Source organism: Pseudomonas sp. UBA5666, from assembly GCF_002420785.1.
Taxonomy (GTDB): Bacteria; Pseudomonadota; Gammaproteobacteria; order Pseudomonadales; family Pseudomonadaceae; genus Aquipseudomonas; species Aquipseudomonas fulva.
The window spans coordinates 115,344-168,301 of record NZ_DIIQ01000037.1 but is presented as its reverse complement, the minus strand read 5'-3'; the positions used below and the strand labels follow the sequence as shown (position 1 = coordinate 168,301).

Here is a 52,958-nt window from a genome sequence, read left to right as displayed (position 1 = left end):
ATCAAGATCAAGATCAACAGCGTCTGTGGTGGGGATGATAATGTCTAAACTTGCCGCGATATATATCCCGTGTAGGAGCGACTTTGTGCCGCGATGGCCGCGAAGCGGCCCTAGTGTTTGAATCACAGCAAATAAACTGGGGCCGCTGCACGGCCATCGTGGCACATGGTCGCTCCTACAAGAAGTGGTGGCTCGCAAAGGTGTTCGAATGCAGCCACACCCTGATTAAAGAGACTGATCTATGGGGTGTAGAGTAATACCCATTGTCCACTCTCGCCAACACGTGACCCATCCAAGGGCACACCCCCCATCAATCCGCTAGCAACCCGCTCTGCCACAGGACGGCTGCTCCCCCGTGTCGATACTGACCACCACCGACATACCCGGCCGCAGCCGCGCAGCCTCTGGCTGGCCGGCATCCACTGTGATACGCACCGGAATGCGCTGGGCGATTTTGACGAAGTTGCCGGTCGCATTGTCCGCCTGAAGTAACGCGAACTCCGAGCCAGTGGCAGGGGAAATCTGTTCGATGTGCCCGTACAGTTTGAGATGGTTCAAGGCATCCACCGTGAAACTGGCCGGCTGGCCGATGCGCACGTCGGCCATCTGCGTTTCCTTCATATTGGCGATGATCCACAAGGTATCGGGTACCAGCGCCATCAGCTGGGCACCGGAGTTGACATAGGCGCCCAGGCGCGTCCCGATCTGCCCCAACTGCCCGTCCCTTGGCGCGGTCACGCGGGTGTTGTCCAGGTCGATGCGGGCCAGGGCCACGGCGGCCTTGGCATTCTCGACCGCAGCCAGCAGCGCCGCGCGGTTGACGATCACCGACTCGCGATCCTGCCGGGCAATCTCCAGCGCAGCCTTTGCCTGCGCAAGGCTCGCCGCCGCCGCCGCCTCGCTGGCGCGGGTGACATCCAGTTCACGTCGTGACACCGATCCATCGGTGACCAGCGCCTGGTTGCGCGACAGATCGGCCTTCGCCTTGGTCAACTGCGCGGCAGCGTCATTGATGGCAGCCTGGCGCTGGGCGATGGTCGCCTCAGCGCTCTTGCGCTGCTGCGCATTGTTGGCCAGCGCCGCCTCTTGTTGCTGCTGCTGAGCGATGGCCTGAGCAAGGCGCTGGGTGTAGATCCGGTCATCGAGCTTGACCAGCAACTGGCCCGCCTTGACGTACTGGAAGTCCTGCACTGGCACCTCGACGATATAGCCGCTCAACTGCGGTCCGATGATCGTGACCTGCCCGCGCACCATGGCGTTTTCGGTACTTTCGATGGCGCTGCTGAAAGGGGGCAGGCGCCACGCATAAAGCACCACCAGTACGCCGACCAGGGCGACACAGCCGAAGGTGATGGCTGACAGTATGCGCACCTTGCGAGTGCGTCCGGGTGAAGTTGGCTCACTTGGTGGCGTAGTGCCCTCCGGCGCTTCGGCGATGGCAGTCGTGGTGGTGGTGCGGGATTGTTCGGTCATCGTGTCGGTGCGCCAAGGGATGAGTCGGTCAGGCGAGCCTGACGTTTGCTGTACCAGAGCCAGGTGCCGCGTATGCAGATCCAGATCATGGTGAGAATAGCGATAGCGCCAATGAGCATGAACACATCGTTGTAGGCCAGCACATTGGCTTCTCGGGTGGCCGCGCTAGCCAGTTGGCGCATGCCCACTTCAGTACGCAGGGCAGGGTCGGCGATCAGGCGCCCGACGCTTGCACCCCCACTTTGAACCCGGGCGGTGACCAGCGGTTCCACGCTGCTCAGGTGGTCCATCAGGTGACTTGAGTGAAATTTTTCCCGCCAGATCTGGAACGTGCCCAGCAGCGCTGCACCGATCAGACCACCGAGGTTGTTGCAGATGCCGAACAGCACCGAGAAGCTCACCAGGTTCTGCGGGTTGGCCCGCACATGGCCAATGCCCAGGGCCATGGAGGGGCCCAGGAAGAACGTACTGCCGAAGGCCAACAAAAACTGGCTCAGGTACATTTGCGCAGGCCGGGTCAGGTTGCTCGACGTGCTGTCCATGAAGGCGCCTACTGCCATGGCCAGCAGGGAGATCAGCAGCGGTAGGATCAAGTGGTTAGGGTTGATGGTCAAGGCGCTGGTCGCCAACCCGGCGACCGCACCGAGCAGCATGATCCAGTACAGCGAACGCATCTGTTCACTGGACATGTTGAGCATCTGCAGAAAGCCGACTGCGCCGGTGGATTGCTCGGAGGTGACCATACGGATGAGGATCACGCACAGCCCCAGGCGGATGATGGCGCCGCTGCCCAGCCACCGCGTCATCAGCAGGGGGTTCTCCCGGTTGTGCTCGATCGCCAGCCCGCTCAGGATCAGGACGATCGAGCCTGCCAGCGCCATGCCGATCCACGGCGCATCCAGCCACCAGTCGATGCGCCCAAGCGACAAGGCCGCGCAGAGCAGCGCCGTGCCGCTGGCCATCAGGGCGAAGGTGAGAAAATCCAGAGGCTCGAAGGTCTTGAAGCGGTCACCGGGCGGTAGTTTGAGCAGAAGTACGCAGCCCAGGGCTGTCAGCGCCAGCCCCAGTTCGAACAAGTAAAGCCCCCGCCACTCGGCGATCAACAGCAGGTCTTCAGAAAATATCCGTGCCAGCGGCAAGGCCAGCTGGGAAGCGCCAAGGCCCAGAACCATTGCCTTGAGCCGCCACTGTGCCGGGAAGGCCTGGATCATGTAGTACAGGCCAAGCGAGGTCAACGCGGCGCCCACCATGCCGTGGGCGGCCCGCACGGCAATGGCCGAATTCAGGTCGTTGACCAGCAGGTGGGCGAAGGTCACCAGGGCATAGAGCACCAGAAACACTTCGGTAAAGGCACGCAGTCCGAATTGCTGGCGAAACTTGACCAGCAACAGGTTCATGGACACGTTGGTCATCACGTAGGCAGCCGGCAACCAGGCCATTTCCGCAGTGGTCGCGCCCAGTGCACCTTGCAGGAACACAAGGTTTGCGGTCACCAGCGCGTTGCCCAGCCCGCCGGTGATGGCGACCAGCAAACCAACCAGACCATAGGCCAGGCGCTTGGCTGGGCTGTGCAGGGGCGTGGACGGCGAACCTGGCAGGGTCGGTTTCTCGTGAGGTAACCACTGGCGGGGTGCGTACTTGTCCATGAAACAGCCTGTCTAAGGTGTTGGATGCAGCCGTTGTGTGGCCGCTTGCGCCTGCGTCGATGTTATCCAGCGCTGCTACAAGGCCCGTGCCAGGAAGGCGGCTGTGCGGCTGTGCTTGGCCTTGGCCACCTGACCGGGGTTGCCGCTGGCGACCACCTTGCCGCCGGCATCGCCAGCCCCAGGGCCGATGTCGATCACCCAATCGCACTGGGCGACTACGCGCATGTCATGTTCGACCACCACCACGCTGTGGCCGTTATCCACCAGGCGGTTGAGCTGCACCAGCAACCGGTCGACATCTTGTGGGTGCAGGCCGTTGGTGGGCTCATCGAGCACATACAAGGTGGCGCCGCGGGCCTGGCGTTGCAGTTCGGTGGCCAACTTGATCCGTTGTGCTTCGCCCCCTGACAGCTCCGTTGCCGGCTGGCCCAGCCGCAGATAGCCCAAGCCTATGTCTTGCAGCACCTGAAGCGAACGCCGCGCCGAGGGCTGATCCTCAAACACCCTCAGCGCTTGCTCCACGGTCAGTTGCAGCACCTGGGCGATATTCATGCCTTGCCAGCTCACCGAAAGGGTCTCTGGATTGTAGCGGGCCCCGTGACAGGTCGGGCAAGGAGCGAACACGCTTGGCATGAACAGCAACTCGACACTGACGAATCCTTCGCCTTCGCACGTAGGGCATCGACCTTTCGCGACGTTGAATGAGAAACGCCCGGCATCGAAGCCCTGGGCCTTGGCCTGTTCGGTACTGGCGAATAATTTGCGCACATGATCGAACAAGCCGGTGTAGGTGGCCAGGTTGGACCGAGGCGTTCGGCCGATCGGTTTCTGGTCTACCTGCACCAGCCGCTTGATGTGCTCAAGGCCTGCGCTGACGCGGCCCGTGCTCACCTGCTCTGGCTCGTCTTCCAGGTCAGGCACCTGGGCATCCTGTGAAGCCTCGGCGTGACCCAGGTGTGTGCCTACCAAGTCCAGCAGGGCCTGGCTGACCAGGCTCGACTTGCCGGAGCCCGAAATGCCGGTCACCGCCGTGAAGCAGCCCAGCGGGAACGCTGCACTGAGGTTGTCGAGGTTGTTGCGGGTTATGCCCTCCAGGCGTAGCCAGGCCTGGGGCTCGCGATGTTGGCGGTGTGTCTTGTCCTGTGCCTGGAATAGATAGCGGGCCGTACACGATTGCTCGACCTGGGCCAGGCCGGCCGGAGGGCCACTGTAGAGAACCTTGCCCCCGTGCTCTCCGGCGGCCGGCCCCACGTCCACCAGCCAGTCCGCACGGCGCATGGTGTCCAGGTCGTGTTCGACCACGTACACCGAATTGCCCGCCTGCTTGAGGCGCTGCAGGGCATCGAACAAGGCTTCGCTGTCGGCCGGGTGCAGGCCGGCGGAGGGTTCGTCCAGCACATAGACCACGCCAAACAGCTGCGAATTGAGCTGCGTAGCCAGGCGCAGGCGCTGCAGCTCGCCCGAAGACAGGGTAGGGGTGCTGCGTTCGAGTGCCAGGTAACCCAGGCCGAGCTCAAGCAGCGTGTCGATGCGCACCAGCAGCTCACTGGCAATGCGTTGCGCGGCCAGGCGTTTTTCAACTGTCAGGTCATCGTCCTGAATCAGGTACTCGGCTGCCGCCACCTTGCGCAATACCTCAGCCAAGGCCTGCAGGGGCAGTTGCGAAAGCGCTGCGATATCCAGGCCTGCGAAGGTGACACTCAATGCCTCGCGCTTGAGACGTTTGCCTTGGCACGTGGGGCAGGGGCTCGGGCGCATGTAACGGGAAACGCGCTTGCGCATCTGTGCACTTTGCGAGTGCATGAACGTATGCAGCACATAGCGCCGAGCGCCGGTGAACGTGCCTTGGTAGCTAGGTTCTGCCTTGCGTTTGAGGGCGGCACGTGCCTGGGCCGGCGTAAGGCCCGCGTAGACTGGCACGGTGGGTGTTTCTTCGGTGTAGAGAATCCAGTCACGCTGCTTCTGGGGCAGATCGCGCCAAGGCACATCCACGTCGTAGCCCAGGGTGACCAGAATGTCCCGCAGGTTTTGCCCTTGCCACGCCATGGGCCAGGCAGCCACTGCGCGCTCCCGGATGCTCAACGAGGGGTCGGGGACCATGGTCGCCTCGGTGACCTCGTAGACCCGGCCGAGCCCATGGCACGCGGGGCAGGCGCCTTGCGGCGTGTTGGCCGAGAAATCCTCGGCATACAGCATTGGCTGGTCCGCGGGGTAATGGCCTGCACGCGAGTACAGCATGCGGATGGAGCTCGATAGCGTGGTGACGCTGCCTACCGAAGACCGCGCACTGGGGCTGCCACGCTGCTGCTGCAGCGCCACCGCGGGAGGCAAGCCTTCGATGGCGTCCACGTCCGGTACACCCACTTGGTCGATCAGCCGCCGAGCGTAGGGCGCAACCGATTCGAAGTAGCGGCGCTGGGCCTCGGCGTACAGTGTCGAAAAAGCCAAGGAAGACTTGCCGGAACCCGACACTCCGGTAAACACCACCAATGCGTCGCGCGGTACCTCTACATTGACATTCTTGAGGTTGTGCTCGCGCGCACCCCGTACACGAATGAAACCGCTGAAGGCGGGTTTGTCGCTTGGCATGTTGCTGTCCTTGCTTGGCAGTCGGGTCGAGGAGACATAGCAGGCCAGCGATCACGTATGGCCTGCGGTAGAATAGGAATAGCTGTAGGACGCTCCAAGCGGCCAGGAGGTTCTACCGGGCAGCCTGCGAGCCGAGTGGAGCGTGGCCATCCACCTGGACGCACACCGTCCGGTCACCCACCGTTTTGCAGGGCCAATGATCATTGATGTAAGCATCCGGGGTAAAACACACCCGGTCATCATTGACCCAGAACATGTGCCCGCGCGATCCGGAAATGCGCAGTTTGGTGCAGGGCCGATAGTCCTTGATCAGGAGCGTGGCCGTGCTCACTGCAATCATCACGGGGGCCACGATGCATATCGCCACGAGTGTGACCTGGAAAGAGCGAAGCTGGAATCGAGCAAGCCAGGATGCCCGCGGCGGGTCGAACTTGCGGCCGGTAAAAAGGCCGATCATGGCGGCGGCGACCACAATGGGCGTCAAAGGAATCACCCCTATCACGAAAAAGGCTCCGAACGAAGTCTCGACCACCGGAGCACCGCGGTACAGGCGCCCGAAGACTGGTAGCACATCCACCCAGATGGCATACAACGCCAGGCTGCACACGGCGACCATGCCCAGCCCAATACCCAACGCTACGAAGCGAAACAGCAAGGGGCTGCGCAGGTGAAGCTCAGCGTGCTGTGTCATCGCTTCCCGCCGGTGCCCTGTCCGCGCCCAATAACGCCCACAGGCGCGCATCTTCGAAGTTGTCGATGACCAGGCGCGCACCTGCCTCGATCAAACGTTGTGGCGTCTGGGTAGTGCCAAGGCCGACCGTGAAGATCCCGGCAGCGCTGGCTGCCCGAACGCCCGGTAGCGAGTCTTCGAAAGCCAACGCCTGGTCAGCATGGGCATCCAGTCGCTGCAGGCCGGTCAGGTAGGGAAGCGGGTCGGGCTTGGGCTTGGCCAGTTCATCGGCAATCACCACGTGGTCGAACCTGTCGCTCAGCTTTAGGCCTGCGAGCATGTGTTCGGCATTGAGCCGCGGGGCGTTGGTCACTACGCACATGCCAAAGCCGTGGGTGCTGGCGTGATCGAGCAAACGGATCAGCCCAGGCAGGGGCTCGAGCTTTGGTGACATTTCACGAAAAAGCGCTTCCTTGCGTTCGGCAAGTGCCTGGCACTGCAAGGCAGTGGCACCCTCGAACAACTCGGCGAACAGTTCGCCATTGGCCCGGCCGCTGATCTGAGCATCGAACTGGTCCTGGCTCAATGCTCGGCCGTCGTATTCACGCAAGAGCTGGCGAAACGCCTGTAAATGGAGGGTATCGGTGTCGGTGAGGGTGCCATCTAGGTCGAACAGCAATGCATTGAGCATGGGGATTTCCAAAGCAGGTACAGGGTGGCCATAGGATCATAACCAATGACGACGACGAAGGGGGCTGGTCAGCGTGCTCCGGAAAGAGTACAAATGTGCTCCATGGATAATCTAACCCCCAAGCGCCGCGCCATTTTCGATTTCATTCGCGAGCGCATCACCGAACAAGGCCAGCCTCCCAGCCTGGCCGATATCGCCACGCGCTTTGGCTTTGCCTCACGCAGCGTGGCCCGCAAGCACATCACCGCGCTGTGCCAGGCAGGCTACATCGACGTCACCCCCAATCAGGCCCGCAGTATTCGCCTGGCAAGGCCGCTACGCCGGCCTGAAATGCTCGAACTGCCGGTGCTCGGACAGGTGGCCGCGGGTGCGCCGATCGGGCCGGACCTCGACATCCACGAGCAATTGATGCTCGACCCCAGCCTGTTTCGTCGTACCCCCGATTACCTGCTCAAGGTGCGCGGGGACTCGATGATAGGTGACGGCATCCTCGACGGTGACCTGGTCGGCATCCGCCAGCAGGGCGATGTACGGGAAGGGCAGATCGTGGTCGCTCGGCTGGACGGCGAGGTGACCATCAAGCGCCTCCAGCGCCACGGCGAGGGCTATCGGCTGGTGCCGCGCAATCCGGCGTACGCACCAATTGACGTAGGGCCGGATCAGGAGCTGTTCATCGAAGGCATCTTCTGTGGCCTGGTGCGGCGCGACTGATGGGCGCGGTCATCGATCTGGACAGGCTGCTCGACCAGCGTCGGGTATGGCGTGGCCGTCAAGCCCAGGCCCGGCCACAGGGTCTGCAACCGACCGGGCATGCCAGCCTGGACGAACGCCTGCCCGAAGGCGGCTGGCCGGCGGCGGCGCTCAGCGAATTGTTGCTCGTGCGCCCTGGTAGCGGCGAACTGCAATTGCTTTGGCCCACGCTGGCGCGCCTGAGCGGCGAGGGCGGACGCGTGGTGTTGGTATCACCTCCCTTCATTCCTTTTGCGCCAGCCTGGCAGGCGGCGGGTATCGACCTGCGCTGGCTGTTCCAGGTCGACGCGGGCACTACCGACACCCTGTGGGCCGCCGAACAGTGCCTGCGTTCGGGCAGTTGTGCCGCGGTGGTGTGTTGGCCAGAACGCGCCGACGACCGCGCCTTGCGCCGCTTGCAGGTCGCGGCGGAAACCGGGCAGGCCCTGGCGTTCGCCTGCCGTGGGCAAGCGGCCATGCATAACCCGTCGCCTGCGGCATTGCGCATCGCCATCGACGCACGCCCACCCCAGTGGCGGGTACTCAAATGCCGTGGCGGCATGCCGCCGGCCTTACCGATCGCGTGTTCAAGGCAGGGATGATGGAACATGTTGTGGGCCTGCATTCTATTTCCCCAGTTGGCGCTGGACAGCCTGCTGCGCGAGCGCGACGACCGTGACGCACCGCTGGTGCTGCTGGGTGGTCCCAGCCAGCGCCGGGTCCTGCAATCGGTCAACCCTGCGGCAGCCGCTCTGGGGCTTAGCGCCGGCCAAACCCTGACGGCCGCCCGTGCGCTGGCCGATGGCTTCTCCTGCCTCGAAGTCGATCCCAAGCGCATCGATGCCTTGCAGCAGTTGCTGGCCGCCTGGGCATATCGCTTCAGTGCCCAGGTCAGCTTGCACTACCCGCGAACCTTGTTGCTGGAAGTAGGGTCGAGCCTGCAGCTGTTCGGGCCATGGCCGGTACTGGAGGCGCGCTTGCGCCAGGAACTGTCTGCGCTGGGCTTGCGTCAACGCATCGTCCTGGCCAGCAATCCGGTGGCTGCGCGCATGCTGGCCAATACTCACGACGGGTTGGCGTTGGAGGATGCCGCTTCGACCCGTGCGGCACTGGCCGAAATGCCCATCGATCGGATCGGCCTGCGCCCGGAAGATGCCCAGGCCTTCGGCCGCATGGGGTTGCGCCAGCTGAAACAGGTACTGGCGCTACCGCGCGACGCATTGGCAAGGCGCTTTGCTGCCCAGGTGCAGTTGCACCTGGACCAGTTACTGGGCATGCGCAACCTGGGCCTTGCATTCTTCGAACCGCCGGACCGTTTCGAGGCGCGGTTGGAGCTGAACTTCGATGTGGAGTCGCACCAGGCGCTATTGTTCCCATTACGTCGCATGCTGACAGACCTGGCCGCTTTCCTGGCTGGGCGCGACTGTGGCGTCCAGCGATTCAAGGTGTACATGGAGCACGCGCAGGGCCATGACACCCAGCTTGACGTTGGATTGCTGGCCGCAGAACGCGACCCGGCCATGTTGCTTGAACTGGCCCGTGGCAGGCTGGAATTGGTGCGTCTGAAGGCGCCGGTGCGCAACCTGCGCCTGGTGGCCGAGGACTTGCCGCCATTCGTGCCTCAGCACAAGGCGTTGTTCGATCCACGCGCCCAGCAGGCCCAACCGTGGGAACAACTGCGCGAACGCTTGCGTGCACGTCTGGGTGACCAGGCCGTGACGGGGCTCAGCGCCGTGGCCGATCACCGTCCTGAACAGGCATGGCAGGCCAATGAAGTCGGCCAGTGGTCCAGCCTGTGCGTCACACCGGGCAGCCGTCCTGGCTGGCTGCTGGCCACCCCCACGGTGCTCGACGAACAGGCCTATCAGGTTCACGGGCAGGCCGAGCGCATCGAGTCCGGTTGGTGGGACGGCGCGGACGTACGCCGTGATTACTACCGCATCGAAACCCGTGAGGGCCTGCGTGGGTGGGCCTACCGTGACCTCGGCCAAGGCGGGCCGCTATGGTTGCAGGGCTGGTTTTCATGAGCGGCTTTGGCTACGCGGAGTTGCATTGCCTGAGCAATTTCAGCTTCCAGCGCGGAGCGTCAAGCGCGGATGAGTTGTTCCGCCGGGCTCGCGAGCAAGGCTACCAAGCCCTGGCCATTACCGACGAATGCACCTTGGCTGGCATTGTGCGCGCCTGGCAAGCGGCGAAAGAGCAGGGTGTACGGCTGATCGTCGGCAGCGAAGTGCAACTGCAGGATGGGCCCAAGCTGGTGCTGCTGGTGCAAGACCTGCAGGGCTACCAGAACCTTTGCGCCCTGATCACCCGTGCGCGGCGTCGGGCGCCCAAAGGGGACTACCAGCTGTTGCGCGAGGACCTGCCTGCGCACAGCAAGGGCCTGTTGGCATTATGGGTGCCTGATGATGTTGCCGATCAAGCTGTGGGCGACTGGTTGAGGGAGGTCTTCGCGGCCCGCCTCTGGCTGGCCGTGCATTTGCACCGCGGTGTCGATGACGACCAGCGTCTGGCGCGTCTGCGCGCATTGGCGGCAACCTTGGGTGTGAATGCGGTGGCGTGCGGGGATGTTCACATGCACGTGCGCGGTCGGCGTGCCCTGCAAGACTGCATGACGGCAATTGGCCGGCGCTGCCAAGTGGCTGAGGCAGGGCGCTTTCTGTACGCCAACGGCGAGCGTCATTTGCGTACCCCTGCCCAATTGGCCGAGTTGTATCCCGCCGACCTGCTGGCCCAGACCTTGGTGATTGCCGAGCATTGCCGTTTCGACCTTGGTGAGCTGCGCTATCGCTACCCCGAAGAACTGGTACCCGCTGGGCATACCGCTGCCAGTTGGTTGCGTGAGCTGTGCGAACAAGGGTTGCCGCTGCGCTGGCCCCAAGGCCCGAGCGATCAAGTTCGCCAAGCCCTTGATCGGGAGCTGGCGCTGATCAGCGAGCTGAGCTACGAGAGTTACTTCCTCACCGTTCACGACATCGTGGCCTTTGCCCGCGAGCAGCACATCCTGTGCCAGGGGCGCGGCTCTGCCGCCAACTCGGTGGTGTGCTTCGTGCTGGGGATCACCGAGCTGGACCCCATGAAACATCGGTTGCTGTTCGAGCGCTTTCTGTCACGCGAGCGCAACGAGCCGCCGGATATCGATGTGGACTTCGAGCACGACCGGCGCGAGGAAGTCATCCAGTACGTGTTCAGGCGCTATGGTCGACACCGCGCGGCGTTGACGGCGGTCGTCAACACCTATCACGCCAGCGGGGCGGTACGCGATGTCGCTCGCGCATTGGGCCTGCCGGCCGACCAGGTGGACGCCCTGGCCAAATGCTGCGGCCGTTGGAGCGACCGCATCCCCGATGCACAGCGTTTGGCCGAGGCGGGGTTTGATGCAGGCAACCTGATGTTGCGGCGTATCCTGGTGCTGGCCGGTGAGCTGATCGGTTTTCCCCGGCACCTGTCACAACACCCAGGTGGCTTCGTCATCTCGCAACAACCCCTCGACCAGCTGGTGCCCGTGGAAAACGCGGCCATGGCCGAACGCACCGTGATCCAATGGGACAAGGATGACCTGGACATGGTCGGCCTGCTCAAGGTCGATGTGCTGGCGCTGGGCATGCTTAGTGCACTGCGTCGCTGCTTCGCGCTGGTGCAGCAGCACCGTGGGCGACATTTGACGCTGGCCACCGTCCCTGCCGAAGACCCGGCCACCTATGCCATGATCAGCCGCGCCGAGACCATGGGCGTATTCCAGATCGAGTCCAGGGCGCAAATGGCCATGTTGCCGCGCCTGCAGCCCAGAACCTTCTACGACCTGGTCATCGAGGTCGCCATCGTGCGCCCTGGCCCCATCCAGGGCGACATGGTCCATCCCTATTTGCGCAGGCGGCTCAAGCAGGAACCGGTGACCTACCCATCGCCCAAGCTGAAAGCGGTGTTCGAGCGTACCCTTGGCGTTCCGCTGTTCCAGGAGCAGGTGATGGAGTTGGCCATGGTAGCGGCTGACTACAGCCCCGGTGAGGCCGACCAACTGCGTCGCAGCATGGCCGCCTGGAAACGCCACGGCGGGCTGGAGCCGCACCGCAAGCGCTTGCTCGAAGGGATGCAGCGCAATGGCTACGAACTGGCGTTCGCCGAACGCATCTTCGAACAGATCAAGGGCTTTGGCAGCTACGGATTCCCCGAGTCCCACGCCGCCAGTTTCGCACTGCTGTGTTATGCCAGCAGTTGGTTGAAATGCCACGAGCCGGCCATCTTCACCTGCGCGCTGGTCAATAGCTGGCCGATGGGGTTCTACAGCCCCGACCAACTGCTCCAGGAGGCCCGCCGCCAGGGTATCGAGGTAAGGCCGGTGGACGTGTGTCACAGCCAGTGGGACTGCACGCTCGAGCCTGGGCCCGGGGGAGAACTGGCCATTCGCATGGGCTTGCGCTTGGTCCGCGGCCTGGCCGAAGCCGATGTGCGCCGGCTCGAACAGGCAAGGGCGGTGCAGCCGTGGCGGGACGTCGAGGACCTGTGCCTGCGCTCGGCCCTGGATGAGCGCGCCCGGGCTCGTCTGGCGGACGCAGGGGCCCTGGTCGCGCTGGCCAGGCACCGGCACCAGGCGCGCTGGGAGGTGGCGGCGGTGCAGGCGCAATTGCCTTTGTTCGCCGACGTGCAGGCGCCCCCGGAGGAACGCGTCGACCTGCCGGCACCCACCGTCGGCGAAGACTTGGTGGCCGACTATCATGCCATGGGCACGACCTTGGGGCCCCACCCATTGACCTTGCTCCGATCCCGTCTGCGTGCCCTGGGCTGTCGCAGTTCCGGTGAACTGCACGGCGTCGAACATGGCGACGCCATTGCCATGGCAGGGCTGGTGGTGGGCAGGCAGCGGCCACAGACCGCCAGTGGCGTGACCTTCGTAACGCTCGAGGACGAGTTCGGCATGGTCAACGTGGTCGTATGGCGGGACCTCGCCGAACGGCAGCGGCGCGCGTTGGTCGGCGCTCGGCTGATGAAGGTCAGTGGCCGCCTGGAACAGGAAAATGGCGTACGCCATTTGGTGGCCAGGCGGCTGGAGGATGTCAGCGTGCTGCTGCAGGGGCTGGACGTACGCAGCCGGGATTTCCACTGAACCCCTGCAGCACGGCTTTGCTTACACCATCGCTAGGCGCTGCTTGCGGGTGGGTACTTCGAATGCCTGGTCGATGGCGTTCAGGTCATCGGCGGTCAAGTTCAAACGCGCTGCCTCGGCATTGAGCCTGACATGCTCGGGTGTCACGGCTTTTGGAATCGCGATCATGCCATTGTGCCGCGTGACCCAAGCCAGGCAGACCTGGGCCGGGGTAGCACCATGGTCGTGGGCGATCTGCTTGAGCACTGGGTGTTGCAGCAAACGCCCTGCCTGAGCAAGGGGGCAGTAGGCCATGATGGGCAGTCCCTGCTGTATCGACCAGGGCAGCAGGTCGAATTCGATACCTCGTTGCGCAGGGTTGTAGAGCACCTGGTTGGTTGCACAATCGGGGTTGTCCAGTTCTTGAAGGTCATCCACGTCGAAGTTGGACACGCCCCAACGCTTGATCTTGCCTGCCTCGCGCAGGCGCTCGAAAGCGTCCACGGTTTCCTGCAATGGGTACTGACCGCGCCAGTGCAGCAGGTACAGATCAATGCAGTCGGTACCCAGGCGCTTGAGGCTGCGCTCGCAGGCGGCCTGCGTGCCGCGCTGGCTGGCGTTGTGCGGGTAGACCTTGCTCACCAAAAATACCTCGTCCCGACGCCCGGCGATGGCCTGGCCCACCACCTGTTCCGCACCGCCCTCGGCATACATCTCGGCGGTGTCGATCAGGCGCATGCCCAGGTCGATGCCTTGTTGCAAGGCGGCGACTTCGGCCGCCCGACGGCTCGGGTCTTCGCCCATGTACCATGTGCCCTGGCCGATGATCGGCACGTTGGCGCCTGCCAATTTCACGTCACGCATGTCACCTCCGGTGGATGGGTATTATTCAGTAGAACATCCAGCAGCGCCTGGGCTGCCGTTGACAACGTATGCTCGCGCAGGGCCATTACGCCAATGCGCCGCTCGACGGCAGGTTCGACCAGGGGGATGCAGCGGGCCCCCAGCTCCTGCATTTGCGTGATACACAGCGCCGGCACCGCGCTGACGCCCAGACCACTGGCGACCATGCGGCCTACGGTTGCAAGCTGATGGCTTTCGAAAGCCACCGCCAGCTTGCCGTGCTGCACCGCCACGTTCTGCTCGAGCAACAGGCGCACGGCAGAAGGACGCTGCAGTGCCACGAAATCCTCGGCCAGAAGCTGCGCCCAACTGATTTGCGCGAGCTGGGCCAAGGGCGAGTCAACCGGCACGACCGCAACGAACCGGTCAAGGTACAGCGGGTGAAAGTGCAAGCCCTCGACATTGTCTGGCTCAAAGCCGATGCCCAGTTCGACGCGCCTGTGCCTGACCAGTTCCTGCACCTGTTCATTGATGACGTCGTGCACGGTCACGTTGACCTTGGGGTAGCACTGGCGAAAAAGCTTGAGAGCCCCTGGCAACAGGTTGCCAGCAAAAGAGGGCATGGCCGCAATGGCCACCCGGCCCAGTTGCAGGGTGAAGCGCTGGCGCAGCATTTCTTCGGTGTCGTCCCAGTCAGCCAACAGGCGACGTGCCAAGGGCAGCAGTACCTCACCTTCGGCAGTCAGGCTGACGCTGCGCGTGGTACGGCTGAGCAGTGCGCCGCCCAAGTTCTCCTCCAGCGCCTTGATGGTCAGGCTCAGGGCGGGCTGCGAGATGTGCAGGTGCTCACCGGCCTGGGCAAAGCTCTGAAACTTGGCCACGGCGACGAAGGCGCGCAGTTGCTTCACATTCATGGGACTCGCCTATGCTTTGATTTGGAGTGCTTATCAATCGATCATAAAAACAAAATTAACAAATCAGTGAGCAAGCGAGAAGATACCCCCACACGCTCACCGACGCCCCGTCGGCTCAACAACTACAAAAGGCGAACCAGCATGGCCGGATTGGACAAACGCGTAGCTACGTACGAACAGGCCCTGGAAGGGCTGACCGACGGCATGACCGTACTGGCCGGAGGGTTCGGCCTGTGCGGCATACCTGAAAACCTGATCGCCGAGATCAAGCGTCGCGGCGTCAAGGGCCTGACCGTGGTCTCCAATAACTGCGGCGTCGATGGCTTCGGCCTTGGCGTACTGCTCGAGGACCATCAGATTCGCAAGATGGTCGCGTCCTACGTGGGGGAAAACGCTGAATTCGAACGCCAGCTGCTCAGCGGTGAGCTTGAGGTCGAACTCACGCCCCAGGGTACCCTGGCCGAAAAGATGCGCGCTGGCGGAGCGGGCATTCCCGCCTTCTTCACTGCCACCGGCTATGGCACCCCGGTGGCCGAGGGAAAGGAAGTGCGTGAATTCAAGGGTCGCAAGTACATCCTCGAAGAGGCCATTACCGGCGACTTTGCCATCGTCAAGGGCTGGAAGGCTGATCATTACGGCAATGTGATCTACCGCAACACTGCCCAGAACTTCAATCCGCTGGCCGCCACCGCCGGCAAGATCACCGTGGTCGAAGTCGAGGAAATCGTCGAACCTGGCGTGCTGCTGCCCAGCGAAATCCATACCCCTGGCATCTTCGTGGACCGCGTCATCGTCGGCACCTTCGAAAAGCGCATCGAAAAACGCACCGTCAAGGCCTGAGCGCCCCCACAGAACAACAAAGAGACTCTCACCATGGCACTGACCCGCGAACAGATGGCCCAACGCGTTGCACGTGAACTCAAGGACGGCTACTACGTCAACTTGGGTATCGGTATTCCCACCCTGGTGGCCAACTATGTGCCGGCCGACATGGACGTGATGCTCCAGTCGGAAAACGGCCTGTTGGGCATGGGGGAATTCCCCACCGAAGCGACCCTTGACGCTGACATGATCAACGCAGGCAAACAGACCGTTACCGCCCGCATCGGCGCATCGATCTTCGACTCGGCACAGTCGTTCGCCATGATCCGTGGCGGTCACGTCGACCTGACCGTGCTCGGTGCCTTCGAAGTGGACGTGCAGGGCAACATCGCCTCCTGGATGATCCCTGGCAAGCTGGTCAAGGGCATGGGGGGCGCCATGGACCTGGTGGCCGGTGCGGAAAACATCATCGTCACCATGACCCACGCCTCCAAGGACGGGGAGTCCAAGCTGCTGCCCCAGTGCAGCCTTCCTTTGACCGGCGCGGGCTGCATCCGCAAGGTACTAACCGACCTGGCTTATCTTGAGATCGAGGATGGCGCGTTCATCCTGCGCGAAACCGCCCCCGGTGTGAGCGTCGAAGAAATCATCGCCAAGACAGCCGGCAAGCTCATCGTGGCCGACGATGTGAAGGAAATGACCTTCTAACCCACATGCACTTTCGCCCTGCTGCGGCGAACCCGCCCGTTCAGGTAGCCGTTTTCACCACGGCATCTGGGCGGGCGGGTTCGTTGGCGCAGGGTTCGCGCATTTCTGCGCAGCCTTTCATCTACCTATAAAACCAATAAAAGGACGCTTCCGTGGCCGCTGAACTACAAGACAGCCGCTCTGCACGCTTTGCCCTGCGCTGCTCCAACTGGGCAGAGCGCTGGTTCCCCGATTCCTGGGTATTCGCCGCCTTGGCGGTGCTGCTGGTGTGCTTGGGCGCGTTGGCCATGGGCGCCAAGCCCCTGGACACCGCAAAGGCCTTCGGGGATGGATTCTGGAGCTTGATCCCCTTCACCATGCAGATGGCGTTCGTGGTCATCGGCGGCTATGTGGTCGCCAGTTCGCCGCCTGCCGCGCGGCTGATCGATCGCCTGGCCCGCATTCCCCGCAACGGTCGCTCGGCCGTTGCATGGGTAGCCCTGATCTCGATGCTGGCGTCATTGCTCAACTGGGGCTTGTCCCTGGTCTTTGGTGGCCTGCTGGTGCGTGCATTGGCGCGTCGTACCGACCTCAAGATGGACTACAGGGCTGCCGGTGCGGCGGCCTACCTGGGCCTGGGCGCAGTGTGGGCGCTGGGGCTGTCCTCATCGGCGGCTCAGTTGCAGGCCAATCCGGCCAGCCTTCCACCCTCGATTCTGTCGATCACTGGCGTGATTCCTTTCACCGAAACCATCTTTCTCTGGCAGTCAGGCGTGATGTTGGCAGCCTTGGTCGTGGTATCGCTGGTCATCGCCTATGCTACAGCCCCCGGCCCCAACAGTGCGCGCAGCGCTCAAGCGTGTGGCGTGGACCCAAGCTTCAGCGCTCCGCCGGCACCTGCGCGTACACGCCCGGGGGAGTGGCTCGAGCACAGCCCTGTGCTGATCCTGCTGCTCGTTGCGCTGGCCGCAGGCTGGCTGTATCAGGAGTTCGCGAGTAAACCCGCCATCACGGCCATCTCTGGCCTGAACACCTACAACCTGCTGTTCATCATGCTCGGCGCGCTGCTGCACTGGCGGCCGCGCAGCTTCCTCGACGCTGTGGCCCGGGCCGTGCCCACTACCACTGGCGTGCTGATCCAGTTCCCGTTGTACGGCTCCATCGCCGCAATCCTCACCCAGGTCAAAGGGGTCGACGAACAGACGCTTGCCCATCACATCTCGCTGTTCTTCACCCAAATTGCCACCCACGATACCTATGCCCTGTTGATGGGTGTGTATTCGGCGGTACTGGGCTTCTTCATTCCGTCAGGTGGCGGCAAGTGGATCATCGAGGCGCCCTATGTGATGCTGGTGGCCAATGACCTGCAATACCACCTCGGCTGGGCTGTGCAGATCTACAACGCAGCCGAAGCGTTGCCCAACCTGATCAACCCGTTCTACATGTTGCCGCTGCTGGGCGTGCTGGGCCTGAAGGCGCGGGACCTGATCGGGTTTTCCTTCGTGCAGTTGCTCGTGCACGTTCCTCTGGTGCTGTTCCTGTTGTGGGCCTTGGGCACCACGTTGCAATACACGCCACCGGTCATGCCGTAGCGGCTGCTCCTGGCTACAGAACTGTGCCTTGCCTTGGGGTGAGGTGCAGGTCTGTGAGTCAGTGTGCTTTCTGCGCCAATCTCAGGGTGAAGAAGGCAACTTGCTCGTGACATCCAGACTCGCCCAGCCACGTAAATTTCCCTTCCGCATAATTTATGCGACGGTATTTTGACTTATTACGGCTAAGCCCATTGAGATTTATTATGGTGTCGGTTCATTGACGTAGTGTCAGAGTGCCCATAAGCTCAAGTCAATACCGCAACACACCCCGCATCATCGCGCCACTTACTCATTGATTATCCTGGTTGAAAGGACGGCGTATGCGCTCGACTCTGATTGTGAAATCGATCTTTTTGTTGGTGCTGTTGAGCGGTGCTGCCCGTGCGGCTGACTCGTATATCAATCAGACCAGTATCATTCCCGTTGCAACCGCGGGTTGGTTCTTCGCATTTGCGGTCGTGGGTTTTGTCGCCGTGGCCAATCGCAGAAAGATTTGAAATACCGCAGTTACAGTCACTCAGGCTAGACCGCTTGAGTTGGCTTGTGAATTCGTCAACCGTTGCTATATTGCCATTACCCTCTCGAAGCCTGGTCAGCAGGGTTCGACGTGCCGCTCAGGCGGCCGGCAGAGCATGGCGCTCGCGGTGGTGACAGCGAAGTGGAGCGAGAGTTGGTGTGTTGTTCTCTTCAGTGCTCTAGTCGGGCCATTTGGCCGGAGGGACCCTCATGGTGCGTTCATTGTTCGCCGTCGTTGGCCTGGTTGCAATGTGGTCGGGTCATTGCGCTGCCGCGCCCTCGGAACCGGCCTACCGCCTCAATCCCGGCGATGTGGTGATGGTCTCGGTGTGGCAGGAAGACAGCCTCAAGCAGGAGGCCACCGTGCTCCCCGATGGCAGCATCACGTTCCCTCTGGCCGGTCGCATAGACGTGGCAGGGCTGGATGTTGCCTCGGTTGAAAAACAAGTGGCCAGCAAACTGGAAAAGTTTCTGCCTGACCCGAACGTCAGCGTGGTAGTCAAGAGTAACGCGGGCAACTTGGTGTATGTCCAAGGCAAGGTCATAAAGCCCGGCCCCGTACAAATGTCAGGCCCTACGGCGGTGCTGCAGGCGTTGAGCATGTCGGGTGGCCTGGACAAGTTTGCCGATGAAAGCGAAATAATGGTCGTGCGTGGCACCGGCACGTCCCAGAGAATCCTGCCCGTGCGATACAAGGACTTGGTGACGGGCCGCGACATGTCGACCAATATTCAACTTCAGGCCGGTGACACGCTGGTCGTTCCTTGATCATGCCTTTTAATAAGTAGACTTGATGCCTCTTCCAAGAACAACTCGCATTGCCGCGGCAATTGTGGCCTTGCCGCTTGCGCACTCAACCCAGGCCGCTACCTGGCAGTCGACGGTGGTGGTACCGACGTCGGTCGAACACGACAGCAACCCGCTGTTGCTATCGTCGGGCGAAAAAGGCGTGACACGTACCCTGATTGCACCTGACTACACCCTGATCGGCAGTTTCGGCCGAGATGAACTGCGGTTAGGTCTGGGCCTGGATATTCTGCGCTCCTCCGACACCAACGTCGTCGATGACCGCGAAGACCCAGACATCAGCCTGGGCTGGCAACGCACCACCGAACGCGGGCAGTTCGGGCTGCTGGCCCGCTACAACGAAACCTCGACGCTGTCGGGTACCGTGCTCGATACCGGCGTTGTTACTACCGATGGGACGCAGAAGCTGTACACCTTGACGGGTAACTGGCGCCAGGCGATCACCGAACGCAGCACCCTGAGCAACGAAACCACCTACAACCGCGCCCGTTACGATATCAACAGCCTGACTGGCTACGACGAGCTGGCCAATACCCTGACCTGGACCTACGCCTTGAGCGAGCGCGCCGATGCCTATACCCGTTTCGGTGCCCGGCGTTATGAACCCGAGGACGACCTGACCGCCACGGCCTCCAACAGCTACAGCCCGGCGGTGGGGATCAAGTACCAGTTCTCAGAGTCATTCAGCGCCGATGCGCACCTGGGCGTCAACAAGGTATCGGGCAGTCAGGGGGGCCGGCGCGGGGAGGGCGGCGTGGCGCTGCTGTACACCGGCGCACGCAGCGATGCCAGCCTGACGGTCGAGCGCAGTACGGTAGCCAGTGCCCAAGGCGGGTTTGCCCAGCTCGATCAGGTGCGTGGGGTCTGGAGTTATGCGCTCGACCCCTTGACCCGGGTCGGCGCCGACGCCGCCTGGCAGGACAGCAAGGGCCAGATACCCAATACCTTGCAGATCTACAGCCTCTGGGCCAGCCGCCAATTGTCCCCCTACTGGGACCTGCGCCTGGCGCTGACGTACAAGGAGCGCAAGCAGGACCTCGACGGCGATGCGACCGCCACGATCGTTGGCTTGACCCTGACATACCGCTATCCCGACATCTGAACCGCTTGCAGGTGGCCCCATGAAGTCCGATTACGAGCTCTCTCTCAGAGATTACATCGCCATTATCAAGGACCGGGCCGTGGTGTTGGGGGTCAGCGCAGCCGTTATCCTGGCTGCCACCGTCGCCGTGGCGCTGACGGTGCCACCGATCTATCAGTCCACCGGCACGATCCTGGTGGAGTCGCAGCAGATATCTCCCGAGCTGGTGTCGACCAACACCACCAGCTTTGCCGACGAGCGCATCGAGGTCATTCGCCAGCGGGTGATGACGCGCGAGAACCTGCTGCGCATCATCGACAAGTACGGACTGTTTGCCGACAAGCGCTTGAGCGAAAGCGACAAGATCGACCAAATGCGCAACGCCATCGCGGTCCAGACGCTGACCACCTTCGTGCGCGGGCGCGGCGAGGCGACGGTGGCCTTCAACGTGTCTTTCGAGCATCGTCAGGCAGAGGTGGCCAAAGAAGTCGCCGATGAACTGGTCACGCTGTTTCTCAACGAAAACCTCAAGCAGCGCACCGAACGGGCCAACGAGACCACCGAGTTTCTGACCCAGGAGGCGAACAAGCTGGGGGCAGAACTGGCCAGCCTGGAGAACCAGCTGGCCGACTTCAAGCAGGCCCACGCCAATGCGTTACCTGAGCATCAGACGCTGCGCATGAACATGCTTTCGCGGGCTGAGCTCGAGTTCCGGGAGGTCGACCGCGATTACAAGGCGGCCCAGGAGGAACTGCGCTACCTGGAGCTTGAACTGTCCGCCGCCAATGCCGGCCTAGGTACCAAAACCGGCGAGGGCGTGCGCCCAGCGGGCGCCGACCAGCCCCAGGACCTGGCGAGCCTGAAGGCCGAATATGCCCGCTTGCTGACCCGCTACAAAGAAGCGCACCCCGACGTGGCGGCGGTCAAACGCAAGATTCAAGCGCTGGAGGCCAGTGGCCAGACCGGTAGCGTGGCCTCGACGGTGAGCCTGGATGCGGCACGCGTACGGGCCAAGATGAGCGCGGCACAGGTACGCATTGCCTCGCTGGCCGAGCAGAAGCGCGAGCTGACCCGCAAGATGGAAGGTTACGAAGCCGAGATTCTCGAAGCGCCGCAGGTCGAGCGCGGCCTGGTTACGCTGATGCGCGACCATGACAACGCGCGCAAGAAGTACGAGGAAATCCGGGCCAAGGAAATGGGCGCCAAGATTACCGAGAGCCTTGAGCAGGAAAACAAGGCCGAGCGTTTCGTGCTGCTCGAACCGCCCTTGATGCCCGAGAAGCCGATCAAGCCCAACCGCAAGAAAATCGCGGCACTGGGCCTGGTGCTGGCGCCGGCAGGTGGTGGGGCGCTGGTCATGTTGCTGGAGATGCTCAACCAGCGCGTGCGTGGCGTTGGCGCCCTGGAGAACCTGCTTGGCAGGCGCGTGCTGGTGGCGCTGCCTTATATCGACACCCGCGCCGACGTGGCCAGGCGCAAGCGCTGGCGCAACGGGCTGATCCTGGCAGCGTTGTGCCTGGTGGCTATCCTGGTAGGGCTGGTACACCTCTTCTACATGCCGCTGGATGTGCTGTTGCTCAAGCTCACCTCCAGGTTTGCATAGGAAAGCAGTGATGGACAGGAATACACCGGCTCATGGCAATACCCTTCACCCGGTCACTCCAGGTACGCCCCAGGCCGTGAACCCGGCACCGGGTACCGCGCTTGCGGAGGTCCCGGGGCAGTTCGACTACGTCAATACCAAGGTGGTGGCGCTCAAGGCCGATCACCTGGAACGTCACCGCATTGTCGCCTACAACAAGAACTCCAGCATGAACGGGCCCATTGACCTGTTGCGCACCCAGGTGCTCAGGACCATGGAGGAAAACGGCTGGCGTACCCTGGCCATTACCTCCCCCACGCCCGAAGCGGGCAAGACGGTACTGGCCATCAACCTGGCCATGAGCATTGCCCACTACACCACCCGCACCGCCTTGCTGGTGGATTTCGACCTGCGCCGTCCTCGCGTCGGCAGGAGCCTGGGGCTGCCCATGGACTGCTCGCTGAACGAGTTTCTCGATGATCAGGCGCCGCTGCAGGAATGCCTGGTGAACCCCACATTGCCTCGTTTCGTCGTACTGCCGACGCGGGTGCCGGTACCCATGTCGACCGAAGTGTTGTGCTCACCCAAGGTCACTCACCTGGTCAGCGACCTGCGTAATCGCTATGCCTCGCGCATCTGCATCTTCGACCTGCCACCGCTGCTCAGCTCCGACGATGCGATCACCGTACTACCCACGTTCGACTGCGTGCTGTTGGTGGTGGCCAACGGCATGAACACCAAGAAAGAGATCGAGGACTGCCTGCACCACCTGGGCACGGCGAACCTGATTGGCACCGTCCTGAATAAGGCCGACGAAAAACCGCAGCCCTATTATTGAGCGTTTTCAAGGGGCGCCGTCGGGCAGCCCCGATGGACGCTCAACGCCATGTCATTGCCGGCCATGGGTACTGCCGCTCCCATTGCCAGGCGTGCGCCACGATCACTTCCAGGTCTGCGTGCACAGGCCGCCAGCCCAGCACCTGCATGGCCTTGCTGGCATCGGCCACCAATCGGGGCGGGTCGCCTGCGCGGCGCGGTGCGTCCAGCACGGTGATGGGTTGGCCCGTCACGGACCTGGCCGCATCGATGACCTCCTGCACCGAGAAGCCCAGGCCATTGCCCAGGTTGAACACTGCACGCTCGCCGCCGTCGAGCAGGTAGTCCACGGCCAGCGCATGGGCGCAGGCCAGATCGGTCACATGTACGTAATCGCGGATGCACGTGCCGTCGGGGGTGGGGTAGTCCCGGCCGAATACCGTCACTGCCTCGCGCCGGCCAGAGGCGGCCTGGAGAATAAGGGGGATCAGATGTGTCTCCGGCTCATGACGCTCGCCGAGCAACCCCGCCGGGTCTGCGCCTGCGGCATTGAAATAACGCAGGCATACCGACTTGAGCCCGTAAGCCCGATCGAAATCCTCAAGGATCTGTTCCACCATCCACTTGCTCAGCCCATACGGGTTGATCGGCGCCTTGGGATGGGCCTCGTCGATAGGCACGTACTGCGGATCCCCATACACAGCCGCCGTGGAGGAGAAAATCAGGCACTTGATTCCTGCGCTGACCATCGCCTGGAGCAGCGACAGGGTAGCGGCGACGTTGTTCTGGTAATACTTGCCCGGAGCGCTGACCGATTCGCCCACCTGGATGAACGAGGCAAAATGAAAGACCGCGTCGAACGTGCACATGCCGAACAGCACGTTGAGCGCGGCTTCATCGGCGATGTCCAACCTGGCCCACTGAATGCCCGGCCCTGGTGATACCAGGTCCGCTACCACCACTTCATGCCCGCCAGCCAACAGATAGCCGACCATGTGCGAGCCAATATAGCCCGAGCCCCCCACCACCAGGTACCTCATCCACACCTCCACGAAGCCGCTGTCGACAGACACCGTGAACCGTCCCTGGGACATGCAGGCGGGATGCTCGGCTAACAGGTGCCATGAGCGTAGATGGCCATCTGCCCTATTTCAAGAACAGCCAATTGGACATGTAGGTGCCATCCAGGGTGATGTGATAACGCCCATCACGGTAGCTGGCGGGCAGGGGCTTGAGCTGCGCCTGGGCATCGCGGGCGAACAGCTTCAACCCGGCAGGCGCCTTGATGCTCAGCTGGGCCTTGAGCGGTTCGACATGAAAGCGCGTGTTTTCCTCAGGCTGGGGCACCGCTCGCGTGCCCAGGGAGACCAGCAGGCTGCGCGATTGGCCCAGCACCACACCGTCGAGACTCTGCACGGCGATACTGGCGTAGGGCGTGCTCGCCTGAACCTGGACATCACCCAGGGTAATCGTACGCCCGCCCAGCCAGCCCGTTGCCGCTTGGGTGAGGGGCGTGTCGATGGTGTAGAGGCCTGACTGCCAGTTGCGCTTGAGCTCGCCGGTATCGCTCACCGACTCGGTCGCGTCTGCCGGCAGCAACGCCTGGGCAGGGTCGTGCAGCACGGTAGCTCCGTCAGCGGTGGCAGCAGGTTTGAGCCATGGCAGCTGGGGCGTGACAGGCAAGGCGATCTGCAGTTGGCCCAGGCCTACGGCCGTGCGCAGCAGCGCCGAGGTACGTGGGGTGATGTCCTGGTTGTACAGGGTTTCGGGGCTCGGCGCGAACACGTAGCGGGTACTGGCGGGTTGAACGTCCCCACGCCTGTACATCAGTGCGGCAGCCGGCATCGTGGCAAGCAATGCCGGATCATTGTAGGCATGCCAGTTGTCTGCCGTGCGCCAGCCGGGGTTGAACGCCTGTTGACTGTAGGCGTACTGCAGCATGGCGTCCCAACCTTGGTGGCTGGCGGTTCCGGCGATGTACAGCGGCAGGGAATGCCGGTCAGGCAACGGGAAAGGCTCGGCGTTCCATTCGCTGACCGTCAACGGTTTGCCCACGACCTGAGCGGCGGCCAGCCAGTCGATCAAGCCGTCGCTGGTCAACGGGTTCTTCTCCAGCTGGCCACTGGCGCCGTAGCTGTGGGCATCGATGACATCACCCACCGTGAGGGCGGGCAGGGCATTCAGGCCGTTGCCGCCCCAGGTGCTGGTGGTGGCGATCGGCACCCGTACCCCCAGGGCGCGCAGGTGCGCGATCATGTCGGCATTGAAGCGCTGCTCCAGGTCGTTGAGAAACAGCTTGGAGGGCCCAGGTTGCCAGGCCCGCCAGGTCAGGTCCGCTGGCAGGTCGTGCTGGCTGGCGAACGCCTTGGCAGCGGCCATGTAACGCTGACTGTGACGGGGGACGTCCTTGTCCGGCAGCAGGGCGTTGCCGTAGTGCTGGGTGATGTCGTTCTCGTTGGTGAGCAGGATGGTCGCGATGGCGGGGTCATCTTTGTAGGCCAGGCCTGTCAGAGGGTTTACATGGCCCAGGTACTGAGCGGCGAAGTTTTTCATCGCCTGCTGGATGCTGGCGTTGACGTAGGCGTAGCCCTTGAGGTCGACCCGCGCTTGGCCCTTGGCCAGTTCGCCAAAGTCATCGATACCGTCCTGGGCGGTCAGAGCGCGCTGCACATGCAAGTCCAGCCAGATGTAGATGCCCTCGTCCTTGAGCGCCTTGATCCAGAGGTCAAGCTTGCGCATGGACTCGGCGTCCAACTGCTGGGTGCCGCGAACCTGCGTGCCGTCACCAAACACATTGGGGCTCACCCAGGGGGAGTCGTGATGGTGCAGCCGTACAAGGTTGAAGCCCAGCGCCGACAGGCGTTTTGCCTGCTGGGCAATCTCCTCGTCAGGGCTCTTGAACAGGGCGTAAGCCGACAGGTTGGTACCCCAGAAACGCACGGGGGTATTGTCCTCGAACACCAGTTGTTCCCCGCGCGCCTGCACAAAGCCGTGCTTGCCGGCGGGCTTTTGCCGCGCATTGAGAAACGAAAGGTCAACGGGGGATGTGCGCCAGTCCAACTGGTCCTCTGGCCAGGCAGTAGGGTCCACCAGACCGAAGCGCTCGGTAGGGGTGGGCGCGAGTGCGATGTCCCCGGTTACGTTCAGCACCGCCTTGACCTGTTGCTTGCCGGCAGCGATGGCGTCCTTGTAGAAGAAGGCGCGCAGCTCCGAAGGATTGCCGCGCTCGAAGTAGACCTTGGCCAAGGGTGGGTCGAAACGCATTTCTACACGCCTGCCCTGCTCGGTACCGCCCCAGGACCACCCGCGGTTGTCGGCCAACAGTTGCGGGGCACCCATGGCCCCCGCGATCTGCGCAGGATCGAACTGGAACACCATGCCGCCGCCAATCACATCGCGCTGGCGGCTATGGGCGTCAAGGTCGAAGTCCCACGCCAGGGTTTGCGGTTGCACCTGGGTGATCGCCGCCTTCAGCTCGAAATCCAGGGCCTTGTTCAGCCCCTGCAAGGTGTAGCGCCCGGGGCCATCGACGCTCAGGGCGGTCTGGAAACCCGTCCAGCTCCAGTCCTGCGCCCAGAAGTCGAACTTGGCGCTCATCACCGGCCCGCCGCCCTGCGTCACCACCGGCAGGCCGTTTTGCTCATCGATGCTGACCTGCCACGCCTCGGACCGAACGCTCGTGGGTAAGCCCAGGGAGCAAAGGGCGGTCAGGCACAGCACGGCACGCAAGGCAGACAGGGTCATGAAAGGCTCCTGGGTTGCGCAGAGGGGATGTCGTAAGAGGGCGTAGCGAGCGAGTGCTGCCGGCGGACCATGTGGGTATAGGCCACGCCTAACCCTGCGATGGACCAGTACACCACCGGGATGAACGTGATGCTGCTGACGGTGAAGATGATCACCAGGATGCCGATCAATGTCGCCAGCAGCACCCGGCCAAGCTGACGACGTTCGTCGTCCTTGTCGTCGAAGCTGCGCATGGCCTTGTAGATGCCGCGCAGTACCATGGCGAAGAAGGCCACGAACAGCCCGAGCCCGACCAAGCCGACGTGCAGGGCCAGGTTGATGTAGGAGTTGACGATATCGATGATGCCTTCGCCCTGGATCATCGACTGCATTTCGGGCGTGTTGCGAAAATCGAACGAGCCGAACAGCGGATTGCGCTGGATGACGATCCACGCATTGTCCATGAGCCGCTCGCGGTAAGTGATGTTCTCTTTTTCAAGGTTGCCAATGAACGGCAGCAGGTCCAGCACCTTATCGCCACCCGGTATCACACCGAGCAGCGGCAGGGCGAGCACCCCCGCCGTTGCCAGCAGGGCCAGGCGCCGCACGGCCCCCCTGCCCAGCGCCACGAACACCACCACGATCACCGCAGCGCCAATCCAGGGCCCGCGTGAGAGCGGCGCGAACAGACCGGCAGCCAGCAAAAGCGCGCCCATCCAGCGATGCAACGGCCGGCGCAGATAGCCTTGCACGAACAGGAACAGGCCGATGGCGACACTCATGACATAACCCAGCACGATGGCCTGGCCCGTGGTGACACTGGCCCGCAGGGCGCCGCCCCGGCTCAGGTAGCCCGACAAGCTCCACGGCACACCCATGGCGTCGATCAGGGCGCTGTACAGCAACCAGTGGCGTACATACTCGGCGACCCCGATCAACGCCAGCAGGAAGCCGACCAGGACGAAGGCCAGCATGGCGTCCTTGAAGTCGCTGACCTGGCGCAACCCACGGCTGGCCACGTAGTAGGGCAGAAATACATCGACATACAGGTACAGGGCCTGGCGCAGGGTATCGGTGGGCGTGGTTTCGCGCAGATAGAGCACACTCATCAGCACCAGGCTTGCCGCCAGCAGGCGATCTGGCCAGGTGCGGCCAAAGCGCAGCGTGTCCGGCTGCCGACGCAAGGCCAGGGCGGCTGGTAGCAGCACGCACAGTGTCAACAGGCGGATGTGGTTGAGGTCGACCAGGTAGTTGACCACACCGAACCCCGGAACCTGCGCCGCCGCCGGTGGGATCAGAAACAACAGCAGGTAGAACAGCGCCATGGGGTTGTGTTCACGACGCCCGGCCAGGTACAGGATGAGCCCGCCTGCCGCCAGGTACAGCCAGAAACTGTGGGAGACGAATGCCAGCACCGTCAGCAGGAACCAGAGGTTGCGCCGGCGCTTGAAATCGCGCAGCGGGATCAGGTCGGTGGCAGGACGCCGAGCCAGCACGAATACCACGCTGGCCAGGAACAGGATGACGATCAACGCGCGAAAATGTTCAGGCATCAGCTATTTACACCTTCCTTTCGGTGGGCCACGGCTAGCATCATGGCTGATTGAAACTATAGTGACTTTTAGCCATCTAGTCAGAGATAGAACCCATGCCGTCGATTGAGGTGTCAGCCACCGCAAGCTTGCGCTCGCGGGCCTTGCGGGCGGGGTCATGGAACCTGGTCTCGCAAGTGGCTTCCCAACTGATGCGCCTGGGCGGCAACCTGATCATGGCGCGTATCCTGGTCCCCGAGATGTTCGGGGTCATGGTCATCGCCACCACGGTTTCGGTACTGCTTCACTTGCTCTCCGATGTTGGCTTGCGCCAGAACATCATCCAGAGCCATCGAGGTGACGACCCCGTTTTCCTCAACACGGCCTGGACTGTCCAGATCATTCGCGGCTTTATCCTGTTCGCCTTGACCTTGCTGCTTGCCCTGGGCGCATGGCTGGCGCAGGTGGCTGAGCTGTGGCCTGCGGACGCGACCTACGCGGCCCCGGTTTTGCCGGCGGTACTGGCCATCACCGGCCTGTCTGCCGTGATCTGGGGTTTTCAGTCCACCAAGATAGACGTGGCAGTGCGAACCTTCCAACAAAAGCGCGTGGTGCTGGTCGACCTGGCGTCGCAAGTCGCGGGCCTGCTGGTGATGCTCGTGGTGGGCTACCTGACCCATTCCATCTGGGCGCTGGTCAGCGCTGGCCTGGTGTCTGCCCTGGCCTGGACGGTACTGGGCCACACTGCGCTAGAGGGCCCTGGCAATCGTCTGCACTGGGACCGCGCCGCCCTGAACGAGCTGATCGTGTTCGGGCGCTGGATCCTGCTGTCTTCGATGGTCGGGGTCCTGGCCATGTATGGCGACCGCATCTGGTTCGGTGCCAGCATGACGGCGGCGCAGCTGGGCGTGTACTCCATCGCCGTGCTGATTCTGGGGGCAGTGCAGATGGCCATCATGAAGGTGGTCGGCGCCGTTGCGCTGCCGGCGTTCAGCGAAGCGGCTCGTGCTGACGATCGCGAGCGTCTGGTAGCCCTGTATCACCGTTTTCGGCTATTGGTGGACCTGCTGGTGCTGTTCATCTGCGGAGGGTTTCTGACCGCCAGCCCGCTGCTCATTGGCTGGATGTACGACGAGCGGTACCGTGAAGCAGGGCCGATGCTCGCAATTCTCTCGCTGTCATTCCTTACATTGCGCTATACATTGGCCCATCAGGTCTGGATCGCCTTGGGGCTGACCAAGTACCAGGCCATGGACAACATCATTCGCCTGGTCTCGTTGTGGGGGTTGCTGCCGGTACTGCTGTATTTCGGTGGGGTGGACTGGGCGATCTGGGGCGTTGCCCTGCACACGCTGCCCACACTGGTGTTGATCGTTTACGTGAACAGCAAATTGGGAATGTTCAGCCTCAAGCGCGAGCTTGTAGTGCTGCCGGCCCTGTTGGCCGGGGCGCTGTGCGGGGCTGGATTGACCGCTTTATTCGAGTGGATCTGAGCGCGACCTGTAGGAATTTCGTGAGGATGGCCAGGTAATCATGGGCAAGCAGAGCGTGTGTGCGTCACAGGTAGGTCGTAGGGGCTTTCTGAAGGGTTGCGCGGTGGTGGGGGCGGCAGGCGCTGTGCTGGGCCCGGTGACAGCGGTCGCCGGGCAAACGCTGCGCCGGCACACCGCCGAGGCCAATGAGGCGTTCGTGGTCATCAATGGCTGGGTATTGCCGTCCCAGTATTTCAAGAGCCCGTCGGCATGATCACCGATTTTCAGGAACACAAGACGCTGCGCGACAGTTACGACGTGTGCATCATCGGCGCCGGCCCCGCCGGCATCACGCTGGGGCTGCGCCTGGCGGCCGCAGGCTGGAGCGTGCTGCTGGCCGAGGGGGGCGGCCATGACTACGCACCTCGCTCTCAGGAGCTGTATGCCTGCACCTCCAGCGGGCTGCAGCTGTATGCCGAGCAGACCCGGCTACGTTATTTAGGCGGCACTTCAAACCATTGGGCAGGCCGGTGCCGACCCTTCAGCCCGTCCGACTTTTCCATCGCACCGCCAGGTGACCTGCCGGGCTGGCCCATTGAGTACGCCGAAATCGCGCGCTACCTGCCCGCCGCCATGGACATCGTCGACCTGCCCGCCGGTGCCGACTTTCATGCCATCAACACGGGCCTGGACGGCGACGAGTTCGAACCGGACCGCTTCCTGCTCAGCACCCCAACCCGATTTGCCCAGAAGTACGCCACCGCCTTGGAACAAACCCCAGGGCTGGACGTGTTCATCAACTGCAACTGCGTAGACCTCGAATTCGACCCCGCCTCTGGCCGGCTGGCGGCAGTGCTGTTGTCGGACTACGCTGGCAACCGCCAGCGTCAGGTCGCACGGCATTTCATCCTCGCCGCAGGCGCCATCGAGAACGCCCGGCAACTGCTCAACAGCAGCTCCCTGGCAGCGGCCGGTGTGATCAGCCAGGACGGCTTGGTGGGCCGTTGTTTCATGGAGCACCTGAACATCGACATGGGCACGTTCATCCTCAAGTCAGGGCTGGATCCCGACCCGCGCGAGTACTACACCACCGATGCCTTCATCGAGCATTTCAAGATCGGCAAGGGCAATGTGCGCGCGGCCCTGCTGGCCGACGTGCAAACCTACGGCCGTACCGCCGAGGTCAAGTACTTCCTGGAAACCCTGGCCTGTGACATGGGCGTGGCCAGCAAGGTGGCCTTCGTCGCCAGCTTCAGTTGCCCGGGCGATGGCATCATCAGCACCATGATCGAACAATTCCCAAGCCTGCACAGCCGGATCTCGTTGCTCGACGAGAAGGATGCGCTGGGCGTGGCCAAGGTCAACGTCAACTGGGTACTCGACGAGCAGGACCGGCATACGATCAAGTGCATCGGCACCGAACTTGCGACCCAGTGGGCCAAGGAGAACCTTGGGTTCGTCAAACTCAACGACTTCGTCTACGACACCTCGATACCGCTCAGGCTGTCGCCGCACGCCCACCACATGGGCACCACGCGCATGGCCGCCGACGCCCGTCATGGGGTGGTGGACCGCGACTGCAAAGTGTTCGGCACCGACAACCTGTATGCAGCCGGCAGCAGCATCTTCGCCACCGGCGGTGCCTCCAACCCGACCATGCCACTGTTGCAATTCGCCGTGCGCCTGGCTGAACACCTCGATGCCCGCATGAGCGCCCAGAGGAGCGCCGCGGCGTGATTCACCGGCTTTAGGACAAGGGGTGCGGCGGTCAGCACACACAAGAATGAGACCGGCGCCGCCCAGGGATAACTCAGGTTGCATCGATTGCGAGGCCAGGCAGCATGATGGGATGGATACGCAGAGCCGTAATGCAGTATGCCCACCGCACGGGACGGGCACGCGGTTTGTACAAGAAAATGTGCAACCCAGCGGGGCTGGAATGGGGCACCTACCTGGCCCGTTGGGGCGGTTTTCACTCGGTGGGCACCAACGTCTACATCAACCAGGGTTGCAACGTGACCGACCCATCGCTGGTGCGCATTGGCAACAGCGTGGGCCTGTCCGATTGCACCCTCATCGGCCATGACGGCGTCGTGCTGCTGATCGAGCACCGCTTCGGCAAGCACCTGGACTCGGTCGGCTTCATCGACATCAAGGACAACTGCTTCATCGGTCACGGCGCAATCGTCATGCCGCGCGTGACCATCGGGCCGGACTCCGTCGTGGCCGCCGGGGCCGTGGTGACCAAGGACGTGCCGCCCGGCACCGTCTATGGCGGTAACCCGGCGGCCTTCATCTGCACCACCGATGCGCTGATCAAACGGGTGGAAGCCCGCTGCGAAGCCTATCCCTGGATCGACATCGTCAAGCAGCGCAAGGGCGCTTTTGACCCCCAGGTGGAGCCCATGCTGATGGCCCAGCGGCGCCAGTACTTCTTCGGGGACAGCGACAATGGCTAAGCCGGTGGACGTGATGGTGGTCAATTTCAATACGGCCGGTTTGCTGCAGCCCATGTTCGATGCCTTGCGCAGCGCCGACAGCGAGCACTTGGCGCGCTACCTGGTGGTGGACAACGCTTCGGCCGACGACTCACTTGCCCGCTTGACCCAGGTCTGCCCTCAGGCGCTGGTGCTGAGCAATCGGCAGAACGTAGGGTTTGGCCGTGCCAACAATCAGTTGCTGACCCACCTGCAAGGTCAATACGCCCTGCTGCTCAACACCGACGCTTTCGTGGCCCAGGACGCGTTGCACAAGACCCTGGACTACATGCAGGCGCACCCGGAGTGTGGCGTGCTGGGTGTTCGGCTCGAAGGTCGCGATGGCAGCCTGCAACCGAGCTGCCGGTATTTTCCGACACCGCTCAACGTGTTTCTTGCCCGCACCGGCCTGGAACGCTTCGTCCCCGGCGTACAGCGCGTTGATGACATGAGCTGGGACCATGGGTCGGTGCGCGAATGCGATTGGCTGCCTGGGTGTTTCTACCTGGTGCGCCGTGAGGTCCTCGATCAGGTCGGACTGTTCGACCCCCGTTTCTTTCTGTATTACGAAGAAGTCGACCACTGCAAGCGCGTCAAGGCAGCGGGCTGGAAGGTGGTGTTCTACCCGCACACCACGGTGGTGCACATCGGCGGCGAGAGCTCCAAGTCGGTGGCCCAGCTCGAAGCCGCGAGCCGGCAGATATCCGCTTACCAGATAGAAAGCGAGCTGCTGTACTTTCGCAAGCACCACGGTCGGGCCGGCCTTGCCCTGCATATGCTGCTGGTGAGCCTGGGTGACCTGATACTGGCGCTCAAGGCCTTGATCAAGCGGCGCGGGCGGGCGGCCTTGCGGGCCTGCTGGCTACACAGCCGCACCACGTGGGCATTGCTGTTCAAAACCCGCTATGCCACCCAGCCGACAAGGTAGTGCGCACCATGTTCGAGAATATTCGTGCCGATTTGCGGGCCCATGGGGGCGATTGGGGAGCCCAGGGGTTCTGGGTGATGCTGGTCTACCGATTTGGCCGCTGGCGGTATGGCGTGAGGCCCGCGCCGCTGCGCAAGCTCTGTTCGCTGGTCTACAAGGTGTTGTTCAAGCTGGTACAGATCCTGACCGGGGTCGAACTGCCCTGCGAGGCGGTAGTGGGCCGGCATTTCGTCATCGATCATTTCGGCGGCATCATCGTCAGCGGCTATGCCCGGTTCGGTGACGACTGCCGCATTCGCAACGGTGTGGTGGTGGGGCTCAAGCAGGTCGATCGGCCTGTGGCGCCCGTGTTCGGCAACAATGTCGACATTGGCACCGGCGCCAAGATCCTGGGCGATATACGCATTGGTAACAATGTGGTGATCGGCGCCAATGCGGTCGTGCTGGTGGATGTGCCGGACAACTGCATTGCGGTCGGCGTGCCGGCCGTGATCAAGCCCAGGCACAGCCCCGCGACGCAGGTGATGCCGTGAGCACACAACTGGAGGCGGTCGGCGTCGTGGTGATCGGTCGCAACGAGGGCCAGCGCCTGGAGCGCTGCCTGCGTGCGCTGGTGGCCCGTGTCGATACGGTGGTGTACGTGGATTCCGGTTCGACCGATGGCTCGGTTCAGCTCGCGCATCAGTTGGGTGTGCACGTCCTGGCCTTGGACTTGAGCATTCCATTCACCGCCGCCCGCGCGCGCAACGAAGGTTTCGCCCGGCTGCACCAGCTGCAGCCTGGCCTGAACATGGTGCAGTTCGTTGATGGCGACTGCGAGATCGACCCCCAGTGGTTGCCCACTGCCCACGCCTTCCTGCAACGGCACGCGCAGGTGGCGGTGGTCTGTGGGCGGCGGCGCGAGCGGTTTGCCCAGCAAAGCGTGTACAACCAGTTGTGCGACCTGGAGTGGGACACCCCGGTTGGACAAGCCAAGGCCTGTGGCGGTGACGCGTTGATGCGCGCCCAGGCGTTCGCCAGCGTAGGGGGCTTCCGGACGGGGCTGATTGCCGGCGAAGAGCCGGAACTGTGCGTGCGTTTGCGAGCCGCGGGCTGGAAAGTCTGGCGCCTGGACGCCGAAATGACCCTGCACGATGCGGCCATGACGCGCTTCAGCCAATGGTGGCGACGCAGCATGCGCGCCGGCTACGCCTATGCCGAAGGCGCTTGGTTGCACGGTGCTGCACCCGAGCGGCACTGGGTGCGTGAGTCCCGCCGTGCCTGGGTCTGGGGGCTGGGGATTCCGCTGCTGACACTGTTGGCTTGTCTGATGTTCGGGGCAGGGGGGCTGGCGCTCTTGCTGCTGTACCCACTGCAAATCCTGCGGTTGGCCAGGCGTGGCGCCCTGGCGCCCCGGCAACGCAGGTTGCAGGCCTTGTTTCTGGTGCTGGGCAAGTTCCCAGAGGCAGTGGGCCAACTCAAATTCTGGCGCCAGCGGCTGTTGCCCGGCAAATCAGCGCTGATCGAGTACAAGTGAGATGACCCCATGATGCTTGTCCGCCTCGTGACCCGCGTATCGACGTTGCAACCCGGTTTCACCCCGCGCGCCGTGAAGAGCAAGTGCGCGCTGGCCCTGCTGATGATGAGCCATCGCCACGCGCTTGTGCGCTTCATGGGACGCATGACGACTGCACTGGGCCCACAATGGCGCCAGCGCATGGGCGACGACGCGCTGGGCATGGTGCAATGGCCCTACATCAGTAGTGCCTGGAGCGTGGCCCAACGGTTAGATGCCGTGGCCTCGCATTTCGAAGTGGTGACTGCACAAGCGCCGGGGCTTCTGGTCACAGGCCGCGATGAACGCCGTGTGTTGTGCGACCTGGGGGATCATTCACCCGCTTGCAGCCTGGTACTGGACCGGCCGATCTGGTTCAAACGCGAAGGCGAGTTGGTCCTGAACCTGTTTCAGGGCGACCTGCGGGTCGCGTCACTCGCCTTCACCCTGTGCAGGGACGCAAACACGTTGACGCTGTTCATTGGCGCGGTGCAAGGCATCCACAAAGGCATCGACAGCGAAACATCCCTGTCCATCTATCGCGACCTGACCAAGCATTTCGAAGGCCTGCGCCCGCGCAGCCTGGTGCTCGAAGCGCTCAAATGCCTGGCGCGCTCGCTTTCGGTCGATCGCATACTGGCCGTCAGCGACCGTTGCAGGCACCACCGTCATCCTTATTTTGGCGCCGACACCGCCCGGGAACTGGCGGCCGACTACGATGCTATCTGGCAGGAGCACGGCGGCCAACCGACGCCCTGCAACGGTTTCTTCGAGCTGCCCCTGGTGGCTGCACAGCGCGCCGATTCGGATATTCCCGCCAAGAAACGGGCCATGTACCGCCGCCGGCAGGCGTTGCTCGACGATGTTTTCACGCGCATGCACGAGGCTTTGGCAGGCGCTGCCGGGAACCATGAACTACAAGAACTACAAGGGGATGCATGCGCTGGGCATGCATCGGCAGTGGACGCTCCGCCCCTGACAGAAGGCCGTTCATAAGGCTTGTCGGGCGCGGGGGGTCATCAAGCGGGTTTGGATCTGGATTTGTATGCGTATTGCTTACTTCGTCAATCAGTACCCGAAAGTGAGTCACAGTTTCATACGGCGCGAAATCCTGGCGCTTGAACGTCTGGGCATTACGGTACAGCGCATTGCCCTGCGCGGATGGGACGCCGAGGTGCAGGATCCCGAGGACGCTTGCGAGAAAGCCAAAACGGTTTATGTGCTGCAGCAAGGGCTGTCGGGTTTGCTCAAACCCCTCTGGCACGTGCTGCGGGCACAGCCACGGCGGTTCCTGCACACCCTGAACCTGGCCTTGCGCATGGGATACAGGGCGGACCGCACCTGGCCGTATCATTTGGTGTACCTGGCCGAAGCCTGTCAGGTACTGCTCTGGCTGCAGCAAAGCGGGGCCTCCCACGTCCATGCCCACTTTGGCACCAACTCCGCTGAGGTCGTCATGCTCGTCCATGCACTGGGTGGGCCGCCTTTCAGCTTCACTGTTCACGGACCGGAGGAGTTCGACAAACCGCAGTTCCTGCACCTGGGCGAAAAGGTCGACCGAGCCGCTTTCGTGGCAGCGGTCAGTGCCTACGGACGCAGTCAGCTGTATCGCTGGGTGGCGCACGCCCACTGGCCAAAGGTCAAGGTAGTGCATTGCGGTCTGGAGCGTGCGTTTCATGAAGTGCCTAGCGTGGCGATACCCCAGGCGCCGAGACTGGTTTGCGTGGGTCGCCTGTGCGAGCAGAAAGGCCAGTTGCTGTTGCTCGAAGCTGCCTCCCGGTTGGCGGCGCGTGCCATCGCCTTCGAACTGGTGCTGGCCGGTGATGGCGAGCTGCGTGGGGAGATAGAACGGTTGATCGCCCATCATGGCTTGCAGCACCAGGTGCGCATCACTGGCTGGATTGGCAGTGCGCAAGTGCGCGAGCACATCCTGGCGGCGCGTGCCCTGGTGCTGCCCAGTTTTGCCGAAGGGCTACCCGTGGTCTTGATGGAAGCCATGGCGCTGCGCCGTCCAGTGCTGAGCACCTACGTGGCAGGTATCCCCGAGCTGGTGCGCCCCGGCGAGAACGGCTGGCTGGTGCCGGCGGGCGACGTCGAACAATTGACCGAAGCCATCGCCGAGTGCCTCCAGCAGCCCGTCGAGGCGCTGCAGCGCATGGGCGCAGCCGGCCATGCTCGGGTATTGGAACGGCATGATGTCGACACTGAGGCGGCCCGGCTGGCCGAGTATTTCAAGGCAACGGCATGATCACTGTATTGACGTTCTTGCTGGGGGCACTGGCGTTCCTGGTATCGGTTCCGGTGCTGGTACTGCTGGGGCAGGTGTTGCTGGCGTACCTGCCCGCTCGTGCACAACCTGCCGCTGCCTGGACGCGCCCGCAGGTGGCCGTGCTGGTGCCGGCCCATGACGAGGCGAGCATCATCGGCGCAACGCTCGCGAGCCTCGTGCCGCAACTGCAAGCCGGTGACCGCCTGCTGGTTGTGGCCGACAACTGCAGCGACGACACGGCGCGGCGGGCCGAGGAGGGCGGCGCCGAGGTGGTCGTGCGTCAGGATGCCTTGCGCCGGGGCAAAGGCTATGCGCTGGACTTCGGCATGCGTCACCTGGCCGCCGACCCACGCCAGGTGGTGATCATCGTCGATGCCGATTGCCGTGCAGAGAAAGGTGCGCTCGAGCAGTTGGCCCGTCGCTGCGCACAGAGCGGCCGACCCGTGCAGGCGCTGTACCTCATGAGGGCGCCGGCAGGTGCCGGTCTCAAGGTGCAGGTGGCCGAGTTCGCCTGGCGGGTCAAGAACCTGGTCCGGCCCCGTGGCTGGGCACGGGTGGGCCTGCCGTGCCAGTTGATGGGCTCGGGCATGGCGTTCCCTTGGCAGGACTTGGCCGCCGTGGACTTGGCCAACGGGCATCTGGTCGAAGATGTGAAGTTGGGCCTGGACCTCTGCCAGCGGGGCACGCCGCCATTGTTTTGCCCGCAGGCGCTGGTCACCAGTCAGTTCCCCACTAGCGAGCAGGGCCTGAACAGCCAACGCACGCGTTGGGAGCACGGGCACCTGGGGCTGATGCTGGCCGATGCGCCCCGTCGCGCCTGGGCTGCCGTGCGCCAGCGCAACCTGGCCTTGGCCGGTTTGACGCTGGACGTGCTGGTGCCTCCGCTGGCCTTGCTGGTCCTGATGCTGTTGGGGCTCAACGCCCTTACCTGGTTGGCCTACGCCGTGGCAGGCATTGCGATACCTGCCTGGATGGCGCTAAGTGCGTTGCTGTTACTGGCGCTTGCGGTGCTGCTGGCCTGGGCGCGGTTCTGCCGCGACGTGATTCCGTTCTCGGTGCTGCTTTACGCGCCGTTCTACGCCTTGCGCAAGGTCCCGGTGTACGTGGGTTTTCTGATCAAACGCCAGGTGGAGTGGGTGCGCTCCCGCCGGGAGGAGGATTGATGGCCGGTGAGCAGTGGCGAGCACGATGGCACGCGGTCATCGACCAGTTGCAGGTGATCCAGGACGACGAGGCTGCCGAGCGCCTGCTGCAAGGCTTGGCTGCCCCTGTAGCCCCGACCGTGCTGGGCTTCGTCAATGCCCATGCCATGAACCTGATCGTTAGCGATGACGCCTATGGTGAGGCGCTGCTGGGGGCCGATGTGCTGCTGCGCGATGGCTCGGGCATGGCGATGCTGTACCGGCAGCTTGGGTTGGCGCCAGGGTTGAACATGAATGGGACCGATTTCATTCCTCGGTTGGTGCACGCCTATGGTGGGCGCCGCGTGGCCTTCTGGGGCACCCGCCAGCCCTTCCTGGAGCAGGCTGTTCAGTGCTGCGTTGCCACCTATGGCGTCACGCCGGTTTCGGTGCATGACGGCTTCGCCGACGTGCCGACCTACCTGCGCCTGGCGACCAAGCACCGGCCGGATCTCATCGTGCTGGGCATGGGCATGCCCAAGCAGGAGGCGGTGGCGGCTGCGCTCAAACGCACCGGCCTGGCGTGCACGATCGTTTGCGGCGGCGCCGTGCTGGATTTCATGGGCGGCAAGGTCCATCGCGCACCGGCCTGGATCAGGCGCCTGGGTGCGGAATGGTTGTACCGCCTGTTGTGCGAGCCACGGCGGCTGTTCATGCGCTACGTGGTTGGCAATCCGCTATTTCTGTTACGCGCGCGGCGGTTCGCCCAGGCAGAGCGAGCGCCGCACCCTGGCGACTGACGACATGGCGCGGTTGCCCAAAGGCACCGCGCACCCAAGGACGGGCTGCTACAGTGATATCACGGCTACACACACCCGAGCGCGCCTGCTGCTTTACCGGCTTCGCCAACGCTGTTCTTCAGTATCAAGGGGCGATCACAGGCCCTGGCCATGCACCCATCGATGAGGTCTGAAATGGTGTTCGAACCCCGAAGCAGCCGGTCTTTGCTTCAGCGCAGAAGCAGTGTCAGCAACGCCGTGCAAGCCGGTCTGGATGGCGTAGCGGTGACCGGCATCGCCTGGTACCTGATCTACGACCAGTTCGGCTACATCACATCCGACTACGTCATCATGCTGTTGCTGCTGATCGGGGCGCTGGCGGTCATTTACGATCACTACGCCATCTATCGCACCAACGTCGGGCTGTCGATCAAGGCGTTCCGGCTGTTCAAGGCGTGGTCAGCGACGTTCTGCTTCCTGGTGGTCATGGCCTTTCTGACCAAGCAGAGCGAAACCTACTCACGGTTGCTGGTGGTGGAACTGTTCGTCATCGGCTACATCGCCCAGCTGTTCCTGCATTTTGCCGTGCGTGAACTGCAAAAACGCTTTACCGCCCACGCTCGCCTGGAGAACGCCCTGATCATCGGCGACGGGGACCTGGCCAATTTTCTCTATCAGAAAATCAGCAGCAACCCCTGGTTCGGGGAACGGGTGGTGGGCTGCGTGTTGACTGCAGAGGCCGCGCCGCATGGCGACGACGTTGAGCAAGGCAAGCAGCGCCTGCCGGTGCTCGGGCATATCGGTGATCTGGACGGCATCGTCGCCCAGCATGGCATTCGCACGGTCTACCTGGTAACGCCCCTTGGAGGCTCGCAAGTCATCAGCGACGTCTATTTCAAATTGCTCGACAAGTGCATCGCGGTCAACTGGGTGCCCGACATTTTCTCCCTGCGCCTGATCAATCACAGCGTGCGCGAAATCGCCGGCATTCCCGTTCTGACCTTGTCCGAAACCCCTTTGACTGGCATGAGCCTGTTCCTGAAGAACCTCGAGGATCGCATCCTGGCGGCACTGATTCTGCTGTGTGCATCGCCCGTGTTACTGGCCGTGGCCCTGGCAATCAAGCTCGACAGCCCAGGCCCGGTGTTCTTCCGGCAGGAACGCACGGGCTGGACCGGGGAGTCGTTTCGGATCTGGAAGTTTCGCAGCATGCATGTTCACCAGCCCGAAGCCGGGCAGATCAAGCAGGCGCAGAAGAACGACCCGCGCTTGACCCGGGTCGGCGCGTTCATCAGGCGCACCAGCCTTGATGAGCTGCCACAGTTGTTCAACGTGCTGACGGGCGAGATGTCACTGGTTGGCCCCAGGCCCCATGCGTTGCAGCATGACACGCTGTACTCCCAGGACATCGTCGACTATTTTGCGCGCCACAACATCAAGCCGGGCATGACCGGCCTTGCCCAGGTGCGAGGATTCAGGGGTGAAACCAAGGACATCGAGCAGATGATCCAGCGCGTCGATTCGGACATCGAGTACATCAACAACTGGTCCCTGTGGCTGGATTTCGTGATCCTGGTGCGCACCCTCAACGCTTTTACCGGCAAGCAGGCGTATTAGCGACCCTAACCGCTTCCAAGCATGCCCGGTGCTCTGCGCTAGAGGTCTTGCGGTGCGCCAGACAGAGGATGCAATTCACGAAATGCTTGCGCTTCTGCCACCAGCCAGTCGTGTACCGCACGCGCGCCGGGCTGGTTCAACCCGCCGGGTGGGTAGTGCACCACGTAGCGCTTGTGGTTGGGGATGGCGACCCCGAATGGCACGATCAGCGCGCCGCGCTCCAGTTCGTCGTTGAGCAGAGTACGCCGGGCAATGGCCACGCCAAGGCCCGCAATGGCCGCCTCGATGGTCAAGTGGTTGCGGTTGAAGGTGTGGCCACGCCGAACGGGTTGCGCCGACGCGCCGATGCCCTCCAGGTAGAATTCCCATTCGGCATATTCCGAGCTGCCTCGCCACGCCGTGATGTCGTGCAGCAACGGGTAATGCACCAGGTCCGCTGGCCCGTGCAGCGGGGGGCGCCCACGCAGCAGGGCCGGGGAGCAGACCGGGAAGATCTGCTCGGCCAGCAGCGGCGTCGACAGCATGCCCGGGTAGCTGCCGTCATTCAGGTCGATCGCAAGGTCGAAATCCCCAGGCGTCAGTGCCTGTGCGCTGTCCTCGGCCACCAGCCGCAGCTCGATGTCGGGATAGCGCTGCTGGAAACGTGACAGCCGCGGCGTCAGCCATTTGGCCAGAAACGATGGGATCGAGCGCACCCGTACGGTGCCGCGAATTTCACCTGCATCCAGGCGCAGCAGTTCGGCCTCGATGCTGCCATAGGCATCGGCCACCGTCTGTGCCAGGCGCTGGCCTTCGGCACTCAGTTCCACGCCACGGGCGCGGCGCAGGAACAGCCGATAACCCAGCCGTTCCTCCAGCTGGCGCATCTGCTGGCTCACGGCCCCCGGGGTGATATGCAGCTCTTCGGCGCAGCGGGTGAACGACAGGTGGCGGGCAGCACAGGCGAACACGTGCAGCCAGACGAAGGATTGCCCTGTCAGTTGACGTCTCATGGTTTAGTCCTGCTAAAGGCTGGCTTAGGAAGTTTCGTTGGTCATTTGTAGCACAGGCGCGCAGTATCTCGCGAAACGGGCCTGTGCGCCCTAGGTTTCCAAGCGTTGGGTGTTTTGGCAGCAGCAACCGCCCGTCAGGTATTAGCATGGCTATCAGTGTTTTCGACCTTTTCAAGATAGGTATCGGCCCCTCCAGTTCGCACACGGTTGGACCGATGCGCGCCGCCGCCACATTTGCCCAAGCGCTGCGCGAGCAGGGCCTGCTCCGAAGCACCCAGCGTGTCGAAGTACGCCTGTACGGCTCGCTCTCGGCCACTGGCGTGGGCCATGCGACCGACCGGGCCTGCCTTCTGGGCCTGATGGGACAGTGGCCGGACGGCATCGATCCTGCCAGCATCGACTCGCGCATCGGCCAGGTACTGCAGGAGCACTGCCTGATGGTCGACGGCAGCCATCCCGTGGCGTTCGACTACGCCCGCGACCTGCTGTTGCTCGATGAAAACCTGCCTTATCACCCCAACGCCATGCGCCTGGAGGCGTTCGACGCGCAGACCAGCCTGCTGCACCAGACCTACTATTCGGTGGGCGGCGGCTTCATTGTCGAGGAGGCCGAGCTGACCGCGCCCGTGGGGCTGGCGCCAACCGTCACGCTGCCCTACGAGTTCGACAGCGCAGCCGAGCTGCTGGCGCTGTGCGGCCAGCATGGCCTGAGCGTGGCCCAGTTGATGATGGCCAACGAATGCGCCTGGCGACCCGAAGCGCAGGTGCGGGACGGGCTGCTGCGCATCTGGGCTGCCATGCGCGAGTGCGTCGACAATGGGCTGCGCAACGAGGGCGTATTGCCAGGCGGCTTGCAGGTCAAGCGCCGGGCGGCCAAGTTGCACCGCAGCTTGCAAGAGCTGGGCAAGCCCAATGTCATCGGTTCTACCTTGAGCGCCATGGAGTGGGTCAACCTGTTCGCCCTGGCTGTCAATGAAGAGAATGCCGCCGGGGGTCGCATGGTCACCGCACCCACCAATGGCGCAGCCGGCATCATCCCGGCCGTGTTGCACTACTTCATGAAATTCAACCCCGGCGCCTGCGATGACGACGTGGTGGATTTCCTCCTGGCGGCTGCGGCGGTGGGCATCCTGTGCAAGAAGAACGCGTCGATTTCCGGCGCCGAGGTGGGCTGCCAGGGCGAGGTGGGCTCGGCGTGCTCGATGGCAGCCGCAGGCCTGGCGCAGCTGCTGGGCGCGACACCGGCGCAACTGGAAAACGCCGCTGAAATCGCCCTGGAGCACAACCTGGGCCTGACCTGTGACCCGGTCGGCGGCCTGGTACAGGTACCTTGCATCGAGCGCAATGCCATCGCCGCGGTCAAGGCGATCAATGCCGTGCAGATGGCGCTGCGCGGTAATGGAGAGCACTTCATTTCCCTGGACCGCGTCATCCGCACCATGCGCGACACCGGGGCGGACATGCACGCCAACTACAAGGAAACCTCTCGCGGCGGCTTGGCCGTTGCGTTCGTCGAGTGTTGAGCACCCTGCGCTTCAGCGCACGGCAGTCGAACCCGTGTTGCTGTGCAGGGCCTGCTTGAATAGGCCCTTGAGTTGTTCGTTGCCCGCGTCGATCAAGTGGTTGTCATCGAAATACAGCGGCCTCCCGTCCTTGGAACCCATGCACCTGCCGTCCGGACACAGGTAGGGCACCGGGTCGACGATACCTGCGTGGCAGCGTTCGGCCGCCGTCTCGATGGCTTCCAGGGCCAGGCGGTTGCGGGCCTGGTACTCGCTGACAGGCGTAACGATGTCGCTGTTCATGCCCAGTAGCCGATGCTGCAGGGTCAGGCCCTTGTACACACTGAACGGCATTTCCGGCACTGGCTTGACGATATACACCGGGCGATTGCGTGCCAGCATGCAGACCGTTTGGGTGTAGGTCTGGATGAACTGCCGTTCGAATGCCGGGCCGCTTTGGTGCTTGTCGCCGTTGAAATAGACGCTGTAGCCACTGTGCCGACGCTCGTCGGTATACAGCGCTGCCCGGCTGAACAGGAACAGGGGGACGCCAGGGTAGTCCGTAGCCAGTTTGGCGAACTTGTCGGCGTTGAAAGCTTTGCAGTGCTGCTCGACGTCCTTGTCGCCCATTTCGAAGTCGATCAGGGTAGGGCAGCCGGCCCGGGCCCAGCCCATGGCCGCGCCGGGGTTTTCCAGCATCAAGGCCGCAGCGGTTGACTGGGCATGACTGTCGCCCAGCAAAAGGGCCGAGATGTCGCCGGTGCCCAACACGCACTGCGAGGCCCCGTACGCGTTGGTGTCGCAGTGCTGTGCGTACAGCTTGCTTTCGTATTCTGGCTTGCCGTCATCCTGGGTCCAGCGCAGTTGCGGGTTGTGCTTGATCGCCGAGGCCACGGCGCCGGCCGTTGCCACCCACACCAGGCCCATGCCCGCGTAGCGGACAAGGCCCAGTACCGGGCGCTTCAGGGCGCGTGTCCTGCTTTCGATCAACCCATAGGATGCCGCGCCCAGCGCAACCGACAACAGCACCGCACAGGTCACCGCGCGCCAGTCGTGTAGTAGCCCGCAGGTATAGAGCAACACCACCAAAGGCCAGTGCCACAGGTAGATCGAATACGACGTCTTGCCCAGAAATGCCAGCGCCCGGTTGCGTGCGAACAGGCTGTTGGCATTGGCGTGGATCACCAGCACGGTGCCGATCACCGGCACCAGCGCCAGGTAACCCGGCCAAGTAGCATCGTGGGGCAGCAGTGCCAGGGCGCCTGCAATCAGCGCAAGGCCCAGGCCTTCGCACAGTGCCGCAGCCCTGGGCGAAAGCGCGAGCGGATACAAAAACACCAGCCCCCCAGCGAGCATTTCCCAGGCCCGGGTGGGCAGCAGGAAGAACGATGCGACCGGATGGCCTGGGGTGTAGAGCGCCGAGAACACCAGGGAACCGACACCAAGCGCCAACACAAGGCGCTTGAAGGTTGGCAGTGCAAACACCTTGTGCAGGCCCATCATGATCACTGGGTAAATCAGGTAGAACTGCCACTCCACCGACAGCGACCAGGTGTGCAGCAGCCAGTTTTCCTGAAGCGGTGCGTCGAAATAACTGCCGTCACGGGCGAAATAATGGTTGGACGTGAACAGCAGGCTTTGCTTGCTGGTGCGCAGCAATTCCCGGTAGTCGTCCGTTGCCAGGAAAAAATACCCGAACACTGCCAGGGCGATGCACAACCCCAGCAGGGCCGGAATGATTCGCCTGGCCCTGGCCGCGTAGAAGCCGATCAGCGAGAACTGCTGTTTGTGCAGGCCGCTCACGATGATCCGCGTCATCAGGTAGCCCGAAATCACGAAGAACACATCCACGCCGAGAAACCCGGCCGAGAACCCCGGGATCTTGAAGTGGTACAGCACGACCGATACGACAGCCAACGCACGCAAGGCGTTGATGTTCTTGTGGAACAGCATGGGAGGGGTCCTGATCTGGCCTGGGCCTGGTGGCCCGCTTCCTTTTGGCAGGGTCGGCGTGACCGTGCATTTCAAGGGGCGCAGACTACCACATGGCCCTTGGCCTATACCTGAACGTCTTCACCCCAAGGCCTCGCGCAGCCGGTACCACAACATGCCAAGGGCCAGCAGAGGTGAGCGCAACGCTCTGCCGCCGGGGAACGTGAGGTGCGGCACGGCGCTGAACACATCCAGCCCCTTGCTTTGCCCCAGCGCGATGCTTTGGGCGAGCAGCCTGGCCGTCCAGTGTGTGACGTTCAGCCCATGGCCCGAATAACCTTGGGCATAGTAGACGTTGGGGTGATCACGTAGTCGTCCGACCTGCGGGAAGCGGTTGGCAGTGATGCCGATCATGCCGCCCCATTGGTAGTCGATGCGCACTTCGCCCAACTGCGGGAACACCCGCTGTACCTTGGGCCGCATGTACGCGGCGATGTCGCGAGGATCGCGCCCGGAGTAGTGGCAGGCACCGCCGCACAGCAAGCGCCTGTCGGCGGTCAGCCGATAGTAGTCCAGGCCCACTTTTTGATCACACAAGGCCATGTTCTGGGGGATGAGCGACTTCGCGACCGCTTCCTCCAGTGGTTCGGTTGCGACCACGTAGCTGCCCGCCGGCAGCACCTTGCCGCTGAGTCTGGGTTCCAGGCCCTCAAGGTGGGCATTGCAACCGAGTACCAGGCTGGCAGCGCGCACTTTGCCGTGTGCGGTGTGCACCGTTACCGTGGAGCCGTGGTCGATGCGAAGCACGGGGCTCTGTTCAAAGATCTGCACCCCCAGGGACTGCGCCGCTCGAGCTTCGCCCTGCACCAGATCCAGGGGATGTAGGTGCCCTGAGCCCATGTCCACCATGCCGCCTGCGTAGCGGTCGCTGCCGACCACCTCGCGCAGCCGCTCTGCCGGCACCCGGTAGGTGTGCGGCTGGTATCCCAGCGCCGCCAGCTCCTGCTGTTCGGCGCCAAAGGCAGCGAACTGGGCGGGGGTATTGGCCAGCTCGCAGAAGCCCCAGCGCAGGTCGCATTCTATGCCATGGCGGGCGATCCGCTCAGCCACCAGGGTGACCGAGTCGATGCCTGCCTGCTTCAGATACCGCACGCCGTCCTCGCCCACGTACCGGGCGAAGCCGTTGACGTCGTGGCCGATACCACGGATCAGCTGGCCGCCGTTGCGCCCGCTGGCACCCCAGCCCACGCGCCGGCCTTCGAGCAGCACCACCGACAGGCCGCGCTCGGCGAGTTCCAGCGCAGTGTTGACCCCTGTCAGGCCACCGCCGACGACGCACACATCGGCATCGATGTCGCCCTCCAGGTGCGGGTAGCGGTTGGTATCACGGGCAGTGGCCGCATAGTAGGACGCGGCATGTTCGGCAGGTAAAGTCATGGGGCGTGCTCACTCAGCGATTGGACTTGATCTTGGTCCAGGAGCGCGTCATCAGGCGCATGATCTTCGGACTCTGTGTCGTGGAGATGTACAGCTTGTCCAGCACCTCCTGAGGGGGGTAGACCTCGGGGTTGTTCACCAGCGCCGGGTCCATGAATGCCTTGGCATCGGGGTTGGCATTGGCATAACCGACCGTCGCGCTCACCTTGGCGATGACCTGTGGGTCGAGCAGGTAGTTGATGAAGGCCAGGGCCTGCTCGGGGTTGTTGGCATCCTTGGGGATGGCCAGCAGGTCGAACCACAGGTTGCTGCCCTCCTTGGGGATGCTGTAGGCGATCTTCACGCCATTTTTGGCGTCCGCCGCGCGGTTGGCCGCCTGGAACACATCGCCCGAATAGCCAAACGCGATGCAGATGTTGCCGTTGGCCAGGTCCGATACGTATTTGGAGGAGTGGAAGTACGTGATATAGGGCCGCAGGGCCAGCAGGCGCGCCTCGGCTTTGGGATAGTCCGCTGCGTTTTCGCTGCGCGGGTCCATGCCCAGGTAGTTGAGCATGGCTGGGAACAATTCGTCGGGAGAATCCATGAAGGCCACGCCGCACTGCTTGAGTTTCTTGAGGTTTTCGGGCTCGAACAGCACCGCCCAGGAGTCCACTCGATCGATACCCAATGCTGCCTTGACCTTGTCCACGTTGTAGCCGATGCCGTTGGTCCCCCACAGGTAGGGCACTGCATAGCGGTTACCGGGATCGTTCTGCTCCAGCAATTTGAGCAATTTGGGGTCCAGGTGCTGCCAGTTGGTCAGCTTGCTGCGATCAAGCGGCAGGAAAGCGCCCGCCTGGGCCTGACGGGCCAGGAAGTGGTTGGACGGGACCACCACGTCATAGCCGGTGCGACCGGCCAGCAGCTTGCCTTCGAGGGTCTCGTTGGAGTCGAACACGTCGTACACCACCTTGATACCGGAGCTGGCCTGGAAGTCCGCCAGCGTCGTGTCACCGATATAGTCGGTCCAGTTGTACACGCTCACCGTCGGCGCCGCCTGGCTGGTGGCCGCGAACAACAGGGTGAATGCAGAAGGGATCAGGGCTTTCAGGTAATGCATGACGACACCTCGTTGGCATTGTTGTGGGTGTGCGGTATGGAAGGGCCGCGCTGCGGCCCCTGCAGGGTCAGACGCTCAGCATCAGGAACTCACGCTCCCATGAGCTGATGACGCGCTTGTAGTTCTCATGCTCGGCGCGCTTGACCGCCACGTAGCCTTGCACGAAGGACTTGCCCAGGTACCGTTGGACGGTCTGGCAATCTTCCATGTGTTGCAGCGCATCCTCGATGGTGATCGGCAGGCGCAGGTTGCGCCGTTCGTAGGCCCGGCCCTGGACCGGGGCGCTGGGGTCGATCTGCTCGACCATGCCCAGGTAGCCGCACAGCAGGCTGGCGGCGATGGCCAAGTAAGGGTTGGCGTCTGCGCCCGGCAAGCGGTTTTCCACGCGCATCGACTCGGGTGTGGAGGTGGGTACGCGCAGGCCTGCGGTGCGGTTTTCCTCGCCCCACTCGACGTTGACCGGGGCGGAGGTGTCCGGCAGGAACCGGCGGAACGAGTTGACGTTGGGGGCGAACATCGGCAGCAACTTGGGTATGTACCGTTGCAGGCCGCCGATGTGGTGCAGGAACAACTGGCTCATGCTCCCGTCATCGTTGGCGAACACCGGCTTGCCCGTGGCCACGTCGAGCACGCTTTGGTGCAGGTGCATGGCGCTACCCGGTTCATCGGTGATGGGCTTGGCCATGAACGTGGCCGCCACGTTGTGCTTGAGGGCCGCTTCGCGCATGGTGCGCTTGAATACGGTGATCTGGTCGGCCAGGTCAAGCGCGTCACCGTGACGGAAATTGATTTCCATCTGCGCCGGGCCGTCTTCGTGGATCAGGGTGTCCAGGTCCAGCCCCTGCAGCTCGCACCAGTCATAGACATCCTCGAACAACGGGTCGAACTCGTTGGCAGCGTCGATGGAGAACGATTGGCGCCCACTCTCGGCACGCCCGGAGCGTCCCAGCGGCACCTGCAATGGCAGATCGGGGTCTTCGCAGCGCTGGGTCAAGTAGAACTCCATCTCCGGAGCCACGATGGGTTGCCAGCCTTTATCGGCATACAGTTGCAGCACTTTCTTGAGAACGTTTCTAGGTGACAGCTCGATCGGGTTGCCCTGTTTGTCGAAGGTGTCATGGATCACGATTGCGGTCGGCTCGATAGCCCAGGGGATTTGATACACCGCGCTGGGGTCAGGCCGGCAGATCATGTCGATGTCGGCCGCATCGAGCAGGCTGTAGTAGATATCGTCGTCGACGTAGTCGCCGGTGACGGTCTGTAACAGCACGCTCTCGGGCAGGCGCATGCCGCGTTCGTGCAGAAACTTGGCAGTAGGGGCGATCTTGCCGCGGGCGATGCCGGTCAAGTCGCTGATGACGCATTCGACCTCGGTGATGCGGTGCTCTTTCAGCCAGGCGGACAACTGATCGAAGGGGGCGTTCATACGGACCTCTTGAGGTTATCGGTGAGTGCGCGGCATTACAGGTGAACAGCCATTGGCTTCCCAGTCGACGCGCTGGCGACTATCTTGGTCGCAGTCCCGGCTACGATCTATCCACTTTCTACGCTGTCGAATGCACCATTAGAGTGCACAAAGGATGTCGCGTGAATACCGCAGATGCCTTGCAAGTCCAGGCTTACCACACTCACGATGTGACCGAGCAGGTCCGCATCACACCTGGGTGGCAGCAGCACTATCGGCAGATGTCGCCGGGTCATTTCAGCGGCGAGCTCCGCTGCCTGGGCCTGGACGGGCTGCAGGTGTACGAAGAACGTCTCAACACCCGCGTGGAACAATTCTTTCGGCCTCCGCAGGGCTCGTTGACCTTCTGCTTCGACCGAAGCGAGAACAACCTGTACCTGCTCAATGAGCATACCCGCAACATCTGGATCACCCCCGAGCACTATCAGGAAGTGGCCGTGGTGTTCGAGCAGGCCTTCCTGCTCAGCCATGGGCTGGACCTGGAACGCCTTCAGGGCTTGTTCATGGTGCCGCTGGGCAGCGGGCAAACGGCGTTGTTCGGCAGTTGGCTGAGCGCCACCCTGACCCACTTGGGGCAATCCCAGGGCCGTGTGCAGGGGCAAGCCCTGGCCGAGCAGCTGCTGCACGATTGCCTGTTCATTCTGGACACTGCCTGCCAGCGCTTGCAAGGCGTGGCACTGTGGCAACAGGTTGAGGCGCGGGCCATTATGCGCCGTGTCAGTGAATGGGCCGCCGATTGTCCCGAACAGACGCTTAACCTGGTCGAACTGGCGAGCGTTGCGGGCGTTTCGCTACGTCAGTTGCAGCAGGCGTTCAAAGCCTTCACAGGGATGCCCCCTGCGCAGTGGTTGCGGTTAAGACGCCTGAACGGCGCCCGGCGCGATTTGTTGAATGGGGCCGGCGGCACGGTGGCCGAGGTGGCGATGCAATGGTCGTTCTGGCATTTAGGAAGATTTTCAAACAGTTACAGGCATTTGTTCAAGGAACTTCCCAGTGACACGTTACGGCGTGCCAAGGGTTGAGCAGCCCTCAAGTTGCGGCATGACAACCCCCAGGTGTTTGGTGCCTGCATCAGGGCGATAAAGTTGCTATCGTGCCGCCCTGATAAACGCCTGAGGTGCCGATGTTCTACCTGCCTTTGCCCAGTGACCAGGCCGACAGCCTTGCCGGCGGCACGTGCGCCGATCCACTGGCCGCTGCCGATGTGCTGCAAGCGGCTGCCGTGCTGTTCGTCCAGCACCTGGCCCGTCAACCCAGGCCGCTCACAGCCGACGCCCAGGAGCGGCGCTTCGCCGAGGTGCTGCGCATTGCCCAGCAGGTCGAGCAGGCAGCGCCCGGGCGCTTTCAGGCGCAGGTACAGCAGCAGTTCGACCGCGAAGCGTTCGCCATGGGCCTGGGCATGCTGGGCGAGAATGGCGTCGCGTTGCTATCGCCTGAGGTCGCCTATTCGCCGGATGAATTGCTGGACGATCAGGGGCAGTGGAACTACCAGTTCGCCGACCTGTATCGCCAGCGCGTCACGCCCCTGCATGCCGTGCACCTGCCGTCCCTTGCCAGTGACCTCAAGCTCAGTGACCAGCAGAACCGCCTGTTGCGTGAGTTTCTCAGCGGGGTGGACGAGTCAGTGGCGGTGCAGGGCTTTGCGGGCACCGGCAAGACCTTTCTGATCCATCAGTTCGCCAGGTTGCTCGATCCGCAGCGCACCTTGCTGCTGGCCTTGACCGAAGGGCAACTGCGCGCGCTGCAGGCGCGGGTAAAGGATGCCGCGGCCTACACGGCCATGACGTTCGGGCAACTGGCCGATGAGCTCTTGAACCGCGACCTGACCCGTACCGGCTGGCGACTGCGTGACCCGTATCGCACCCGGCAGTCCTGGCGCCCGCAGGAGTCGCAGATCGTGCGCTGGCTCGGCTTGCCCGATGTCGGACCGCTGTCGGCAGTCGACGTGGTGGGTGTGTGCGTACGCGCGGTGCGCGCCTTTTGCCACACTGGCGACGCCCAGATTGGCTTGCACCACTTGCCGTCGTCCGTGCCCGGTAGCACGTCGCTGGACCAGCAAGTGCTGCTCGAAACGGCGCGCCTTTACTGGCAGGCGCTGATCCGCCCCCCGGCCAGGGAAATTCAGTTGCCGCTGCGTGATTACCACCGGGTGAAATTGCTCGCCCTGACCGGCTATCTGATCGATGCGCGTTATACCCACGTCATCGTGGACGAAGCCCACGAATTGTCAGCGCCCATGCTCGAGGTGCTCGACCGCAGCCCGCAGTCGGTGATTGCGCTGGGTGACGAGTTGCAGAACCTCAATGGCCTGAGCGCCCACCACGGCGGGTTCATTCGTCAACGCTACATCGACCATTCGTTGCGGGTCGGGCCGGCCATGGACAATGTGCTCAACCCGTTGATTCAGGCGCACCCGGCGGCCATCCAGGCCGCGTTCAGCGGCAGTGCCGAGCATTACACGCGCGTCAGTTTCTTCGACGGCGTGACCGTGCCCGAGCAGCCAACGGCCTTGATCGTCGAGGACGAGTGGGGCCTGTTCGGTTGGTTCCAGCGCCTGACGCACCTTGGGGTTGCGTTCGTGATGCTGCACGGGGCACGCAAGGACTTCGAGCTGTTCGTCGAAGACTGCATCGAGCTGTACCGCCACGGCACCCGGCCCCGGCACCCGATGCTGTTCCGGTACGCCAGCTGGCAGGCGCTGGCCGAGCACAAAGGGGACGACAAGGCGTTCATCGCGGTGGCTTCGATGCTGGGCAAGGGGTATACCGCGCAGCACTTTGCCAAGGCCAAGAGCCGCTATCGCTGGGACAAGGCGCCCAAGCTGTTCCTGGGGCGGGTTCGGGATGTGAGAAACATGGAGTTCGCGCGGGTGATGGTGTCGCCAGAGCTGATGGTGCCGCAACAGGTGACAGGCAATCGCAACGAGCGCGCTCGGTTGCTGGCAGGGTTGTACACGGCGTGTTCCAGGGCTCGACATGAGCTGATCGTACCGGGTGGGATGCTCGATTGGGTGAAAGATCAGGGGCGGGGGTGATGGAGAGTGAGGGTCAGCCGGGTGGGTAACAATTGCACCTCGGCTGAACGCTGCTCGTTCTTTCAGGCAGGGGCCCCCCTGCCTGAAAGGTGCTGCAGCGCCAGGCCCCCGCATTCAGCTTTGACTCTAGATCGGGGGGCCGCGCAGCGGCTTCGCGCGATGTAACACGCGAAGCTAAAACGCCATGACCACAACCCGGCTCTCATGCCAGACAGCGCCTTAGTTGCGATCCAACCACACGGTCTGCACATTGGTGAACTCCCGCACGCCAAAGTGCGACAGTTCACGCCCGAACCCGCTTTTCTTCACCCCGCCGAAGGCGACACGGGGGTCGGAGGCGCAGTAGCCATTGATGAATACCGCACCGGTCTCCAGCGCCGACGTCATCCGTTCGGCCAAAGCATAGTCGGCCGTGTAGATGGTCGAAGCCAGGCCAAACTCGCTGTCGTTGGCCAATGCCACGGCATGGTCGGCATCCCGCGCGGTCGTGATCGCCGCAACCGGGCCGAACAATTCCTGCCTGAAGGCTGTCATCCGAGGCGTCACATCACCCAGCACGGTGGGTGCATAGACATTGGCCACACCTTCGACTTTGTGGCCACCGAGCAACAAAGTAGCCCCTTCGGCAAGGCTGGCCTGCACCTGGCCATCGAGCTCGTCACGCAAATCGTAGCGGGCCATGGGGCCAATATAGGTCGCATCTTCAAGCGGGTTGCCCACTTTCAAGGCCTGCGTGGCTTCCACGAATTTGCGTGTGAAGGCCTCGGCGATGCTCTGTTCGACGATAAAGCGCTTGGCGGCCGCGCACACCTGCCCGGTATTCTGATAACGGCCGATCACTGCCGCCTGCACCGCCGCATCCAGATCGGCATCGGCCAGCACAATGAAAGGGTCCGAACCGCCCAGCTCCAGGACGCACTTCTTCAGCGCAGCACCGGCCTGTGCACCGATCGCCATGCCGGCGCGCACGCTGCCGGTCAAGGTCACCGCCGCAATGCGCGGATCGTTGATGGCGCGTGTCACACCCTCCGGTGTTACGTTGAGCACCTCGAACACACCCTCTGGTACGCCCGCATCCTTGAACAGCTTATCCAGCAGGTAGGCGCTGCCCATCACGTTAGGGGCATGCTTGAGCACGTACGTATTGCCCGCCAGAATCGCAGGTACCGCGCCGCGCAGCACCTGCCAGATGGGGAAATTCCAGGGCATCACAGCCAGGATCGGGCCCAACGGGCGGTACTCGATACGGGCTTTTTCAACCTGGGTCGCTTCAGGCGCGAGCATCGCGGGGCCGTGCTCGGCGTACCAGCGGCATAGGCCTACGCACTTGCTGACTTCACCCCGTGCCTGCGTAATCGGCTTGCCGATTTCGCGGCTGATCATCTGAGCAAAGGTCTCTGCCTGCGCCTCCAGGACAGTGGCCAGGGCCAGGAGGTGTTCGCTGCGCTGATCGGCCGACAGCCGGCTCCACTGGCCATAGCCGCACTTGGCCCGCGTTAGC

Annotated in this window: 43 protein-coding genes (1 of these 43 only partly in view); 27 read left to right on the top strand and 16 right to left on the bottom strand. The window is 63.1% G+C overall.

Features of this window, described 5'->3' with window-relative positions:
• Nucleotides 1-318: 318 nt before the first annotated feature.
• The 5 genes from B2Y33_RS16475 to B2Y33_RS16455 form a co-directional block, all read right to left on the bottom strand.
• Complete coding sequence (locus tag B2Y33_RS16475; RefSeq protein ID WP_028687774.1) at nt 319-1,473, bottom strand: HlyD family secretion protein; 1,155 nt, start codon at nt 1,471-1,473, stop codon at nt 319-321.
• Nucleotides 1,470-3,119: an MFS transporter gene (locus B2Y33_RS16470; protein ID WP_027916362.1), complete on the bottom strand. Its 1,650-nt coding sequence runs from the start codon at nt 3,117-3,119 to the stop codon at nt 1,470-1,472. The genes B2Y33_RS16475 and B2Y33_RS16470 overlap by 4 nt, the downstream gene beginning before the upstream one ends.
• A 75-nt stretch (nt 3,120-3,194) precedes the next feature.
• Nucleotides 3,195-5,708 carry an excinuclease ABC subunit UvrA gene (gene uvrA / locus B2Y33_RS16465; RefSeq protein WP_027916361.1) on the bottom strand — a complete coding sequence of 838 codons (2,514 nt, stop codon included), beginning with the start codon at nt 5,706-5,708 and terminating at the stop codon, nt 3,195-3,197.
• A 112-nt stretch (nt 5,709-5,820) separates the two neighbouring features.
• A complete protein-coding gene (locus tag B2Y33_RS16460; protein ID WP_027916360.1) occupies nt 5,821-6,399 on the bottom strand; it encodes a hypothetical protein in 579 nt (192 codons plus the stop codon).
• On the bottom strand, nt 6,383-7,069 hold the full coding sequence (locus B2Y33_RS16455; protein ID WP_027916359.1) for an HAD family hydrolase: 687 nt from the start codon (nt 7,067-7,069) through the stop codon (nt 6,383-6,385). Before B2Y33_RS16455 ends, B2Y33_RS16460 begins: the two co-directional genes overlap by 17 nt.
• Nucleotides 7,070-7,162: 93 nt before the next feature.
• Between B2Y33_RS16455 and lexA the strand changes: the two genes are divergently transcribed.
• Genes lexA through B2Y33_RS16435 form a run of 4 tightly spaced genes read left to right on the top strand, consistent with a single transcriptional unit; the run spans nt 7,163 to nt 12,902 of the window.
• Nucleotides 7,163-7,780 carry a transcriptional repressor LexA gene (gene lexA / locus B2Y33_RS16450; protein ID WP_027916358.1) on the top strand — a complete coding sequence of 206 codons (618 nt, stop codon included), beginning with the start codon at nt 7,163-7,165 and terminating at the stop codon, nt 7,778-7,780.
• Nucleotides 7,780-8,400, top strand: coding sequence for a translesion DNA synthesis-associated protein ImuA (gene imuA, locus B2Y33_RS16445; RefSeq protein ID WP_027916357.1), 621 nt, complete (start codon nt 7,780-7,782; stop codon nt 8,398-8,400). Before lexA ends, imuA begins: the two co-directional genes overlap by 1 nt.
• Before the next feature lie 6 nt (nt 8,401-8,406).
• Complete coding sequence (locus B2Y33_RS16440; RefSeq protein WP_027916356.1) at nt 8,407-9,825, top strand: Y-family DNA polymerase; 1,419 nt, start codon at nt 8,407-8,409, stop codon at nt 9,823-9,825.
• On the top strand, nt 9,822-12,902 hold the full coding sequence (locus B2Y33_RS16435; protein ID WP_027916355.1) for an error-prone DNA polymerase: 3,081 nt from the start codon (nt 9,822-9,824) through the stop codon (nt 12,900-12,902). The genes B2Y33_RS16440 and B2Y33_RS16435 overlap by 4 nt, the downstream gene beginning before the upstream one ends.
• Before the next feature lie 21 nt (nt 12,903-12,923).
• On the opposite strand, the gene B2Y33_RS16430 is transcribed toward B2Y33_RS16435, so the two are convergent.
• Nucleotides 12,924-13,745 (bottom strand): aldo/keto reductase, encoded by an 822-nt coding sequence (locus tag B2Y33_RS16430; protein ID WP_027916354.1) that lies wholly within the window; start codon nt 13,743-13,745, stop codon nt 12,924-12,926.
• Nucleotides 13,733-14,638, bottom strand: a complete 906-nt coding sequence (locus B2Y33_RS16425; RefSeq protein WP_027916353.1) for a LysR family transcriptional regulator — start codon at nt 14,636-14,638, stop codon at nt 13,733-13,735. The genes B2Y33_RS16430 and B2Y33_RS16425 overlap by 13 nt, the downstream gene beginning before the upstream one ends.
• A 141-nt stretch (nt 14,639-14,779) precedes the next feature.
• Here B2Y33_RS16425 and B2Y33_RS16420 point away from each other — a divergent pair, with 141 nt between their 5' ends.
• The 8 genes from B2Y33_RS16420 to B2Y33_RS16385 all read left to right on the top strand — a co-directional run bounded on the left by B2Y33_RS16420 (nt 14,780) and on the right by B2Y33_RS16385 (nt 22,563).
• Entirely contained in the window at nt 14,780-15,478 is a 699-nt protein-coding gene (locus tag B2Y33_RS16420; protein ID WP_023535422.1) for a CoA transferase subunit A, read from the top strand.
• A 33-nt stretch (nt 15,479-15,511) separates the two neighbouring features.
• Nucleotides 15,512-16,168 carry a CoA transferase subunit B gene (locus tag B2Y33_RS16415; RefSeq protein WP_027916352.1) on the top strand — a complete coding sequence of 219 codons (657 nt, stop codon included), beginning with the start codon at nt 15,512-15,514 and terminating at the stop codon, nt 16,166-16,168.
• Nucleotides 16,169-16,320: 152 nt separating this feature from the next.
• On the top strand, nt 16,321-17,739 hold the full coding sequence (locus tag B2Y33_RS16410; RefSeq protein WP_023535446.1) for a short-chain fatty acid transporter: 1,419 nt from the start codon (nt 16,321-16,323) through the stop codon (nt 17,737-17,739).
• A gap of 320 nt (nt 17,740-18,059) precedes the next feature.
• Complete coding sequence (gene eppA / locus B2Y33_RS16405; protein ID WP_165919238.1) at nt 18,060-18,236, top strand: EPS-associated small membrane protein EppA; 177 nt, start codon at nt 18,060-18,062, stop codon at nt 18,234-18,236.
• Nucleotides 18,237-18,465: 229 nt separating this feature from the next.
• Complete coding sequence (locus tag B2Y33_RS16400) at nt 18,466-19,023, top strand: polysaccharide biosynthesis/export family protein (RefSeq protein WP_027916351.1); 558 nt, start codon at nt 18,466-18,468, stop codon at nt 19,021-19,023.
• A gap of 25 nt (nt 19,024-19,048) precedes the next feature.
• The gene (locus B2Y33_RS16395) at nt 19,049-20,164 is read left to right on the top strand and encodes a hypothetical protein (RefSeq protein WP_027916350.1); all 1,116 of its coding nucleotides are present in this window, start codon (nt 19,049-19,051) and stop codon (nt 20,162-20,164) included.
• A gap of 19 nt (nt 20,165-20,183) precedes the next feature.
• Nucleotides 20,184-21,746: a GumC family protein gene (locus tag B2Y33_RS16390; protein ID WP_206406067.1), complete on the top strand. Its 1,563-nt coding sequence runs from the start codon at nt 20,184-20,186 to the stop codon at nt 21,744-21,746.
• Between the two features lie 10 nt (nt 21,747-21,756).
• A complete protein-coding gene (locus B2Y33_RS16385; RefSeq protein ID WP_027916348.1) occupies nt 21,757-22,563 on the top strand; it encodes a CpsD/CapB family tyrosine-protein kinase in 807 nt (268 codons plus the stop codon).
• Between the two features lie 40 nt (nt 22,564-22,603).
• Here the strand turns inward: B2Y33_RS16385 and galE are convergent, their stop codons facing one another.
• The 3 genes from galE to B2Y33_RS16370 all read right to left on the bottom strand — a co-directional run bounded on the left by galE (nt 22,604) and on the right by B2Y33_RS16370 (nt 27,817).
• Nucleotides 22,604-23,581: a UDP-glucose 4-epimerase GalE gene (galE, locus tag B2Y33_RS16380; RefSeq protein WP_125922614.1), complete on the bottom strand. Its 978-nt coding sequence runs from the start codon at nt 23,579-23,581 to the stop codon at nt 22,604-22,606.
• Nucleotides 23,582-23,687: 106 nt separating this feature from the next.
• Nucleotides 23,688-26,285 carry a cellulase family glycosylhydrolase gene (locus B2Y33_RS16375; protein ID WP_206406068.1) on the bottom strand — a complete coding sequence of 866 codons (2,598 nt, stop codon included), beginning with the start codon at nt 26,283-26,285 and terminating at the stop codon, nt 23,688-23,690.
• On the bottom strand, nt 26,282-27,817 hold the full coding sequence (locus B2Y33_RS16370; RefSeq protein ID WP_042139422.1) for an O-antigen ligase family protein: 1,536 nt from the start codon (nt 27,815-27,817) through the stop codon (nt 26,282-26,284). The genes B2Y33_RS16375 and B2Y33_RS16370 overlap by 4 nt, the downstream gene beginning before the upstream one ends.
• Before the next feature lie 95 nt (nt 27,818-27,912).
• Here B2Y33_RS16370 and B2Y33_RS16365 point away from each other — a divergent pair, with 95 nt between their 5' ends.
• The 12 genes from B2Y33_RS16365 (at nt 27,913) to B2Y33_RS16310 (ending at nt 39,993) form a co-directional block, all read left to right on the top strand.
• Nucleotides 27,913-29,289: an oligosaccharide flippase family protein gene (locus tag B2Y33_RS16365; protein ID WP_028687785.1), complete on the top strand. Its 1,377-nt coding sequence runs from the start codon at nt 27,913-27,915 to the stop codon at nt 29,287-29,289.
• 40 nt (nt 29,290-29,329) lie between these two features.
• Nucleotides 29,330-29,542 (top strand): twin-arginine translocation signal domain-containing protein, encoded by a 213-nt coding sequence (locus B2Y33_RS16360; RefSeq protein WP_206406069.1) that lies wholly within the window; start codon nt 29,330-29,332, stop codon nt 29,540-29,542.
• Complete coding sequence (locus tag B2Y33_RS16355) at nt 29,539-31,005, top strand: FAD-dependent oxidoreductase (RefSeq protein ID WP_027916343.1); 1,467 nt, start codon at nt 29,539-29,541, stop codon at nt 31,003-31,005. Before B2Y33_RS16360 ends, B2Y33_RS16355 begins: the two co-directional genes overlap by 4 nt.
• Nucleotides 31,006-31,109: 104 nt before the next feature.
• On the top strand, nt 31,110-31,727 hold the full coding sequence (locus tag B2Y33_RS16350; protein WP_027916342.1) for an acyltransferase: 618 nt from the start codon (nt 31,110-31,112) through the stop codon (nt 31,725-31,727).
• On the top strand, nt 31,720-32,673 hold the full coding sequence (locus tag B2Y33_RS16345) for a glycosyltransferase family 2 protein (RefSeq protein WP_033695182.1): 954 nt from the start codon (nt 31,720-31,722) through the stop codon (nt 32,671-32,673). Before B2Y33_RS16350 ends, B2Y33_RS16345 begins: the two co-directional genes overlap by 8 nt.
• Before the next feature lie 8 nt (nt 32,674-32,681).
• Nucleotides 32,682-33,206, top strand: a complete 525-nt coding sequence (locus B2Y33_RS16340; protein WP_027916340.1) for a serine O-acetyltransferase — start codon at nt 32,682-32,684, stop codon at nt 33,204-33,206.
• Nucleotides 33,203-34,189: a glycosyltransferase family 2 protein gene (locus tag B2Y33_RS16335; protein ID WP_027916339.1), complete on the top strand. Its 987-nt coding sequence runs from the start codon at nt 33,203-33,205 to the stop codon at nt 34,187-34,189. Before B2Y33_RS16340 ends, B2Y33_RS16335 begins: the two co-directional genes overlap by 4 nt.
• Nucleotides 34,190-34,198: 9 nt before the next feature.
• Complete coding sequence (locus B2Y33_RS16330; RefSeq protein WP_027916338.1) at nt 34,199-35,203, top strand: DUF535 family protein; 1,005 nt, start codon at nt 34,199-34,201, stop codon at nt 35,201-35,203.
• A gap of 49 nt (nt 35,204-35,252) precedes the next feature.
• Complete coding sequence (locus tag B2Y33_RS16325; protein WP_140174282.1) at nt 35,253-36,455, top strand: glycosyltransferase; 1,203 nt, start codon at nt 35,253-35,255, stop codon at nt 36,453-36,455.
• Nucleotides 36,452-37,639 carry a glycosyltransferase family 2 protein gene (locus tag B2Y33_RS16320; RefSeq protein WP_140174281.1) on the top strand — a complete coding sequence of 396 codons (1,188 nt, stop codon included), beginning with the start codon at nt 36,452-36,454 and terminating at the stop codon, nt 37,637-37,639. The genes B2Y33_RS16325 and B2Y33_RS16320 overlap by 4 nt, the downstream gene beginning before the upstream one ends.
• A complete protein-coding gene (locus B2Y33_RS16315) occupies nt 37,639-38,397 on the top strand; it encodes a WecB/TagA/CpsF family glycosyltransferase (protein WP_028687791.1) in 759 nt (252 codons plus the stop codon). The genes B2Y33_RS16320 and B2Y33_RS16315 overlap by 1 nt, the downstream gene beginning before the upstream one ends.
• 174 nt (nt 38,398-38,571) lie before the next feature.
• Nucleotides 38,572-39,993: an undecaprenyl-phosphate glucose phosphotransferase gene (locus B2Y33_RS16310; protein ID WP_027916334.1), complete on the top strand. Its 1,422-nt coding sequence runs from the start codon at nt 38,572-38,574 to the stop codon at nt 39,991-39,993.
• 38 nt (nt 39,994-40,031) lie between these two features.
• Here the strand turns inward: B2Y33_RS16310 and B2Y33_RS16305 are convergent, their stop codons facing one another.
• A complete protein-coding gene (locus tag B2Y33_RS16305; protein ID WP_027916333.1) occupies nt 40,032-40,985 on the bottom strand; it encodes a LysR substrate-binding domain-containing protein in 954 nt (317 codons plus the stop codon).
• Nucleotides 40,986-41,131: 146 nt separating this feature from the next.
• Here B2Y33_RS16305 and B2Y33_RS16300 point away from each other — a divergent pair, with 146 nt between their 5' ends.
• The gene (locus B2Y33_RS16300; protein ID WP_206406070.1) at nt 41,132-42,508 is read left to right on the top strand and encodes an L-serine ammonia-lyase; all 1,377 of its coding nucleotides are present in this window, start codon (nt 41,132-41,134) and stop codon (nt 42,506-42,508) included.
• A gap of 12 nt (nt 42,509-42,520) precedes the next feature.
• On the opposite strand, the gene B2Y33_RS16295 is transcribed toward B2Y33_RS16300, so the two are convergent.
• The 4 genes from B2Y33_RS16295 to B2Y33_RS16280 all read right to left on the bottom strand — a co-directional run bounded on the left by B2Y33_RS16295 (nt 42,521) and on the right by B2Y33_RS16280 (nt 48,384).
• A complete protein-coding gene (locus B2Y33_RS16295; protein WP_206406071.1) occupies nt 42,521-44,440 on the bottom strand; it encodes an acyltransferase family protein in 1,920 nt (639 codons plus the stop codon).
• Between the two features lie 120 nt (nt 44,441-44,560).
• Entirely contained in the window at nt 44,561-45,856 is a 1,296-nt protein-coding gene (locus tag B2Y33_RS16290; RefSeq protein WP_288633140.1) for an NAD(P)/FAD-dependent oxidoreductase, read from the bottom strand.
• Nucleotides 45,857-45,869: 13 nt separating this feature from the next.
• Entirely contained in the window at nt 45,870-46,958 is a 1,089-nt protein-coding gene (locus B2Y33_RS16285) for a polyamine ABC transporter substrate-binding protein (protein WP_028687795.1), read from the bottom strand.
• 67 nt (nt 46,959-47,025) lie between these two features.
• The gene (locus tag B2Y33_RS16280) at nt 47,026-48,384 is read right to left on the bottom strand and encodes a glutamine synthetase family protein (protein ID WP_027916328.1); all 1,359 of its coding nucleotides are present in this window, start codon (nt 48,382-48,384) and stop codon (nt 47,026-47,028) included.
• Nucleotides 48,385-48,545: 161 nt separating this feature from the next.
• Here B2Y33_RS16280 and B2Y33_RS16275 point away from each other — a divergent pair, with 161 nt between their 5' ends.
• Together B2Y33_RS16275 and B2Y33_RS16270 are read left to right on the top strand one after the other, a co-directional pair.
• Nucleotides 48,546-49,445 carry a helix-turn-helix domain-containing protein gene (locus B2Y33_RS16275; RefSeq protein ID WP_206406072.1) on the top strand — a complete coding sequence of 300 codons (900 nt, stop codon included), beginning with the start codon at nt 48,546-48,548 and terminating at the stop codon, nt 49,443-49,445.
• Nucleotides 49,446-49,546: 101 nt separating this feature from the next.
• Nucleotides 49,547-51,457 (top strand): AAA family ATPase, encoded by a 1,911-nt coding sequence (locus B2Y33_RS16270; protein WP_206406073.1) that lies wholly within the window; start codon nt 49,547-49,549, stop codon nt 51,455-51,457.
• Nucleotides 51,458-51,676: 219 nt separating this feature from the next.
• Here B2Y33_RS16270 and B2Y33_RS16265 read toward each other — a convergent pair whose 3' ends face one another.
• Nucleotides 51,677-52,958 carry the 3' portion of an aldehyde dehydrogenase family protein gene (locus B2Y33_RS16265; protein ID WP_206406074.1) on the bottom strand. Its footprint extends 104 nt past the window's final position, so only the last 1,282 of its 1,386 coding nucleotides appear in the window; the start codon falls outside the window, past its right edge — the gene reads right to left on this strand; its stop codon occupies nt 51,677-51,679.

What these genes read in the sequence shown, in the direction of transcription:
- B2Y33_RS16370 (WP_042139422.1), bottom strand. Translation starts at nt 27,817, where the DNA reads ATGCCTGAACATTTTCGCGCGTTGATCGTCATCCTGTTCCTGGCCAGC.
- imuA (WP_027916357.1), top strand. Translation starts at nt 7,780, where the DNA reads ATGGGCGCGGTCATCGATCTGGACAGGCTGCTCGACCAGCGTCGGGTA.
- B2Y33_RS16365 (WP_028687785.1), top strand. Translation starts at nt 27,913, where the DNA reads ATGCCGTCGATTGAGGTGTCAGCCACCGCAAGCTTGCGCTCGCGGGCC.
- B2Y33_RS16280 (WP_027916328.1), bottom strand. Translation starts at nt 48,384, where the DNA reads ATGAACGCCCCCTTCGATCAGTTGTCCGCCTGGCTGAAAGAGCACCGC.
- B2Y33_RS16460 (WP_027916360.1), bottom strand. Translation starts at nt 6,399, where the DNA reads ATGACACAGCACGCTGAGCTTCACCTGCGCAGCCCCTTGCTGTTTCGC.
- B2Y33_RS16470 (WP_027916362.1), bottom strand. Translation starts at nt 3,119, where the DNA reads ATGGACAAGTACGCACCCCGCCAGTGGTTACCTCACGAGAAACCGACC.
- eppA (WP_165919238.1), top strand. Translation starts at nt 18,060, where the DNA reads ATGCGCTCGACTCTGATTGTGAAATCGATCTTTTTGTTGGTGCTGTTG.
- B2Y33_RS16305 (WP_027916333.1), bottom strand. Translation starts at nt 40,985, where the DNA reads ATGAGACGTCAACTGACAGGGCAATCCTTCGTCTGGCTGCACGTGTTC.
- B2Y33_RS16300 (WP_206406070.1), top strand. Translation starts at nt 41,132, where the DNA reads ATGGCTATCAGTGTTTTCGACCTTTTCAAGATAGGTATCGGCCCCTCC.
- B2Y33_RS16330 (WP_027916338.1), top strand. Translation starts at nt 34,199, where the DNA reads ATGATGCTTGTCCGCCTCGTGACCCGCGTATCGACGTTGCAACCCGGT.
- B2Y33_RS16295 (WP_206406071.1), bottom strand. Translation starts at nt 44,440, where the DNA reads ATGCTGTTCCACAAGAACATCAACGCCTTGCGTGCGTTGGCTGTCGTA.
- B2Y33_RS16350 (WP_027916342.1), top strand. Translation starts at nt 31,110, where the DNA reads ATGATGGGATGGATACGCAGAGCCGTAATGCAGTATGCCCACCGCACG.
- B2Y33_RS16435 (WP_027916355.1), top strand. Translation starts at nt 9,822, where the DNA reads ATGAGCGGCTTTGGCTACGCGGAGTTGCATTGCCTGAGCAATTTCAGC.
- B2Y33_RS16325 (WP_140174282.1), top strand. Translation starts at nt 35,253, where the DNA reads ATGCGTATTGCTTACTTCGTCAATCAGTACCCGAAAGTGAGTCACAGT.
- B2Y33_RS16390 (WP_206406067.1), top strand. Translation starts at nt 20,184, where the DNA reads ATGAAGTCCGATTACGAGCTCTCTCTCAGAGATTACATCGCCATTATC.
- B2Y33_RS16270 (WP_206406073.1), top strand. Translation starts at nt 49,547, where the DNA reads ATGTTCTACCTGCCTTTGCCCAGTGACCAGGCCGACAGCCTTGCCGGC.
- B2Y33_RS16425 (WP_027916353.1), bottom strand. Translation starts at nt 14,638, where the DNA reads ATGAATGTGAAGCAACTGCGCGCCTTCGTCGCCGTGGCCAAGTTTCAG.
- B2Y33_RS16340 (WP_027916340.1), top strand. Translation starts at nt 32,682, where the DNA reads ATGTTCGAGAATATTCGTGCCGATTTGCGGGCCCATGGGGGCGATTGG.
- B2Y33_RS16345 (WP_033695182.1), top strand. Translation starts at nt 31,720, where the DNA reads ATGGCTAAGCCGGTGGACGTGATGGTGGTCAATTTCAATACGGCCGGT.
- galE (WP_125922614.1), bottom strand. Translation starts at nt 23,581, where the DNA reads ATGAGGTACCTGGTGGTGGGGGGCTCGGGCTATATTGGCTCGCACATG.
- B2Y33_RS16360 (WP_206406069.1), top strand. Translation starts at nt 29,330, where the DNA reads ATGGGCAAGCAGAGCGTGTGTGCGTCACAGGTAGGTCGTAGGGGCTTT.
- B2Y33_RS16375 (WP_206406068.1), bottom strand. Translation starts at nt 26,285, where the DNA reads ATGACCCTGTCTGCCTTGCGTGCCGTGCTGTGCCTGACCGCCCTTTGC.
- B2Y33_RS16420 (WP_023535422.1), top strand. Translation starts at nt 14,780, where the DNA reads ATGGCCGGATTGGACAAACGCGTAGCTACGTACGAACAGGCCCTGGAA.
- B2Y33_RS16440 (WP_027916356.1), top strand. Translation starts at nt 8,407, where the DNA reads ATGTTGTGGGCCTGCATTCTATTTCCCCAGTTGGCGCTGGACAGCCTG.
- B2Y33_RS16400 (WP_027916351.1), top strand. Translation starts at nt 18,466, where the DNA reads ATGGTGCGTTCATTGTTCGCCGTCGTTGGCCTGGTTGCAATGTGGTCG.
- B2Y33_RS16285 (WP_028687795.1), bottom strand. Translation starts at nt 46,958, where the DNA reads ATGCATTACCTGAAAGCCCTGATCCCTTCTGCATTCACCCTGTTGTTC.
- B2Y33_RS16455 (WP_027916359.1), bottom strand. Translation starts at nt 7,069, where the DNA reads ATGCTCAATGCATTGCTGTTCGACCTAGATGGCACCCTCACCGACACC.
- B2Y33_RS16475 (WP_028687774.1), bottom strand. Translation starts at nt 1,473, where the DNA reads ATGACCGAACAATCCCGCACCACCACCACGACTGCCATCGCCGAAGCG.
- B2Y33_RS16320 (WP_140174281.1), top strand. Translation starts at nt 36,452, where the DNA reads ATGATCACTGTATTGACGTTCTTGCTGGGGGCACTGGCGTTCCTGGTA.
- lexA (WP_027916358.1), top strand. Translation starts at nt 7,163, where the DNA reads ATGTGCTCCATGGATAATCTAACCCCCAAGCGCCGCGCCATTTTCGAT.
- B2Y33_RS16355 (WP_027916343.1), top strand. Translation starts at nt 29,539, where the DNA reads ATGATCACCGATTTTCAGGAACACAAGACGCTGCGCGACAGTTACGAC.
- B2Y33_RS16315 (WP_028687791.1), top strand. Translation starts at nt 37,639, where the DNA reads ATGGCCGGTGAGCAGTGGCGAGCACGATGGCACGCGGTCATCGACCAG.
- B2Y33_RS16310 (WP_027916334.1), top strand. Translation starts at nt 38,572, where the DNA reads ATGGTGTTCGAACCCCGAAGCAGCCGGTCTTTGCTTCAGCGCAGAAGC.
- B2Y33_RS16415 (WP_027916352.1), top strand. Translation starts at nt 15,512, where the DNA reads ATGGCACTGACCCGCGAACAGATGGCCCAACGCGTTGCACGTGAACTC.
- B2Y33_RS16395 (WP_027916350.1), top strand. Translation starts at nt 19,049, where the DNA reads ATGCCTCTTCCAAGAACAACTCGCATTGCCGCGGCAATTGTGGCCTTG.
- B2Y33_RS16290 (WP_288633140.1), bottom strand. Translation starts at nt 45,856, where the DNA reads ATGACTTTACCTGCCGAACATGCCGCGTCCTACTATGCGGCCACTGCC.
- B2Y33_RS16385 (WP_027916348.1), top strand. Translation starts at nt 21,757, where the DNA reads ATGGACAGGAATACACCGGCTCATGGCAATACCCTTCACCCGGTCACT.
- uvrA (WP_027916361.1), bottom strand. Translation starts at nt 5,708, where the DNA reads ATGCCAAGCGACAAACCCGCCTTCAGCGGTTTCATTCGTGTACGGGGT.
- B2Y33_RS16430 (WP_027916354.1), bottom strand. Translation starts at nt 13,745, where the DNA reads ATGCGTGACGTGAAATTGGCAGGCGCCAACGTGCCGATCATCGGCCAG.